This is a genomic window from Xylophilus sp. PBN-3R, assembly GCF_057747805.1.
On the sequence record NZ_CM173225.1, the window covers coordinates 4,063,150 to 4,120,820 of the forward strand.

At 66.7% G+C, this 57,671-nt stretch carries 39 protein-coding genes (2 of these 39 only partly in view); 26 read left to right on the forward strand and 13 right to left on the reverse strand.

Features of this window, described 5'->3' with window-relative positions; genetic code table 11:
* Positions 1-504 carry the 3' portion of a PA4780 family RIO1-like protein kinase gene (locus tag AC3ANW_RS19410; RefSeq protein ID WP_488342472.1) on the forward strand. Its footprint begins 345 nt before the window's first position, so 504 of the gene's 849 nt are visible here — the last part of the coding sequence; its start codon lies beyond the left edge, outside the window; the stop codon is at positions 502-504.
* A gap of 1 nt (position 505) precedes the next feature.
* Here AC3ANW_RS19410 and AC3ANW_RS19415 read toward each other — a convergent pair whose 3' ends face one another.
* The 3 genes from AC3ANW_RS19415 to AC3ANW_RS19425 all read right to left on the reverse strand — a co-directional run bounded on the left by AC3ANW_RS19415 (position 506) and on the right by AC3ANW_RS19425 (position 5,081).
* Entirely contained in the window at positions 506-1,306 is an 801-nt protein-coding gene (locus AC3ANW_RS19415; protein WP_488342473.1) for a fumarylacetoacetate hydrolase family protein, read from the reverse strand.
* A 66-nt stretch (positions 1,307-1,372) separates the two neighbouring features.
* On the reverse strand, positions 1,373-2,587 hold the full coding sequence (locus tag AC3ANW_RS19420) for a YbfB/YjiJ family MFS transporter (protein WP_488342474.1): 1,215 nt from the start codon (positions 2,585-2,587) through the stop codon (positions 1,373-1,375).
* Between the two features lie 67 nt (positions 2,588-2,654).
* Positions 2,655-5,081: a membrane-bound PQQ-dependent dehydrogenase, glucose/quinate/shikimate family gene (locus AC3ANW_RS19425; protein ID WP_488342475.1), complete on the reverse strand. Its 2,427-nt coding sequence runs from the start codon at positions 5,079-5,081 to the stop codon at positions 2,655-2,657.
* A 138-nt stretch (positions 5,082-5,219) separates the two neighbouring features.
* Between AC3ANW_RS19425 and AC3ANW_RS19430 the strand changes: the two genes are divergently transcribed.
* Positions 5,220-6,101: a LysR family transcriptional regulator gene (locus tag AC3ANW_RS19430; RefSeq protein WP_488342476.1), complete on the forward strand. Its 882-nt coding sequence runs from the start codon at positions 5,220-5,222 to the stop codon at positions 6,099-6,101.
* Positions 6,102-6,119: 18 nt separating this feature from the next.
* Here the strand turns inward: AC3ANW_RS19430 and AC3ANW_RS19435 are convergent, their stop codons facing one another.
* Both AC3ANW_RS19435 and AC3ANW_RS19440 read right to left on the reverse strand, forming a co-directional pair.
* Positions 6,120-6,707, reverse strand: a complete 588-nt coding sequence (locus AC3ANW_RS19435) for a nitroreductase family protein (RefSeq protein ID WP_488345465.1) — start codon at positions 6,705-6,707, stop codon at positions 6,120-6,122.
* 166 nt (positions 6,708-6,873) lie between these two features.
* Entirely contained in the window at positions 6,874-8,388 is a 1,515-nt protein-coding gene (locus tag AC3ANW_RS19440) for a BCCT family transporter (protein WP_488342477.1), read from the reverse strand.
* Between the two features lie 213 nt (positions 8,389-8,601).
* On the opposite strand from AC3ANW_RS19440, the gene AC3ANW_RS19445 reads away from it, so the two are divergent.
* The 6 genes from AC3ANW_RS19445 to AC3ANW_RS19470 all read left to right on the forward strand — a co-directional run bounded on the left by AC3ANW_RS19445 (position 8,602) and on the right by AC3ANW_RS19470 (position 15,239).
* Complete coding sequence (locus tag AC3ANW_RS19445) at positions 8,602-9,648, forward strand: RNA methyltransferase (RefSeq protein ID WP_488342478.1); 1,047 nt, start codon at positions 8,602-8,604, stop codon at positions 9,646-9,648.
* A 104-nt stretch (positions 9,649-9,752) separates the two neighbouring features.
* Positions 9,753-11,207, forward strand: a complete 1,455-nt coding sequence (locus AC3ANW_RS19450) for a sensor histidine kinase (RefSeq protein ID WP_488342479.1) — start codon at positions 9,753-9,755, stop codon at positions 11,205-11,207.
* A complete protein-coding gene (locus AC3ANW_RS19455; protein ID WP_488342480.1) occupies positions 11,192-12,547 on the forward strand; it encodes a sigma-54-dependent transcriptional regulator in 1,356 nt (451 codons plus the stop codon). The genes AC3ANW_RS19450 and AC3ANW_RS19455 overlap by 16 nt, the downstream gene beginning before the upstream one ends.
* A gap of 149 nt (positions 12,548-12,696) precedes the next feature.
* Positions 12,697-13,419: a hypothetical protein gene (locus tag AC3ANW_RS19460; protein WP_488342481.1), complete on the forward strand. Its 723-nt coding sequence runs from the start codon at positions 12,697-12,699 to the stop codon at positions 13,417-13,419.
* Positions 13,420-13,461: 42 nt separating this feature from the next.
* On the forward strand, positions 13,462-14,004 hold the full coding sequence (locus AC3ANW_RS19465; protein WP_488342482.1) for a hypothetical protein: 543 nt from the start codon (positions 13,462-13,464) through the stop codon (positions 14,002-14,004).
* Between the two features lie 17 nt (positions 14,005-14,021).
* Positions 14,022-15,239 (forward strand): MFS transporter, encoded by a 1,218-nt coding sequence (locus tag AC3ANW_RS19470; protein WP_488342483.1) that lies wholly within the window; start codon positions 14,022-14,024, stop codon positions 15,237-15,239.
* Between the two features lie 5 nt (positions 15,240-15,244).
* Here the strand turns inward: AC3ANW_RS19470 and AC3ANW_RS19475 are convergent, their stop codons facing one another.
* Positions 15,245-16,216, reverse strand: a complete 972-nt coding sequence (locus AC3ANW_RS19475) for a LysR substrate-binding domain-containing protein (RefSeq protein ID WP_488342484.1) — start codon at positions 16,214-16,216, stop codon at positions 15,245-15,247.
* A gap of 135 nt (positions 16,217-16,351) precedes the next feature.
* Between AC3ANW_RS19475 and AC3ANW_RS19480 the strand changes: the two genes are divergently transcribed.
* The 13 genes from AC3ANW_RS19480 to AC3ANW_RS19540 all read left to right on the forward strand — a co-directional run bounded on the left by AC3ANW_RS19480 (position 16,352) and on the right by AC3ANW_RS19540 (position 36,898).
* The gene (locus tag AC3ANW_RS19480) at positions 16,352-17,356 is read left to right on the forward strand and encodes a TRAP transporter substrate-binding protein (protein WP_488342485.1); all 1,005 of its coding nucleotides are present in this window, start codon (positions 16,352-16,354) and stop codon (positions 17,354-17,356) included.
* 24 nt (positions 17,357-17,380) lie between these two features.
* Positions 17,381-19,177, forward strand: coding sequence for an IlvD/Edd family dehydratase (locus AC3ANW_RS19485; RefSeq protein ID WP_488342486.1), 1,797 nt, complete (start codon positions 17,381-17,383; stop codon positions 19,175-19,177).
* A gap of 45 nt (positions 19,178-19,222) precedes the next feature.
* Positions 19,223-20,422 (forward strand): fumarylacetoacetate hydrolase family protein, encoded by a 1,200-nt coding sequence (locus tag AC3ANW_RS19490; RefSeq protein ID WP_488342487.1) that lies wholly within the window; start codon positions 19,223-19,225, stop codon positions 20,420-20,422.
* 43 nt (positions 20,423-20,465) lie between these two features.
* Positions 20,466-21,053, forward strand: a complete 588-nt coding sequence (locus AC3ANW_RS19495) for a TRAP transporter small permease (protein ID WP_488342488.1) — start codon at positions 20,466-20,468, stop codon at positions 21,051-21,053.
* A 6-nt stretch (positions 21,054-21,059) separates the two neighbouring features.
* A complete protein-coding gene (locus AC3ANW_RS19500) occupies positions 21,060-22,340 on the forward strand; it encodes a TRAP transporter large permease subunit (RefSeq protein WP_488342489.1) in 1,281 nt (426 codons plus the stop codon).
* 1 nt (position 22,341) lies between these two features.
* Positions 22,342-23,745 carry an FAD-binding oxidoreductase gene (locus AC3ANW_RS19505; protein WP_488342490.1) on the forward strand — a complete coding sequence of 468 codons (1,404 nt, stop codon included), beginning with the start codon at positions 22,342-22,344 and terminating at the stop codon, positions 23,743-23,745.
* 28 nt (positions 23,746-23,773) lie between these two features.
* Positions 23,774-24,619 carry an ureidoglycolate lyase gene (locus AC3ANW_RS19510; protein ID WP_488342491.1) on the forward strand — a complete coding sequence of 282 codons (846 nt, stop codon included), beginning with the start codon at positions 23,774-23,776 and terminating at the stop codon, positions 24,617-24,619.
* 22 nt (positions 24,620-24,641) lie between these two features.
* Positions 24,642-25,376, forward strand: a complete 735-nt coding sequence (locus AC3ANW_RS19515) for an SDR family oxidoreductase (protein WP_488342492.1) — start codon at positions 24,642-24,644, stop codon at positions 25,374-25,376.
* Positions 25,377-25,475: 99 nt separating this feature from the next.
* Positions 25,476-34,499: a hemagglutinin repeat-containing protein gene (locus AC3ANW_RS19520; protein WP_488342493.1), complete on the forward strand. Its 9,024-nt coding sequence runs from the start codon at positions 25,476-25,478 to the stop codon at positions 34,497-34,499.
* Entirely contained in the window at positions 34,496-34,738 is a 243-nt protein-coding gene (locus tag AC3ANW_RS19525) for a hypothetical protein (protein WP_488342494.1), read from the forward strand. The genes AC3ANW_RS19520 and AC3ANW_RS19525 overlap by 4 nt, the downstream gene beginning before the upstream one ends.
* Before the next feature lie 208 nt (positions 34,739-34,946).
* The gene (locus AC3ANW_RS19530; protein ID WP_488342495.1) at positions 34,947-35,960 is read left to right on the forward strand and encodes a CdiA C-terminal domain-containing protein; all 1,014 of its coding nucleotides are present in this window, start codon (positions 34,947-34,949) and stop codon (positions 35,958-35,960) included.
* A gap of 1 nt (position 35,961) precedes the next feature.
* A complete protein-coding gene (locus AC3ANW_RS19535; protein WP_488342496.1) occupies positions 35,962-36,288 on the forward strand; it encodes a hypothetical protein in 327 nt (108 codons plus the stop codon).
* 253 nt (positions 36,289-36,541) lie between these two features.
* Positions 36,542-36,898 carry a hypothetical protein gene (locus AC3ANW_RS19540; RefSeq protein ID WP_488342497.1) on the forward strand — a complete coding sequence of 119 codons (357 nt, stop codon included), beginning with the start codon at positions 36,542-36,544 and terminating at the stop codon, positions 36,896-36,898.
* Between the two features lie 728 nt (positions 36,899-37,626).
* Here the strand turns inward: AC3ANW_RS19540 and AC3ANW_RS19545 are convergent.
* The 5 genes from AC3ANW_RS19545 to katG form a co-directional block, all read right to left on the reverse strand.
* Entirely contained in the window at positions 37,627-38,676 is a 1,050-nt protein-coding gene (locus AC3ANW_RS19545) for an Ig-like domain-containing protein (RefSeq protein ID WP_488342498.1), read from the reverse strand.
* A gap of 344 nt (positions 38,677-39,020) precedes the next feature.
* Positions 39,021-41,000 carry an exodeoxyribonuclease V subunit alpha gene (recD, locus tag AC3ANW_RS19550; RefSeq protein ID WP_488342499.1) on the reverse strand — a complete coding sequence of 660 codons (1,980 nt, stop codon included), beginning with the start codon at positions 40,998-41,000 and terminating at the stop codon, positions 39,021-39,023.
* Positions 40,997-44,707 carry an exodeoxyribonuclease V subunit beta gene (gene recB, locus AC3ANW_RS19555; RefSeq protein ID WP_488342500.1) on the reverse strand — a complete coding sequence of 1,237 codons (3,711 nt, stop codon included), beginning with the start codon at positions 44,705-44,707 and terminating at the stop codon, positions 40,997-40,999. Before recB ends, recD begins: the two co-directional genes overlap by 4 nt.
* Positions 44,704-48,159, reverse strand: coding sequence for an exodeoxyribonuclease V subunit gamma (recC, locus tag AC3ANW_RS19560; RefSeq protein ID WP_488342501.1), 3,456 nt, complete (start codon positions 48,157-48,159; stop codon positions 44,704-44,706). The genes recB and recC overlap by 4 nt, the downstream gene beginning before the upstream one ends.
* A gap of 134 nt (positions 48,160-48,293) precedes the next feature.
* On the reverse strand, positions 48,294-50,528 hold the full coding sequence (gene katG, locus AC3ANW_RS19565) for a catalase/peroxidase HPI (protein WP_488342502.1): 2,235 nt from the start codon (positions 50,526-50,528) through the stop codon (positions 48,294-48,296).
* A gap of 189 nt (positions 50,529-50,717) precedes the next feature.
* On the opposite strand from katG, the gene AC3ANW_RS19570 reads away from it, so the two are divergent.
* Together AC3ANW_RS19570 and AC3ANW_RS19575 are read left to right on the forward strand one after the other, a co-directional pair.
* Positions 50,718-51,704, forward strand: coding sequence for a Bug family tripartite tricarboxylate transporter substrate binding protein (locus AC3ANW_RS19570; protein ID WP_488342503.1), 987 nt, complete (start codon positions 50,718-50,720; stop codon positions 51,702-51,704).
* On the forward strand, positions 51,701-53,014 hold the full coding sequence (locus AC3ANW_RS19575; protein ID WP_488342504.1) for a sulfatase family protein: 1,314 nt from the start codon (positions 51,701-51,703) through the stop codon (positions 53,012-53,014). The genes AC3ANW_RS19570 and AC3ANW_RS19575 overlap by 4 nt, the downstream gene beginning before the upstream one ends.
* Positions 53,015-53,113: 99 nt before the next feature.
* Here AC3ANW_RS19575 and AC3ANW_RS19580 read toward each other — a convergent pair whose 3' ends face one another.
* Together AC3ANW_RS19580 and AC3ANW_RS19585 are read right to left on the reverse strand one after the other, a co-directional pair.
* Complete coding sequence (locus tag AC3ANW_RS19580) at positions 53,114-53,362, reverse strand: CsbD family protein (protein WP_488342505.1); 249 nt, start codon at positions 53,360-53,362, stop codon at positions 53,114-53,116.
* Positions 53,363-53,493: 131 nt separating this feature from the next.
* On the reverse strand, positions 53,494-54,435 hold the full coding sequence (locus AC3ANW_RS19585) for a LysR substrate-binding domain-containing protein (protein WP_488342506.1): 942 nt from the start codon (positions 54,433-54,435) through the stop codon (positions 53,494-53,496).
* Positions 54,436-54,557: 122 nt separating this feature from the next.
* On the opposite strand from AC3ANW_RS19585, the gene AC3ANW_RS19590 reads away from it, so the two are divergent.
* From AC3ANW_RS19590 to AC3ANW_RS19600, 3 genes are all read left to right on the forward strand, one after another.
* On the forward strand, positions 54,558-55,553 hold the full coding sequence (locus AC3ANW_RS19590) for a Bug family tripartite tricarboxylate transporter substrate binding protein (RefSeq protein ID WP_488342507.1): 996 nt from the start codon (positions 54,558-54,560) through the stop codon (positions 55,551-55,553).
* 43 nt (positions 55,554-55,596) lie between these two features.
* Positions 55,597-57,120 carry a UxaA family hydrolase gene (locus AC3ANW_RS19595; RefSeq protein WP_488342508.1) on the forward strand — a complete coding sequence of 508 codons (1,524 nt, stop codon included), beginning with the start codon at positions 55,597-55,599 and terminating at the stop codon, positions 57,118-57,120.
* Between the two features lie 160 nt (positions 57,121-57,280).
* Positions 57,281-57,671, forward strand: the beginning of a protein-coding gene (locus AC3ANW_RS19600) for an aldolase/citrate lyase family protein (RefSeq protein WP_488342509.1). 422 nt of this gene lie beyond the right edge of the window; the window shows 391 of its 813 coding nt (coding positions 1-391); it begins with the start codon at positions 57,281-57,283; its stop codon lies off the right edge, out of view.

Consider the following 57,671-nt stretch of genomic DNA (forward strand, 5'->3'; position numbering starts at 1 on the left):
GAGGGCGTGCTGCTGATGGAGCTGGTGACCGATGCCGAAGGCGACGCCGCGCCGCGCCTGAACGACGTGGCCTTCAGCGAAACCGACGCCCTGGCCCACCACGCCACGCTGCTGCGCGAGGTGGTGCGCATGCTGTGTGCAGGCGTGGTCCACGGCGACCTGTCCGAATTCAACATCCTGCTGGCCGGCGACGGCCCGGTGATCATCGACCTGCCGCAAGCGGTCGACGCCGCCGGCAACAACCACGCGGCCCGCATGCTGCTGCGCGACGTGGCCAACCTGCGCGCCTTCTTCGGCCAGTACGCGCCGGCCCTGAAGAAGACCCGCTACGGCGAGGAGATCTGGCAGCTCTACCAGCACGGCCTTCTGAGCGTCGACACACCGCTGACCGGGCTGTACCAGGCGAAGGAAGGCGCGGTCGACCTCGAGGCGCTGATGGACGAGGTGGAAGACGCGCGGATGGAAGAAGCCGCGCGGATCCTGCGTATGCAGCAGGCGGGATGAGCTAGACGATCTTCACGCTCAGGTTGGGCAGGCCGTCGATGTGCATCTCGATGACATCGCCCCGCACCACCGGGCCGACGTTCTCCGGTGTGCCCGAATAGATGATGTCGCCCGGCATCAGTTCGAAAGCTGCCGACAGGCGGCTGATCTGCTCGGCCACCGACCAGATCATCTGCTGCAGGTCGGCGCTCTGTTTCGTGACGCCGTTGACCTTCAGCCAGATGGCGCCCTTGGTGAAATGGCCGGTGCCGGCGACCGGATGCACCATTCCGATGGGCGCCGAATGGTCGAAGCTCTTGCCGATTTCCCAGGGTTTCTTTTCATCGCCCATGGCGCGCTGCAGGTCGCGGCGGGTCATGTCCAGGCCGAGGGTGTAGCCCCAGACCAGGTCGAGCGCCCGGTCCACCGGCACATTCCGGCCACCCTTGCCCAGCACCGCCACCAGCTCGGCTTCGTAGTGGTAGTTTTTGGTGAGCGGCGGATAGGGATGGTCGGCCACCGTGCCGGCGGGCACGTACTGGATCGCATCGGTCGGTTTCTGGAAGAAAAACGGCGGCTCGCGGTTGGGGTCCGAACCCATTTCGCGCGCATGCGCCGCGTAGTTGCGGCCGATGCAATAGATGCGGCGGACCGGGAACGACTGGGTCGACCCCGCGACCGGAATGACGGTCTGCGGCACATCGAAAACCAGGTTGCCGGATTTGCTTCCGGTGGTGGCGGTGGCACAGCCGCCCAGCACGGCGGCGGCGGCGCCGACGGCGCCAACGGCTCCGGTGTTCAAGAAATGACGACGATCGGTCATGTTGTCTCCTGTTGTAGTTCCGGGTTGATACAACAGGACCGCACCACCGGTCATCGTGGATTCCACTCAGGCGCGGCTGTCGTCCTTCGATCCGGTCCGGCCCAGGTCGGCCAGCAGCGCGAGCACCAGCGCCCCGGCGGCCGTGATGAACAGCAGCCGGTGGTTGCCGCCGGTGGCGTTCAGCATGGCCGAATAGGCATAACCGGCCGCCGCCTGGAAGGCCGCGAAAACCGTGGTGGCGCGGCTCCAGACCCGGTTCTGCCGGGCCGCATCGTGCGGCACGGATTCATGCACCCGCGCCAGCACCATCGGCACGATGCCGGCCGGGAAACTGCCGATGAGCAGGGTCAGCAACGCCAGCAGCGCCAGATTGCCGGTGAGGTAGGTGGCGGTCAGCGCCAGGGCCTGCACACCCAGCGCCAGCCGCACCGAGGGGCGCGGCCCCATGCGATCGGCCAGGAAACCGTAGAGAGGCGGACCGGCGATGGCCCCCACGCCATAGACCACCCAGAACAGCGAACCGAGGTGCGCACCTGCACCCAGGCCACGGGCGATGAAGTCCACCAGGAACAGCATGGGCGCCACCAGGCCGACCGCCATCAGGGCGTACTGGGTGTAGAGCACATGCAGGCCCGGGCCGGCCGGTGCCGCGCCTGCCGCCGCAGCCGATGACCGGGGAGCTTCGGCCGCGCCGGATCGGGGCCACGCGAACCAGCTGGCCGCGGTCAGCAAGGCGGATACCGCTCCCAGGCCCAGCCAGGTGCTGCGCAGACCCATGTGCAGCAGCAGCGGCACCAGGGTGCCCGAAGCAGCCACCCCCAGGCCGACGCCGAGAAAGATGGCGCCGCTGGCCAGCCCTTTCCGGGCGGCTGGAACATGCGGCAGCACGGTGGCGGCGACCAGCACCATCATCGCGCCCCCCGCCACACCGGACACCAGCCGCCAGCCGAAGAACCAGGCCAGCGACAGCGGAAACGCGCAGCCGAAGAAAGCCAGCGTGACCGCCAGCATCATCAGCCGCAAGGTGCCGGTGTTGCCCAGCCGCCCGGCGATGGGCCGGCCCGCCAGGGCCCCCAGCAGATACCCCGCCAGGTTCGCGGCACCGAGAGTGACCACGTCGCTGGCGGCGAACCAGTGGGCCTCGATCAGGGGCGGGATCAGCGGTGTGTAGGCGAACCGCGCCAGGCCGATGCCGACCAGGCTGGCACACAGTCCCGCGAAGATGTGGAGAAGGGCCGGACGCGGATCCGGCCGGGCGGGAGAAATTGGGGAGGTGGACATGCCCGGCGAAGTTTAGGCAGTTGCGCCGTGTCCCGCTCCCCCCGGAAGGCATAGGCCTTCCCTCGGCTCACTTCGTTCCCGGCAGGGCGTAGGCAATGATGTAGTCGCCCCGATCAGGCGCGGTGCGGCCGCCGCCCGCCGTCACCACCACGTACTGCCTGCCCGACTCCGGCGACTTGAACACCAGCGGCGTCGACTGCGCCCCCACCGGCAGCGGCGATTTCCAGATCTCCTGGCCGGTCTTCACATCCATTGCCCGCAGGTAGTAGTCGGCCGTGCCGGTATAGAAGATCAAGCCGGAAGCGGTAGCCACCGGGCCGCCCAGCGATGGCATTCCGATCGGGATGGGCAGGTGGGTTTTCATGCCCAGCGGGCCGAGCTGTTCCACCGTGCCGAGCGAACGCTGCCAGGCGATCTTGCGGGTCTTCAGGTCGATGGCGGTCATGGTGCCGAAAGGCGGCTCGGTACACGGCACACCCAGCGCCGAAGTCACCATCACGCGGCTGACGCCATACGGCGTGCCCGCCATCGGCACGATGCCGGCCACGCTGGGAATCGTCTTGCCCGAAGCCATCAAGGCCTTGTCGGCATCGGCGCGAGGCAGCAGGCGGGCCTTCATCATGATGCGCATGTCGTTCACGACGAGGTAGTCATGCGCCTTGTCGATGGAAATGCCGCCCCAGTTCATGGTGCCGAAAGGCGACGGGTGCGGTATGTACCACCTGGTGTCGGGCGCGGTGAAGTCGCCGTCGTACTTCAGTTCCTTGAATGCGATGCGGCACATCAGCTGGTCGATGGGGGTGATGCCCCACATGCCGGCTTCGGTCAGCACACCCTGGCGGATCTGCGGCATGCCGACGGAATACGGTTGCGTCGGCGACAGCTTCTCGCCCGGCAGGCCGTCGGTGGGCACCGGCTTCTCGACCACGTCGGCGATGGGTTTTCCGGTGCGGCGGTCCAGCATGAAGATCTCGCCACGCTTGGTGGTCTGGATCAGCGCGGGGATGCGTTCGCCGTTGGCGCCGGGCACGTCGTACAGCACCGGCTTGGAAGGCAGGTCGTAGTCCCAAACGTCGTGGTGGGTGGTCTGGAAGACCCAGCGCTCGGCACCGGTCTTCGCGTCCAGCGCGACGATGGACGAGTTCACCCGGTTGATGGCGTCGGTGCGCTGGCCGCCGTACATGTCGGGCGTGCCGTTGCCGGTGGGCAGGTAGACCAGGCCCAACTGCGGGTCGTAGGTAGGCGCCGCCCAGGTATTGGGTGTGCCTCGGGTGTAGTGCTCGCCTTCTGCGGGTTCCGTGGTCACGCCCGGGCGGCCGATATCCCAGGCCCAGGCCAGCTTGCCGGTCACCGGGTCGAACGCCCGTACCGCGCCGGACGGCTCGTCGACCGCCTGGTTGTCCATGATCCAGCCACCGACCAGCAGCCGGTCGCCCGCCATCACCGGGCCGGCCGTCGGGTTGTAGAAGCCCGGCACCAGTTCGCCCATGCCCTTGGCCAGCGAGGTCTGGCCCTTGTCGCCGAAGTCGGCGCAAGGTGTGCCGGTGGCGGCGTCGAGCGCGATCAGGCGCAGGTCGGCGGTGGTCAGGTAGATGCGGCGCTGGCAGGCGGCCGGCTGGGCCGAAGCTGCCGGTGCGGCTGCATCGGCCGGCGTGGCAGGCTTTGGCAGTTCGTAGTAGGCCAGCGAGCGGCAGCGCAGCCAGGTCGGGCTGTAGCCGGGGTTGACCTGCGGGTCGTATTTCCAGACCTGCTTGCCGCTGTCGGCGTCGATGGCGAATACCTTGTTGGCTGGGGTGCAGGCATAGATCACCTTGCCGATCTGCAGCGGGGTGTTCTGGTTCTCGGCGCCGCCATAGGCGAAATCCCCGGTGCGGAAGGTCCAGGCCACCTTCATGTCCGACACGTTCTGCGGCGTGATCTGGTCCAGCGGAGAAAACTGGTTGCCGTCGGTGGTGCGGCCGTAGTTGGTCCAGTTGGCGCCGTCGTCACCGGGTTTGTAGCCATCGGCGATGGCGGGTGCGTCGCCCGGCTTCACCAGCCAGATCGGCTGGAAGGCGCCGGCGAAAGCCGCCACCAGGCCCACGGCCAGCACGGCTGCGACACCGAAGGAGGCACGGCGAACCGGTGCACGGCCGACGTTGCCGCGCAGGCCCGGCGTGACCAGCGCGATCAGCAGGCCGATCACCGCCAGCAGGCCGACACGTGCGGCCAGCGGCCAGAAGTGCAGTCCGGCTTCCCACAACGCCCACAGCACGGTCAGCACGAATGTCAGGCCGAAGAGCCAGGCGCCGCGCCGGTCGGAGCGCGCCACCAGCGCACCCGACACCAGCATCAGCAGCCCCGCCGGCAGGTAATAGAAAGAGCCGCCGAGCTGCAGCAACTGAACGCCGCCGTAGGCCAGCCAGGCACCGATCAGGGCGGTGATGACACCGACGACGATGGTCGCGGCCCTCCTGCTCCTGGAGATATCTTGTTTTTGGGATTCACCCGACATTGCGCATTCGCCTCTTGCTTGTTGGACCGCGCAGCGGTGCCTCAGGAGAAAACACATGCGCGATGAAGCGCCGCAGTGTAGAAAGCCGCCATCATTCTGAAAAGTTTGTATTTCAGTTGTATTGTTTTGAGAATCAGAATGGACTTGAGACACCTGCGGGCCTTCATCGCCGTCGCCGAGGAGATGCATTTCGGCCGGGCCGGCGAGCGGCTGCACCTTTCGCCGCCGCCGGTCAGCACCGCCATCAAGGAACTCGAAGCCGAGCTGGGCGTTCAGCTCTTCGAGCGCACCTCGCGCCGCATCACCCTCACCCGCAGCGGCCTGGAACTGCTGCGCGACGCCCGCAACATCGTCGCCCGCACGGAGAGCATGCGCAGCCACGCGTCGCGCATGGCCAAGGGCCTGTCGGGTTCGCTGTCGGTGGGTTTCATCAGCACGGCGGCCTACTCTTTCCTGCCGGACCTGCTGAGCCGCTTCACCGCCGACCATCCGGAAGTGCGGCTGACCCTGCACGAAAAAAGCACCGACCGGGTGCTGGTCGATCTGGAATCGGGCGCGCTGGACATCGGTTTCCTGTTCGCGTCGCCAGGCTCGTTTCCGGCCTTGTCGTATGAGGCGACCAATCGATTCAAGCTGATCGTGGCGCTGGCGGAATCGCATCCGCTCGCTCGCCTGAAGAAGGTGCCGCTGGAGCGCTTGTCTGCCGAGCGGTTCCTGCTGTTCGAGCGCCAGCAGGGACCTCTGATGTTCGACAAGATCGTGGCGGCCTGCATGCACCACGGCTTCAGCCCGAGGCTTTTCCATGCGCGCCAGCAGCACACGATCGTCAGCCTGGTGTCGGGTGCATTCGGCGTGGCGCTGGTGCCGGACTGCGTGCAGGTGATGCGCAGGGACGGTGTGGTCTACCGGCCCCTGCGCGGAGAAAGCCCGGTGATCGAGGTGGGCGCCGCCTGGCGAACCGACGACGACTCGCCCACCCTCAAGGCTTTCCTGGAATACGTGCCGCGCCTGAAAGGCTGACGCGGCATCCGCCGGGCTTCAGACCTCGGTGACGAACTGATCGCGCGGGCGGCGCACCTTGTCGAGCTTGACCAGCCAGTCGCCTTCGACCTGCCGATAACCCAGCGGCAGGATGGCCACGCTGCGCAGGCCCTTGGCGCGCAGTCCCAAAATTTCGTCCAGCGATTCCGGCACGAAACCTTCCATCGGCGTGCTGTCGACTTCCTCGTAGGCGGCGGCGATCAGCGATGCCCCCAGGCCGATGTAGGCCTGCCGTGCGGCGTGCGCGAAATTGACCTCGGCGCCGCGCTGCGGGTAGGTGGCGAGCAGCATGGCGCGGTATTTTTCCCAGCCTTCGTTGGTGGTGCCGCGTACGCTGTTGGTCAGGTCGAACATGGTGTTGATGCGCTCGGCCGTGTAGTCGTCCCAGGCGGCGAACACCAGCAGGTGCGAACCGTCGGTGATCTGGCCCTGGTTCCAGCCGATGGCCTTGATCTTCTCGCGGGTGGCGTCGTCGGTCACGACGAACACCCCGAAGGGCTGCAGGCCGCTCGAGGTGGGCGCCAGGCGGGCGGCTTCGACGATGCGGTCGACCTTTTCCTGCGGCACCTTGCGCGAGATGTCCATCTTCTTGGTGGCGTAGCGCCAGTTCAGGCGGTCCAGCAGGCCTTGCGAGGTGGTTTCGGCGGCATGGGAAGAGGCGTTCTGGGTATCGGACACGGGGTGATTCCTTGAAGATTTCAGTGCGCTGAAATTATCGAAGCAAGTCGGACGCCCGGCCCGTCTGGGGGTTTTACTTCACCAGTTCACGCATCTTGCGGCGCAGCGCCTTGTCGCGCCGCTGCTCCTCGTTCCAGTCGTGCCGGATCGCCAGCGTCACCGAAAGCGCCATCAGCATCAGCACCAGCGCGAACGGCAGGGCGAAGACGATGGTCGCCGTCTGGATGGCCTGCAGCCCGCCGGCCAACAGCAGGCTGAGCGCAATGCCCGCCACCAGCAGGCCCCAGACCACCTTGACCCGCGCCGAAGGGTTGGCGTTGCCGCCGGTGCTCATGGTGCCCAGCACCAGTGCGGCCGAGTCGCCCGAGGTGACGAAGAAGACGAACACCAAAAGTGTGGCGACCACCGAGGTGAGCCCGCCCAGCGGCAGGGCGTTCAGCATGACGTACAGCGCGCCCGCCACGTCGGTGGCGACCGCGTCGACCAGCGGCACGCCCTGGAAGATCTGCATGTGGAGCGCCGTGCCGCCGAACACCGCGAACCAGACGAAACCCACCAGCGTCGGCGCGATCACCGTGCCCAGGATGAACTGCCGGATGGTGCGGCCGCGCGAAACCCGGGCGATGAACAAACCCACGAAGGGCGACCAGGCCAGCCACCAGGCCCAGTAGAAAAGCGTCCAGTTCCCGATCCAGCTGCTGCTGCGGAAGGGTGTCATGCGCAGGCTCATGCGGACGAATTCGCTGACGTAGGAGCCGAGGGTCGAGGTCAGGGTCTCGATGACGGCGACCGTCGGCCCTGCGACGAACACGAAGGCGGTCAGCAGCCCGGCCAGCGCCAGGTTGCCGATGGACAGCCATTTGATGCCGCGCTCCACCCCCGAAACGGCCGAGGTGATGAACAGCGCGGTGGTCAGCACGATGATGGCCGCCTGCACCCAGGGCGTGACCGGCACACCGAACGCCGCCGCCAGCCCGGCGTTGATCTGGGTCGCACCCATGCCGAGTGACGCCGCCACGCCGAACGCCGTCGCCACCACCGCCATCACGTTGAACAGCGGCGACAGGCGGGCCATGCCGCGCCAGGGCAGGGCTTCGGTCGCCGAGCTGACCAGCGGCAGCGCCTTGCGCCGGAAGCTGAAGAAGGCGATGGCCAGCCCCACGATTCCGTAGATGGCCCAGGGATGCAGGCCCCAGTGGAAGAAGGCGTAGCGCATGGCGACCGCGGCCGCCTCGGGTGTGCCGGCCACCACGCCCGGCGGTGGGTTGCGGAAGTGCGATATGGGTTCACCCACGCCCCAGAACACCAGCCCGATGCCCATGCCGGCGGCGAACAGCATCGAGAACCAGGCGCCGGTCGAGAACTCGGGTTCGTCGTCCTCGTCGCCCAGCTTCAGGTCGCCGAAACGGCTGAAGGCCAGGAAGAAGGCCAGCACCACCAGCCCCAGCACCAGCCACAGGTAGAGCCAGCCGAAGTTGTGGGTGATCTGGCCGAGCAGCGTGGTGAAGACCCGATCCAGGCTGGCAGGTGAAAAAAGCGCCCAGGCGACGATGAGGGCGATAAGGCCCGTGGAGACGAATAACTGCAAAAGGGATTTCCTGAGGAAAGGCCGTGCGGAATCCGGTGGACCCGACGGTGCGCCCCACGAGGGAGAGCGCTGCGATCCAGGGCGTGGCCCTGAAGATGAAAACCGGTGCCGGGACGCGATCGTCCCGGCTGGCTGCCCTGGATTTTACCAAGCCCCCTCCCCGGTAAAATCCGGGCTGCCCGGCCACCCCACGTTCTTCGATCCCAGATCTCCATGCGCATCCACGAACTGAAGCAGCGACTGCAAGCGGCCGGCGCCGGCCCGCTGCACCAGCGCCGCATCCTGCGCAACTGGTCGCACGCCCTGCCCCACACCAGCGGCAGACGCAGTCCCGCAAGTTTTTTCCCCGCCGCGCTGATGACCGCCCTGCCCGCCATCGAGGCCGAGCTGGCATGCCTGGCCCGCATCGCTTCGGCTCATCCCGGCGCCGACGGTTCCGAGCGCCTGCTGGTCACCCTGGCCGACGGCCAGACGGTCGAAAGCGTGCTGCTGCCGCGTGGCGGCCTGTGCGTGTCTTCGCAGGTGGGTTGTGCGGTCGGCTGCCAGTTCTGCATGACCGGCCGCAACGGCCTGCTGCGGCAGGTCGGCAGCGCCGAGATCGTCGCCCAGGTGGTGCTGGCCCGCCAGCGGCGTGCGGTCAGCAAAGTGGTGTTCATGGGCATGGGCGAACCGGCGCACAACCTGGACAACGTGATCGAAGCCATGGAGCTGCTGGGGACGGTCGGCAACATCGGCCACAAGAACCTGGTGTTTTCCACCGTGGGCGACCCGCGTGCCTTCGAGCGGCTGCACCGGGCATCGGTCAAGCCGGCACTGGCCCTGTCGCTGCACACCACCCGCGCCGACCTTCGCCGCCGCCTGCTGCCGCGCGCGCCGGACATGACACCCGACCAGCTGGTGGCCGAAGCCGAGCGTTATGCGCGCGTCTCGGGTTATCCGACGCAATACCAGTGGGCGCTGCTGGACGGCATCAACGACACCCACGAGGAAGTCGAAGGCATCGTCCGCCTGCTGGCCGGCAAATACGGCCTGCTCAACCTGATCCCCTTCAACGCGGTGGACGGCGTGGACTTCGATCGCCCCAGCCGCGAACGTTGCGAACAGCTGGCCCGCACACTGCACCAGCGCGGCGTGCTGACCAAGCTGCGATGGTCGGCCGGACAGGACGTGGAAGGGGGTTGCGGGCAGCTGCGGGCCCGCGCGCAGAACGTCGGACCCGCGGCACCGGCCCCGGTGGTGCTGCATCCGCGCAAAGGCTGACGCTGCCACCGCCGCCCATGGGCGCGCGACCGCTACCTTTTGACGCAACCGGCGTTTGCACGGCAGCAAGAATCGGCTTTTGACGTCCACGGTTGGCTATCGACATGAGGTCCCTTCGCAGCCAACTGGTCCTGTTCTGGGTCTTCCTGCTCGTGGTCAGCATTGCGCTGGCCAGCGTCATGGCGTCGATCTTTCATCAGAGCGCGGGTGCCCAGGTGGCGGAAGCCCGCTCGGTCACGCGGCAAGCCTGCCAGGCCATAGCGACACGTTACGCACGTTCGCTCCCTCAACCCGTCGCCAGCGCACCCCGCGTGGATTTGCTGCAGGTGCTGCTGCAACTGGTGCTGCTGGACACGCCGCATGTGGAAGGCGGCGCCTGGCATGCGTCGGCAGGCATGCTGGCCTATGCGTATCCCACCTACGAAGGCAGCGGCGTCAAACGCGACGTGCCGACCGCCGAACAGCCGCTGATCACCGAACTTGCCCGCCAGTCCGCGCAATCCGGCAACCTGCAGACCGACGTGGTGAAGGGTAGCCGGGAGGCGCTGGTGGTCACTGCCTGCCCGCTCGTATCCACCAGCGGAGACCTGGCCGCCTGGACCATGACCCGCACCCACCAGGGCGCACTGGCCGCACAGGGCAGCCTGCGTTTCGGACTGGGTGTGCTGCTGGCGGCGCTGCTGGGTTCGGCTGCTTGGCTGGGCCTGATATTGATGCGCGGCCTGCGCCACGTGAAGCGGCTGGAAGCCCGGCTCGGCCATGCCGGCGAGCATGAACTGCCCGAACTGGAGTCCACCGGCGTGCGGGAACTCGACCGCATCGTGCACAGCTTCAACCGCCACAGAGAGCGTTTCGAGGAAGCCCGCGGCCAGTTGCGTGAAGTGGCCCGGCAGCGCAGCCGCGACCAGCGGCTGGCCGCGCTGGGCCGCATGACGGGCGCCATCGCACACGAGATCCGCAACCCCATCGCGGCCATGCGCCTGAAGGCCGAGAACGCATTGGCGGCCGATGTGTCCCGGCAGCCTGCCGCCCTGCACGCGATCGTCGGCCAGATCGACCGGCTCGACGGCCTGGTGCAGAGCCTGCTGGCACTGGTGCAGCCGGTGAACCTGTCGCCCCGCAGCGTGGACATCGTCCGCTGGCTGGAGGAACGGCGCGACACGGCCGCAGGACGTGCAGCCGGCCGCGACGTCACGCTGACGGTGCAGGCGGTCGGCGCGCCCTCGGCCTGGTTCGACCCGCTGCACCTGGGCCGGGCGCTGGACAACCTGGTCGACAACGCCCTGCACCACGCACCTGCCGGCGGACATGTCCGGGTCACCGCCGATGCGGTCGCCGGCCGGTCGCTGGTGCTGCGGGTGGACGACGACGGACCGGGCATACCGGACGCGCTCCAGCCGCAACTGTTCGAACCCTTCGCCACCGGCCGGGCCGACGGCACCGGCCTCGGGCTGGCACTGGCGCGTGAAGTCGTGCTGGCCCATGGCGGCGACATCACTTGCAGCCGCGTGGACGGAGTCACCCGATTCGAAATGGAGTTGCCGTGGCGCGCATCCTGATCGTCGACGACGACACCGCCTTCCGGGAGACGCTGGCCGAAACCCTGGAAAGCCTGGGCCACCAGGCCCTGCAGGCCGACGGCGGCGAGGCCGCATTGAAGCAGCTGGAGCAATTGCCCGACGGCCGCATCGACGCGGTGTTCCTGGACCACCGCATGCCCCGCATGGACGGCCTGCAGACCCTGCAGGCCATGGGCGCGCGCATCGTGCGTCGGCCGCCGGTGATCGTGCTCACCGCCTACGCCAGCGGCGGCAACACCATCGAATCGATGCGGCTGGGCGCCTTTGACCATCTCGACAAACCGATCCGCCGCGACGCGGTGGTCGAGGTGCTGGAACGCGCCTTGCGGAAGGAGAACGCCGCGGGCCCGGCCGCGCCCGCAACGGATTCGCAAGACGATGAGCTGGTCGGCAGCAGTCCGGCCATGCGTGAAGTGCACAAACGCATCGGCCTGGCCGCGGACAGCCAGCAACCGGTGCTGGTGCTGGGCGAGACCGGCACCGGCAAGGAACTGGTCGCCCGCGCGCTGCACCGGCATTCTTCGCGGGCCGACCGGCCCTTCGTGGCGATCAACTGCTCCGCCATCCCGAAAGACCTGCTGGAAAGCGAACTGTTCGGCCATGTGCGCGGCGCCTTCAGCGGCGCCACGGCCGACCGCGACGGTTGTTTCCGGGCGGCCGACGGCGGTGTGCTGCTGATGGACGAGATCGGCGACATGGACCTGGGGGTGCAGGCGAAGATCCTGCGGGTGCTGCAGGAAGGCGAGGTGACGCCGCTGGGCGGTCATCGCACGGTGAGGGTGGATGTGCGTATCGTCGCCGCCACCCACCGCGACCTGGCGGCGGAGGTGAAGGCCGGCCGCTTCCGGCAAGACCTGTTCTACCGGCTCGACGTACTTTCGATCCAGCTGCCGCCCTTGCGTGAGCGGGGCGGCGACATCCTGCCGCTGGCGGCCTATTTCCTGCGCCGCGCCGCCATGCCCGAACCTCCGAAAGGCCTGTCGGAAGACGCACTGAAAGCGCTGCTGGCCCATGCCTGGCCAGGCAATGTCCGTGAGTTGCGCAATCTGATGGAACGCTGCAACGCCCTGGTGCGCCACCGCGTGATCCGGGCCGACGACCTGGCGCTGGACCCTGGCGGCGGCAGTCCGCACGCCGATGCTGGCGGGCTGCCGACTGCATGGCTGGACGCCGAGCTGCCGGCCGCCGTCGAGCAGCTGGAACGGCTGCTGATCCAGCGGGCGCTGGCACGCGCCAACGGCAACCGGGCGGAGGCGGCACGCGCACTGGGCATTCACCGGCAACTGCTGTATCGAAAGCTCGAAACCTACGGCTTGTGAGGCTCGGCGGATGGATGAAAAGCGGACACGTGCTGTCCTCAAACCGGTCGACTGCCGGCATGACACGAACGCAAGCCCTTGATTCACAAGCATCAGGCACCTGGCACGCCTTATGAGTACATCCAGTGCATCGCCACCTGGAGACTCACATGCGACATCGTTTCGACCCCCTCGCGCCCACCGTCCTCGCATCGTTGCTGCTGGTCGCCGGCAGCGCATTTGCGCAGCAACCACCGCCACCGCCCGGCGAAGGCCCGCCACCGCCACGTCCGATGGCCGCTGCAGCCGACGCACGCCCGGTCGCCAGCGGACAGGTGCAACGGCTGCTCGTCAACCCGGGCGGCGAGGTCGACGGCCTGCTGCTGTCGGACGGCACACAAGTGTCGTTCCCTCCGCAGCCTGCCACCGGTCTGGCCTTGAAGGCCGGTGAACGGGTGCAGGTCAGCGGCTGGGCCAACCCCGACTCGAAGGTGGTGTCGGCCGCCGCCATCAGCACGCAAGGCGGTACCCGTTCGCTCCTCGCCGGCCCGCCGCCACGCCCGGCCGACCCGGCATCGCTGCCGCCACTCACCGCACTGAACACCAGCGGCAAGGTGTCCCGGGTGCTCTACACCGACCGTGGCGACGCCAACGGCGTTCTGCTGGACAACGGCGTGGTGGTGCGGTTTCCGCCGCACGTCGGCGCCGCCCTGCGCGACACCCTGCAAACCGGCCGCAGCCTGTCGGCACGGGGCTGGGGCAGCCGCACCGCCCTCGGCACCACGCTCGAGGCCAATGCCCTGGGTGCCAGCGCGGACAGCATGCAGGAAGTGCTGGCCGGTCGCCCACGTCCGCCGCGGGATCCGCTGCAACCGCCGCCACCCGCACCTTGAACATTCCAGCAGCCTCTCTTTCACCTCACTCCAAAGATTCCCATGCCCAAACACAATGACAAGCAAGCCTGGTCCATCGAAGGCCGTTTCCAGCACCTGATCTACAGCCCCAAGGGCGCCATCGAGGGCCTGCTCATCGACACCGAGGGCGCGCCGACCCAGTTCGTCACCGATCCTCAGGACGCGGCCAGCCTCGACCGCCTCGGCGCTCTCGAACCCGGCCAGACGGTGGTCGTCGAAGGCACCGAGGAAGGACCTTCGCCGAAGGGTGCGTCGGAGCACCTGGTCTATCGCCTGACCCGGCTGGCCTCGGTGGATGGCGAAGACGCCGGTCCGCCGCATGCACCGGCGGAAGTGAGGGGCAGGATCGCGCGCTTCAACTACGCCAGGCACGGAGAACCCAACGGCTTCGTCCTCGACAGCGGTGACTTCGTGCATACCCGGCCGGACGGTTTTGCCTCCCTCGGCTTGAACATCGGCGACAAGGTCCATGCGGAAGGCCCTTCCCGTCCGCTGGCGACCGGCAGCGGACGGGTGGTCGAGGCGCACAGCGTCAACGGCACCTCCGTCGGTCCGGCCCACTGATCAGGCGAGGCTGAAAAATGCAGCAGACGGACGTTCGTTCCTCGCTCAAGGCGCTCACGGCGCTCACGCTGCTGGCGTTTTTCATGGCGGACGTGCGCGACGGCCTCGGCCCTTTCCTCGCCACCTGGCTGCAGGAGAACCGGGTGCCGCAGCACTGGATCGGCTACACCATGACGGCGGGCGGCCTGGCGGCCATGGCCGCGACGCCTCTGGCCGGGGCCTGGGCCGACCGCTCGCATGCCAAACGCGCCATGACGGCAGGCGCGACCCTGCTGACCCTGGGCGCCAGCGCCCTGGCTTTTCTCAGCCTTTCCGGCCCGGTGCTGATCGTGTCGCAGGTGCTGACCGGCATCGGCGGCGCGGTGCTGGCAGCAGCGATGGCCGCGCTGACGCTGGGCCTGGCCCGCGACGAGGGATTCCGTACCCAGACCGGTCGCAACGAAGCGGCCAACCACGCGGGGAACATCGTCTCCGCCATCGGTGCCGGATGCGCCGCCCACTACCTGGGCGCCCCCTGGATGCTGGCCGTGATGGCCGCCATGTGCGCGGGCGCGCTGGCCGCCGTGTGGGCCATCCGCAGCCAGGACATCGACCATCAGGCGGCGCGCGGCTGCCCGGCCGAACACGTGTCCGGATCGGCATCCAACGACGGCGCCGCGCCCGCACCCTGGCGCAACGGACCGCTGCTGCTGTTCGGCCTGGCCTGCGCCTGTTTCCACCTGGGCAATGCCGCCATGCTGCCCCTGTTGAACCAGCGCCTGGCGGCGGGGCCGGCCGGGTCGGCGCCCCTGTTGTGGACCGGCATCGCCATCGTGGTGGCGCAGCTCACCATGATCCCGGTCGCGTTATGGGTGGCGCGCAGCCGGCGTTTCGACGTGTCCTGGTTTGTCTACCTGGCGATCCTGTTGCTGCCGGCGCGCGGCGCGCTGGCTTATGCCTTCACCAGCGAATGGAACAACATCCCGGTGCAGGTGCTGGACGGCATTGCCGCCGGCATCCTCGGCGTCGCCACGCCCCTGCTGGTGCAGCGCCATTCGCGGGGCAGCGGGCGTTTCAACACGGCACTGGGGTTTGTCATGACATTGCAGGGCGTCGGCGCGGCATTCAGCCCCACGCTGGCCAACACCATCGTCGGCAGCGAAGGCCGCTTCGGCCCTGCCTTCGTGGCCCTGGCCTGCTCGTCGCTGCTGGCCCTGCCGCTGTTCTGGTGGAGCGGACGCGACCGGCGCCGGTGACCCGTTCAGGGCAGCCCGCCCGCCTCGGCCGGTGCCAGGCCGTCCAGCGAAACATCCCGCAGCACCGCCATGAAGGCCTGCACCGCCGGGCTCGGCGCCTCGTCCATGCGGGTCAGCATGCCGTAGTCGGGCATGCGGTCGGGCACTTCCACCGGGATGTGGGCCAGCAACCCTTTCTCCACGTATTTCTCGACCAGCGTGGACGGTTGCAGCGACAGCATGTCGGTCAGCTGCAGCGACTCCAGCGCGAACAGAAATGAAGTGGTCTCGACCACGCTCGAAGTGGGCGCCATGCCGATGACGCCGAAGATGTCGTCGGACACCTTGCGCACCGCCGTCGAAGGCGGATACAGCAGCCACGGCCAGTGCGCCAGCCTGGACAGTTCGAGGCCCGGCTGTCCACGCAAGGGATGACGCGGCCCGCCGACCACCAGCAGGCGCTCGGGCGACAGCCTTTCGTAGTGGAACTGGCTGCGCTGCCGGTCGTCGGTGAACCGGCCGATCATCAGGTCGATCTTGCGTTCGGCCAGCCAGATCGCCAGCTGGTCGCTGCTCTGTTCGAACACCTTCAGCACCAGCAGCGGCCGGCGGCGCTGGATCTCGCTCACCGATTCGGTCAGCAGCCGCGCTGCCGAACCCGATATGGCGCCGATGGACAACTGCCCGTGGCCGCCCTGCTTCAGCGCATTGAACTCGTCGACGAACTTCTTCTGGCCGGCCAGCGCGCTTGCCGCATAACGCAGGGTGAACAGGCCCAGCTCGCTGGGCCGCATCTCGCGCGGAAGGCGTTCGAACAGGCGCGCGTCGAAGATTTCCTCCAGGTCCAGCAATATCTTGGTGGCGGCCGGCTGGGTGATATGCATCTGCTCGGCGGTGAGCCGGAGGTTGCGGGTGCGGCCCAGGATGTCCAGGAACTGGAGGTGCCTGAAACGCAGCCGGCCGCAGGCTGCGGCCATCGATAAGGGTTTGCCCGACATGGTGATGCGCGATAACCAAATGGAATGAATCCGCCGTAAACACTGATTGGACCACGGTGTATCGACGCCCTTAGTCTCCGCCCCGAAGCGGCCCGAACACGGCCCTTTGCCACAACAAATACCGGAGACAAGACCATGAAGCTGAAGTCCATCGCGCTGGCCGCCGCATTGCTGGCCGCATTCGCAGGCACTGCGTCCGCGCAGATCAGGGAGCGCTCGATCAAGATCGGCACCGGCATCACGGAAGACCATCCGCAGGCCCTGTCGCTGAAGCATTTCGCCGAAACGATCGAAGCGAAAAGCGGCGGCAAGATGAAGGCCAAGGTGTTCGCCAACGGCACCCTGGGCAACGACGTCACCATGACCTCCGCGCTGCGCGGCGGCACCCTGGAAATGACCATCCCCGACAGCTCCACCCTGGTGTCCATCGTCAAGGACTTCGGTGTGCTCAACCTGCCGATGACCTTCAACAACGAACAGGAAGCCGACGCGGTGCTGGACAGCGCCTTCGGCCAGAAACTGCTCGACAAGCTGCCCGAGAAAGGCCTGATCGGCCTGGCGTATTTCGAGAACGGCTTCCGCCATGTAAGCAACTCGCGCCGCCCCATCACCAAGGCAGAGGACATGGTCGGCCTGAAGCTGCGGGTCATCCAGAGCCCGCTGTTCGTCGACACCTTCACCGCCCTGGGCGCCAACGCCACGCCGCTGCCCTTCACCGAGCTGTATTCGGCCATGGAACAGAAGGCGGTCGACGGCCAGGAAAACCCGGCCGTCACCATCCTCACCAGCAAGTTCTACGAAGTGCAGAAACAGATGGTGCTGTCCAAGCACATCTACAGCGCCTGGGTGCTGCTGCTGTCCAAGAAGACCTGGGACACCATGTCGCCCGAAGAGCAGAAGATCATGAAGGACGCCGGCCGCGAAGCCACCGCCTTCGAGCGCAAGTCGATCCGCGCGCTGAACGAAAAGGCACTGGGCGAGCTGAAGAAAGTGGGCATGAACATCACCGAACTGTCGGCTCCCGAGCAGGCGAAGATGCGTGAAAAGCTGCAGCCGGTGGTCGCCAAGTACAGCAAGGAATTCGGCGAGGACAGCACCCGCGAAATGATGGCCGAGCTGGAAAAGGCCCGCAAGAAATAAGCCCCCCGGAAAGCAGCGTTCCCCATGGATGAAAAGACAGCTTCCTCGCGCCCCTCGCGGCGCTTCCGGTCGCAGGACTGGTTCGCCGATCCGCAGCGTTCGGACATGACGGCCCTCTACCTCGAACGGTTCATGAACTACGGCCTGACGCCGCAGGAACTGCGTTCGGGCCGTCCGATCATCGGCATCGCGCAGACCGGCAGCGACCTGTCGCCCTGCAACCGCATCCATGTGGACCTGGCGCGCCGGGTGAAGGAAGGCATCCGCGACGCGGGCGGCATCCCGATGGAGTTCCCGGTGCATCCGATCTTCGAGAACTGCCGCCGCCCGACCGCCGCCCTGGACCGCAACCTGGCCTACCTGGGCCTGGTCGAGATCCTCTACGGCTATCCCATCGACGCGGTGGTGCTGACCACCGGCTGCGACAAGACCACGCCGGCCGGCGTGATGGCGGCATCGACCGTCGACATACCGGCCATCGTGCTGTCCGGCGGGCCGATGCTCGACGGCTGGCACGACGGCGAACTGGTCGGCTCGGGCACCGTCATCTGGCGCAGCCGGCGGCTGCTGGCGGCCGGCGCCATCGACGAGGAAGAGTTCATGCAGCGCGCCTGCGACAGCGCGCCGTCGGCCGGCCACTGCAACACCATGGGCACCGCCAGCACGATGAACGCGGTGGCCGAAGCGCTGGGCCTGTCGCTCACCGGTTGCGCCGCCATTCCGGCACCCTACCGCGAACGCGGGCAGATGGCCTATGCCACCGGCCGGCGCATCGTCGAGATGGCGTTCGAAGACCTGAAACCGTCCCGCATCCTCACTCGCGAAAGTTTCCTCAACGCACTGTCGGTCATCAGTTGCGCCGGCGGCTCCAGCAACGCGCAGGTGCATGTGATGGCGATGGCCCGCCATGCCGGTGTCGAGTTGAACCCGTCCGACTGGATGGACCATGCCTACGACTTGCCGCTGCTGGTCAACATGCAGCCGGCCGGCAAATACCTGGGCGAACGTTTTTTCCGTGCCGGCGGCGTGCCGGCCGTGATGTGGGAACTGCAGCAGGCCGGCCTGCTGCACGGCGGCTGCGCCAGCGTCACCGGCAAGACCATGGCCGAGAACCTGGAGGGCCGCCAGACCGGCGACCGCGAGGTGATCTACCCGTTCGAGCAGCCGCTGATGCAGAAGGCCGGTTTCCTGGTGCTGGCCGGCAATCTGTTCGATTTCGGGATCATGAAGACCTCGGTGATCGGCGAACGGTTCCGCGAACGTTACCTCTGCCGGCCTGGCCACGAAGGCATCTTCGAAGGCCGCGCCATCGTGTTCGAAGGCTCCGACGACTACCACCACCGCATCAACGATCCGGCGCTGGAGATCGACGAAGGCTGCATCCTGGTGATGCGCGGCGCCGGCCCCATCGGCTGGCCCGGCTCGGCCGAGGTGGTCAACATGCAGCCGCCGGACGCCCTCATCCAGCGCGGCATCATGAACCTGCCGACGCTCGGCGACGGCCGCCAGTCGGGCACGGCGGACAGCCCCTCCATCCTCAACGCATCGCCCGAAAGCGCGGTCGGCGGGGGACTGAGCTGGCTGATGACCGGCGACACCATCCGCATCGACCTGAACGCCGGCCGCTGCGATGCGCTGGTGGCGCCCGAAGAGATCGAACGCCGGGTGCGCGAACTGCCGGCCCCGCCGATACCGGCCAGCCATTCCCCGTGGGAAGAGCTGTACCGCGAAAAGACCGGCCAGCTGGCCGAGGGCGCGACCCTGGATTTCGCCCTGAAATACCGGCGCATCGCCGACATCACGCCTCGGCACAACCACTGAAAAAACCGGGCCGGCACATCTGCCGACCCTTGAAAGGACTTGGGCATGAACCAGCCACTCGAAGCCGCCGCATGGGCGCCACTTTTGCCATCCGACGGTCTGGCCGGCTGCCTGGTCGGCCGCGCCTGGCTGACCGGCCCGCAGCCGGGTCCGGCCGTCGTCGTGCTGCGGCCGGAAGGCGTGTTCGACATCAGCGCGGAATTCCCTACGGTGAGCACCCTGCTGGAAAAATCCAGCCCGGCCGAGGCGGTGCGCGACACGAAGGGCAAACGCATCTGCAGCGTCGATGAACTGCTGGCCAACAGCCAGCCAGGCGACCGGGACAAGAGTCGTCCGTGGCTGCTGGCGCCCAACGACCTGCAGGTGGTGAAGGCCGCCGGAGTGACTTTCGCCAGCAGCATGATCGAACGGGTGATCGAGGAACAGGCCGGCGGCGACGCCAGCCTGGCGCTGTCGTTGCGCACCAAGGTCACTGCGCTCATCGGCACCAACCTCGCCGCCATCAAGCCCGGCTCGCCGCAGGCCATGGAACTCAAGAAGCTGCTGCAGGAGCAAGGCCTGTGGTCGCAATACCTGGAAGTGGGCATCGGCCCCGACGCGGAGGTGTTCACCAAGGCGCCGGTGCTGGCTGCGGTCGGTTCCGGCGACGACATCGGCATCCGTGCCGATTCGGCCTGGAACAACCCGGAACCCGAGGTGGTGCTGGCCGTCAACAGCCGGGGCGCAATCGTCGGCGCCACGCTGGGCAACGACGTCAACCTGCGCGACATCGAGGGCCGCAGCGCCCTGCTGCTGGGCAAGGCCAAGGACAACAACGCGTCCTGCGCCATCGGCCCCTTCATCCGACTGTTCGACGCCACGTTCAGCCTGGACGACGTGCGCCGCGAAACGGTGCACCTGCATGTGAGCGGACCCGAGGGCTACCAGCTGCGCGGCATCAACACCATGAGCAGCATCAGCCGCGACCCGGCCGACATCGTGGCGCAGACGCTGGGGGCACACCAGTATCCGGACGGTTTCATGCTCTTCCTGGGCACCCTGTTCGCACCCATCGAGGACCGCGACCAGCCGGGTTCGGGTTTCACCCACAAGCTCGGCGACCGGGTGACCATCCGCAGCGACCGGCTGGGCGCGCTGAACAACGTGGTCACCCACAGCGAGACCGCGCCGCCCTGGCGTTTCGGCCTGCGCGCCTTCATCGGCAACCTGGCCGCGCGCGGACTGCTGGACGGCCGGTCGATCTAGTCACCGGTCCGGCTCAGAACAACGCATAACAAGGAGACAGGACATGGAATATTGGATGAACCGCTACTGCCGGCTGCTGGACTTCCTGATGGCGCTGGCACTGGCCGTCATGGTGGTGCTGGTGTTCGGCAACGTGGTGCTGCGGTATGCCTTCAACTCGGGCATCACCGTGTCGGAAGAACTGTCGCGCTGGCTCTTCGTGTGGCTGACCTTCCTGGGCGCCATCGTCGCCATGAAGGAACACGGCCACCTGGGTGTGGACATGGTGGTCAGCCGACTGCCGGACTGGGGCAAGAAGGTGTGCGTGGTCGTCGGCCAGTTGCTGATGCTGTGGGTCTGCTGGCTGCTGTTCATCGGCAGCTGGAACCAGACGGTGATCAACGCCGACGTGTCGGCCCCGACCACCGGCCTGTCGGTCGGCATCTTCTACAGCGTGGGCATGGTGTTCGGCGCTTCGGCCGGCGTGTTCCTGCTGTGGGACCTGTGGCGGGTGCTGAGCGGCCAGCTGCAGGGCGATGCGCTGGTGATGGTGAAGGACTCGGAAGAAACCGCCGAATTCGATGCCTTGCAGGCCCGCCTGGCCGAAGAGGACCGTGTGACAGCCCTCCAGTCCAACGGCAAGAAAGGCTGACCCGCCATGACCATCGCCGTCTTTTTGATCTCTCTGCTCGGTGCCATGGCGCTGGGCATTCCCATCGCGTTCTCGCTGCTGCTCTGCGGTGTGGCGCTGATGTGGCACCTGGACATGTTCGACGCCCAGATCCTGGCGCAGAACGTGATCAACGGCGCCGACAGCTTTCCCCTGCTGGCGGTGCCCTTCTTCATGCTGGCCGGCGAGGTGATGAACACCGGCGGGCTGTCCAAACGCATCGTCGACCTGGCCCTGGCCATCGTCGGCCACGTGCGCGGCGGCCTGGGTTACGTGGCCATCGTGGCGGCCTGCGTGCTGTCGGCGCTGTCGGGATCGGCCGTGGCGGATGCGGCCGCCCTGTCGGCACTGCTGATTCCGATGATGGTGGCCGCCGGCCATGACAAGGCACGTTCCGGCGGGCTGATCGCGGCGGCCGGTGTCATCGGGCCGATCATCCCGCCGTCCATCGGTTTCGTGATCTTCGGCGTCGCCGCCAACCTGTCGATCAGCAAACTCTTCCTGGCCGGCATCTTCCCCGGCATCCTCATCGCCGCATCCCTGTGGGTGACCTGGTGGTGGCTGGCGCGCAAGGAACACGTCACACCGCCGCCGCGCCGCAGCAGGAGCGAGATCTGGCTGGCTTTCCGCAAGGCCGGCTGGGCGCTGATGCTGCCGCTGATCATCCTGGTCGGCCTGCGTTTCGGTGTGTTCACGCCCACCGAAGCCGCGGTGGTGGCCGCCGTCTATTCGATCTTCGTGGCGGTCGTCATCTACCGCGAACTGAAGCTGTCGCAGCTGTACGCGGTGTTCGTCACCGCCGCCCGCACCACCGGCGTGGTGATGTTCCTGGTGGCCGCAGCGCTGGTGTCGGCCTGGCTCATCACCGTGGCCGACCTGCCCGGCAAGGTGGTGGCGCTGCTGCAGCCCTTCATCGGCAGCCCGATGCTGCTGATGGTGATGATCATGCTGCTGGTGATCGTCGTCGGCACCGCGATGGACATGACACCGACCATCCTGATCCTGACCCCCGTGCTGATGCCGGTGGTGAAGGCAGCGGGCATCGATCCGATCTACTTCGGCGTGCTCTTCATCATCAACAACTCCATCGGCCTGGTGACACCACCGGTCGGCACGGTGCTGAACGTGGTGGCCGGCGTGGCGCGCATCAAAATGGACGACGTGATCCGGGGCGTGTGGCCCTTCATGGCGGCTGAATTCCTGATGATGTTCCTGATGGTCGTCTTCCCCTGGCTGGTCACCGGCCCCGCCAAATTCCTCTACGGCTGATATGACCCGAACAACCTCATCCGTCGTCGAATCCCTGCTCGCAGAACTCGGTCCCCTGGCCGTGCTGCACGGCGACGGCATCCCCGAGCGCAACCGCAACGACTACAGCGGCTTGCTGCCCACCACCCCGTTGGCCGTGGTGCGGCCGGCGGACACCGCGGGCGTAGCGGCCGCGCTGCGCATCTGCCACCAGCATGGCGTTGCCGTCGTTCCGCAGGGGGGCCTGACCGGCCTGTGCGGCGGCGCACGTGCTGGCCAGGCCGAGGTGGCGCTGTCGCTGGAAAGGCTGACCGGCGTGCTCGAAGTGGATGCCGCATCGGCCACCATGACGGTGCTGGCCGGCACCCCCCTGCAGACGGTGCAGGAAGCCGCCACGGCCGCCGGCTTCTTCTGCCCGCTGGACCTGGGCGCGCGGGGCTCCTGCAGCATCGGCGGCAACCTGGCGACCAACGCCGGCGGCAACCGGGTCATCCGCTACGGCATGGCACGCGAGATGGTGCTGGGGCTGGAGGCGGTGCTGCCCGACGGCACGGTGGTGACCAGCCTCAACAAGATGATCAAGAACAACGCGGGTTTCGACCTGAAGCACCTGTTCATCGGCAGCGAGGGCGCGCTGGGCATCATCACCCGGGCGGTGCTGAAACTGTGGCCAAAACCGGCGTCCACCATGGTCGCCATCTGCGCGGTGCACGACTTTTCGAATGTGCTGACCCTGCTGCAGTCGGCCCGCCAGAACCTGGGCCCGCTGCTGTCGGCCTTCGAGGTGATGTGGCCCGAATACTGGGACTTCGCCACCACCCAGGCGGCCGGCGTGCGTTCGCCCTTCGCCGGCGACGACACCCGCCACGGCGCCTACGTGCTGATCGAGGCGCTGGGCACCGACGCCGAACTCGACGCACCGCGTTTCGAGACCTGGCTGGGCGAACTGCTGGAACAGGGCACCATTCCCAACGCGGTGGTGGCGCAGTCGGTGGCCGACAACCAGGCCTTCTGGGCCATCCGTGATGCGACCGGCGAGCTGTACGGTTTCTTCCCGCGCCACATGGCCTTCGACGTCGGCCTGCCCATCGCCGCCATGGACGACTATGTGCAGCAGTGCCGCACCGCCCTGCACCAGGCTTTCGACAACCCGGTCACCCTGTTCTACGGCCACATCGGCGACGGCAACCTGCACATCATCGTGTTCCAGCGTGGTGCGGAAGACCAACCGAAGGAGCAGGTCGAAGCCATCGTCTACGGACTGGTGCGCGACTTCGGCGGTACCGTATCGGCCGAGCACGGCATCGGCACCCTCAAACGCAAGTGGCTTGGCCACGCGCGTTCGCCCGAACAGGTGGCGCTGATGCATACCCTCAAGCAGGCTTTGGATCCCAGGGGTTTGATGAACCCCGGGAAAGTCATTTGAACCAAGATCACTTTCGGAAAGACCTCCCATGAAACTGCTGCGTTACGGCCCGCTGGGCCAGGAGAAACCCGGCCTGCTCGATGCATCGGGCACCCTGCGCGACCTGTCGGCCCATGTGGCCGACATCCACGGCGCCACGCTCGATGCGGCCACCCTGGACCGCCTGAAAAAGCTCGACACGTCCACGCTGCCCGGGGTCGAGGGCTCGCCCCGCATCGGCGCCTGCGTCGGCAACATCGGCAAGTTCGTCTGCATCGGCCTGAACTACGCCGACCACGCCGCCGAGTCGAACATGCCGGTGCCGGCCGAGCCCGTCATCTTCAACAAGTGGACCTCGGCCATCTGCGGCCCCAACGACGATGTGAAGATCCCGCGCGGATCGGAAAAGACCGACTGGGAGGTCGAGCTGGGTGTGGTGATCGGCACCGCCGCGAGTTATGTGGAGGAAGCCGACGCCATGAAACACGTGGCCGGCTACTGCGTCATAAACGACGTTTCCGAGCGCAACTACCAGTTGGAGCGCGGCGGCACCTGGGACAAGGGCAAGGGCTGCGACACCTTCGGCCCGACCGGCCCCTGGCTGGTCACCGCCGACGAGATCGCCAACCCGCACGACCTCGACATGTGGCTGGAAGTCGACGGCCACCGCTACCAGAACGGCAGCACCCGCACGATGGTTTTCCAGGTGCCACAGCTCATCGCCTACCTCAGCCGTTTCATGACCCTGATGCCCGGCGACGTGATCTCCACCGGCACGCCGCCGGGTGTGGGCATGGGTGTCAAACCCGACGCCGTCTACCTGCGTCCCGGCCAGGTGATGCGGCTCGGCATCGCCGGCCTGGGTGAACAGACACAACGCACCGTCGCGGCATAAAAAGCCGCTGGAGGAGACAGACATGAGACTGAAGAACAAGACCGTCGTCGTCACCGCTGCCGGGCAAGGCATCGGCCGCGCCACCGTGCTCGCCCTGGCCGCCGAGGGCGCGCAGGTGTGGGCGACCGACATCAGCGCCGATGCCCTCGAATCGCTGAACGGTGTGGCGGGCGTGCAGACCCGTTTGCTGAACGTGCTCGACCGCCCTGCCATCGACGCCTTCTTCGGTGGGCTGGACAAACTGGACGTGCTGTTCAACTGCGCCGGGGTCGTGCACTCCGGCACGGTGATGGAAGCCACCGATGCCGACTGGGACCTGGCCATGAGCCTGAACGTGCGTTCGCAGTTCTGGGCCATCCAGGCCGCCATGCCGAAGCTGCTCGAATCGAACGCGGCCAGCATCATCAACATGGCCAGCGTCGCAAGCAGCCTGAAGGGCCTGCCGGGCCGTTTCGTCTATGGCACCAGCAAGGCGGCGGTCATCGGGCTGACCAAGGCGGTGGCCGCGGACTTCGTGCAGAAGCGGGTGCGCTGCAACTGCATCTCGCCGGGCACGGTGGACACGCCTTCGCTGAAGACCCGCATCGACGCCTATGAAGACCCGGCGAAGGCACGCGAAGCCTTCATCGCACGCCAGCCCCTGGGCCGTCTGGCGACGGCCGAAGAGATCGCGCCGCTGGTGGTTTTCCTGGCCAGCGACGAATCGTCGTTTGTCACCGGGCAGAACTACGCGGTGGATGGCGGCATCACGATCTAGGTGGATATGCGCTTATGAGCAAGCAGGATTGATCAAGGTTTTTATGTAAGTTATCGATCACTTACAATGCGCGGTTTTGCCGATAAAGGGCTCCGCGCCATGAACCGCAACTGCTACCGCGTCCTCTTCAACCGTGCCCGCGGTCTGTTTGTGGTCTGCCAGGAGAACGCCCGGTCTTCAGGCGGTTCGCCGTCTCCTGCCGCTTCAGCGGTGCGATTTGCCGCAGTCTCGGTCATCGCCACGGCCTGCGCCCTGCTCTGTGTCGATCTGGCCCACGGGCAGATCGTCGCGGACCCCTCGGCCCCCGGCCGCCAGCGGCCCACCGTGCTGGCCGCACCCAACGGCGTGCCGGTGGTCGACATCCAGACGCCGTCCGCAGCCGGTGTCAGCCACAACACCTACCGCCAGTTCGACGTCAACTCTTCTGGCGCCATCCTCAACAACAGCCGGGGCAACGTGCAGACCCAGCTGGGCGGCTGGGTGCAGGGCAATCCGTGGCTGGCGCAGGGCGGTGCCCGGGTCATCCTCAACGAGGTCAATTCCAGCAACCCGAGCCTGCTGCGCGGCGCGGTCGAGGTGGCCGGGCCACGGGCCGAAGTCATCATCGCGAACCCGTCGGGCATCACGGTGGATGGCGGCAGTTTCATCAACGCCAGCCGGGTCACGCTGACCACCGGTAGCCCGGTGATGAACGGCGGCAACCTGGAGTCCTACCGGGTGCAGCGGGGCAATGTGCTGTTCGAAGGTCGGGGGCTGGACGCCGGTGCCACCGACTACACCGCGATCCTGGCGCGGGCGGTGCAGGTCAATGCGGGCATCTGGGCCAAGGACTTGAAGGTGGTGGCGGGGGCGCATGAGGCGTCCGCCGATGGCAGCGTCGCAAAGCCCATCGCGGGCAACGGCCCGGCACCCGGTTTCCTGCTCGACGTCGCAGCGCTGGGCGGCATGTATGCCGGCCACATCTTCCTGGTCGGCACCGAGGCCGGGCTGGGAGTTCGAAACGCCGGCAGCATCGCCTCGACCGGCACGCTGACGCTGACGGCAGATGGCAAGCTGGTCAACAGCGGCAGCCTGCTGGCGCAGACCGAGCTGAGCCTGCAGGCCGGTGCCATCGACAACCGGGGTTCGGTAGAGGCGGGAGGCAGCGCTCGACTGGTCAGCCACGCCGGCGATATCACCAACGCCGGCGGCACGGTCACCGCCCGTCGGCTGGAGCTGCAGTCCGCAGCCGACATCGACAACCGCGGCGGCACGCTGCGGCAGACCGGAGCCGGGGTTTTGCAAGTGACGGCGGCAGCGCTGGACAACTCGGCCGGCGGCACGGTGGGCAACCGGCCGGTGGTCGAGTCCGGTGGCGGGACCACCCACCCGACGAACCCCACCAGCCCGCCGGTCGATCCCGTCCCGCCGACCACCACGACACCCACTACACCCACACCACCTACGACGACCACGACGCCCAGCGCCCCGGACCTCACTCCGGGAACCATCCATGCCCAGGGCCTGCTGCGCAACACCGAAGGCCAGATCACCAGCAATGCCGGCATCACGCTGGCGGCGGGCCGCATCGACAACAGCGCCGGTTTTGTCGCCGTCGACCGCGTCACAGGCCCGGTCGTTCTATCCAACGCCGGTGGTGAACTCCGGGTGGCGGGCGACCTGTCGCTGACCGGCGCCGTGCTGGACAACCGCGCCGGCAAGCTGCTGTCAAGCGGCGCGTTGTCGGGCTCGGTCGGCCGCGCGGACAACACCGGTGGTGTGGTTCAGGCGACCGCGCTGAAGCTCGACGCGGACGGCGACATCGACAACAGCGCCGGCACCCTGCGCGCCACCGCAGCGACCGGGGCGGGTGTAGACATCCGCTCGGGTGGCGCGCTGCTCAACGGCGCCGGGCAGATCGAATCCGCTTCCCATGCGCAGCTGGCCGCAGGCGGAATCGAAGGCGATGCCGGCCGTATCGTCGCGCTCGGCAAGCTAGACATCCGAACGGCAGGCGACATGCTGGCCCGCCAGTCGACCTGGACGGCGGGTGAAACCCTGAACGCCTCGGCCGGCGGCACGCTGGACCTTCGTGGTGCCGCAGTCGATGCCACCCAGGCCCTGCGCATCGACGCGCAGGCGCTGGACAACCGGGGCGGCCGCATCGTGGGCGGTTCCGACGTGGCCGTCGCCACCACCGCCGGCCTGTTCAACGATGGCGGTCTGGTCCATGCCGCGAGCGACCTTGAAGTCGGCGCCGGTGGAGCCTTGTCCAACCGTTCCGGCTCCCTGGAATCCGCCGGCAAGACCACAACCGTGGCGATCCGCGCCGCCGACTTGGACAACGGCGGCGGCCGCATCGTCAATGCCGGCACCGGCGCCACCAGCATCGCAGCGACCGGCGCACTGAACCTCGGCGCATCGGGCACCACTGGCACGACCAGGACCTTGCTCGGCGGCAACGGCAGCGTCGACATCAGCGCCGGCTCGCTGCAGGTCGCGGCCGATTCGACCATCGCCGCCAGCGGCGCCATGTCGCTCGCCATCGATGGCGCCGCCGTCAACGCGGGCAGCATCGCCGGGGCCGGCACCGTGCGCCTGAGCGCCGCGTCGCTGGACAACCGCGCCGGCCGCATGGAAGCCGCCGACACGCTGGTTGTCACTTCCACCGGCCCGATCAACAACCGTGCCGGCACCCTGCGAGCGGGCCACGCGCTGGCCCTGAACGCCGGCAGCGACATCGCCAACGACCGCGGCGCCATCGAAGCCGTCGCGACGGACGCCACGCTCTCGATCCGCATCGCGGCCACGCTGGACAACGGCGCCGGCCGCATCGCCAACGCCGGCTCGGTCGCTACGACGCTGTCGGCCAGCCGCATCGTCAATGCGGCAGCCGGCACCATCCTAGGCAACGGCGCACTTCAGCTGCAATCGACCACGCTGGACAACCAGGCCGGCGCGACTATCGGCGCTGGCTCACTGGTGCTGGACGTCAGCGACACGGCCACCAACCGCGGCACCATCGCCAGCAACGGTGCGCTGGCCTTGGTGCGAACCGCAGCCACGCTGGACAACCGCGCCGGCCGCATCACGGCAGCCGGCGCCGTCGACCTGCAGCTGCAGCGCCTGCTTAACGACGGCGGCGGCATCGCCACCACCCAGGGTTCTGGCGCGCTGCTGGCGCTCGACGCGGGCCAGTTGACCAACACCGGCGGCACCCTGTCGTCCGGCGGCGAACTGCGCATCAGGTCGGGCAGCGATTTCACCAACGCCGGCCTGCTGCATGCCGGCGGCGACCTGGGCCTGAACGTGGTCGGCGCCCTGGTCAACACGGGCACGCTGGAAGCCGCCGGAACGCTGCGCACCGATTCGACCTCGCTGACCAACCGAAGCGGCGCGGTCATCCAGGCCGGCAAGGTCGACCTGAACACGCCCGGCGCTCTGGTCAACGCCGGCGAGATCAGCGGCAGCACCGTCGTTGCCCACGCCGACAGCATCGCCAACACGGGCGGCATCACCGGTGGCGACGTCGACCTGAACGCCCGCAGCATCACCAATACCGGCAGCACCGCCCTCGTCGGCGCCCTTCGCAAACTGACGCTCAACGCCACCGAGAGCCTCACCAACAGCGACGGCGCCACCGTCTACAGCGCGGGCGATATCGGCATCCAGACCGCGGCCCTGGTCAACCGCTCGGCCACCATCGAAGCCGGCAAGGACATCGCCATCACCGCGACCAGCGTGCGCAACGAACGCCCTTTGCTGGAAATGGCCCAGACAGTCGCGCTGACCGAGAACCACACCCTCACCATGCCCGGCTGGTGGCACAACAACGCCCAGCACGCCAGCAACTACGCGGGCTCGGTCAACGGCACCAGCTTCAACGCCAACCAGGTCTATTACTTCGACCCGGCCGACATCCTGGAGAACGGCAGTTTCGTCACGCCCGACGGCCAGGTCATCGGCCGGGCAGTGGTGCGCACCCATGCCGACGACACCAGCTACTTCAGCGCCTCGGCGGGTTTCGGGGTCGCCTACGGCCACCGCGAACGCATCGCGCTGACCGACACCACGCGTGTCATCTACTACACCAGCCGCACCGACGACGTGGCCAACCCCGACCAGGTCGCCGGTGCCGCCGCGACCTCGCAGTGGCCCAACCAGGCCGGCATCGTGTCGTGGGACACCCCCGTGCCGGTCGACGCCGCCTACGGCCGGTGCAGCACCCGCTGCGTGGTGCTGACCCAGCCCTGGCAATACACCGACCCCAACACGACCATCATCCAGACCAGCCAGCGGATCCTCGGCCCCAGCACGGCGCTCTATGAACTGAAGCGCGACGTCACCACCACGACCATCGACGACACCATCCGCCTGGGCGCGGCCGCCCGCATCGCAGCGGGCGGCAACATCGGCATCGCCTATGCCGACAGCATGACCAACCGTTTCGGTGACGTCGTCGCAGGCGGCACGCTGGCCATCACCCGCAGCCGCCCCGGCGCCACCGCTGTCGACAACGAGGGTGTCACCCTGTACCGCCGCTACCAGTTCGGCGGCACGTCCACGCTGGCCAACGGCAGCGTGCTGCCCTGGAACCAGCCGGACATCTCGCAGGTGATCGGCACCGCACGCGGCCTGCTGTCGGGCGCCCAGGGCGTGACCATCTCCGGCCAGACGGTGCGCAACACCGATTTCTCTGCGGGCAGCGCGGCCAACATCGTCGATGCGGTGCGGCTCACTTCGGGTGGCCAACCGGCCCCGGCCGCAGCCACCTCGAGCGCTGCGGCCGCCGCCCAGGTCGGCAGCACCCAGGCGGCGACCGGCGGTTTCATCAACGGCCCGGGCGCGCTGTACAACGCCCGGCCGCAGCCCGATGTGCCGTATCTCTACGAGACGCGGCCGGCGTTTGCCGACTACCGCAGCTGGCTCTCGAGCGACTATCTGCTGAAGGCACTGGGCATCGATCCCGCGTCTACGCAGAAGCGCCTGGGCGACGGTTTCTACGAACAGCAACTGGTCATCCAGCAGATCGAGAAACTTACCGGCCGGCGTTACCTGAGCGGACAGGCGAGCGACCTGGAGCAGTACCGTGCGCTGCTCGAATCCGGCGTCACCTACGCCCGGCAATACGGCCTGGTGCCGGGCATCAGCCTGTCGGCCGCGCAGATGGCCGCTCTGACCAGCGACATCGTCTGGCTGCAGAGCGAGAGCGTCACCTTGCCGGACGGCAGCACGCAGCAGGTGCTGGTTCCCCACGTCTATCTGGCGCGGTTGGGCGAAGGGGTGCTGGCGGCCAACGGCGCGCTCATCACCGGCAATGCGCTGAGCATCGATGCCGGCAGCATCGTCAACCGGGGTGGCGTCATCGGCGGCGCGGGTACCCGCAAGGCGGTGCTGGTGGCGAGCGCGGATGTGCTGAACCAGGGCGGGCTGATCTCGGCGGGCGACCTCGATATCCAGGCCGGCGGGGACATCAAGAACGAGAGCCTGGCGGTCAAGAAGATCTGGAACGGCGAAGGCACCACCCAGAGCGCGACCAGCGCGTCGAACCTGGCCCGCATCGTGGGCGGAGAGAAGCTCAAGCTCGATGCCACGCGGGACGTGGTGGATACCGGCGGACAGATCCGTTCGGGAGGCGACGCCACGATCACGGCCGGCCGGGATGTGAGCTTCGAAACCCTTCAGATCGGCAACACCGAAACCCTTGGTGTCGCCAGCGCTACCGTCAGCCGCAGCAGCCAACAGAACCAGGGCAGCACAGTCACGGCGGGCGGCAAGCTCGACGTGGATGCTGGCCGAGACATCGCGCTGACCGCCACGCAGGCCCAGGCTGGCGGAGATGCAGAACTCACCGCAGGGCGCAACGTCTCGATTGGCGCGGCCGACAGCACCACCAGCCTGGACCGCCGCAGCGACAACAGCGCCGCACCAGGCTTCCTGCAAAAACGCGACACCAGCACCAGCCACGGCAGCAGCATCCGTGCGGGCGGCGACCTCGGCATCAAGGCCGGCACCGGCAAACCGGGCGACATCAAAGGCAAGCCGGGCGACATCACCGTCACCGGCAGCACGCTGGACGCCAAGGGCGCGGCCGTGCTCGTCGCCAGCCGCGACGTGAACATCGTCGAGGCCCGCGACACCACCAGCAGCCGTGACGAGAACCGCTCCAGCAGCAGCGGTTTTCTATCGAGTACCAGCCGTCATACCGAAAGCACCAGCTCGACCGACACCACGGCCAGCAGCAGCGTGGGCGGGCGCAACGTCACCATCAGTGCCGGCAACGACGCCAATGTGCGCGGCAGCAACGTGGTCGCCGACCAGGCCACCAGCATCGTCGCCGGGCACGACATCAACATCACTGCCGCGCACGACACGCAGACCTCCGCCGGCCTGGACGAGAAGATCAAGTCGGGCCTGATGGGCTCAGGCGGCATCGGCTTCACCGTCGGCAGCCGGGCGCAGACCAGCGACCGGACCAACACTACCAGGACGGTTACCGGCAGCACCATCGGCAGCATCGGCGGCGACGTCACCCTGGTCGCCGGCAACCGCTACACCCAGACCGGCAGCGACGTCGCCGCACCCGCTGGCGACATCACCATCCAGGCCCGGGACGTGCGCATCACCGAGGCCCGCGAGACCATCACCACGACGAACACAGAGACCTTCAGGCAGTCCGGCATCAGCCTGGCCGTCAGCTCGGCAGCGCTGGCCGCGGCGCAAAGCACGGCCAGCACCGTCAAGGCCGTCGGCAATACGGGCGACGGGCGCATGCAGGCCTTGGGCGCGGCCAGCGCGGCGATGAATGCGGCATCGGCCGTCAAGGCGGCCGAGGCCCTGTTGAAGGACCCCAAGTCAGCGGTCAACCTCTCCATCAGCCTCGGCCAGACCAGCAGCAGCAGCACGTCCACCCAGACCGGCGACACCGCGCGCGCCAGCACGCTCGGCGCGGGGCGCGACATCCGTATCGTCGCTGCGGGCGCGGGCCAGGATTCCGACATCCTGATCCGAGGCGGACAGGTCAGGGGCGGCCGTGATGTCGTGCTCGATGCAGAGGGCGACGTGCTGCTGCGCGCGGCCAAAAACACCCAGGAGCAGCATGGCACCAGCCAGAGCAACAGCGGATCGATAGGCGTCAGTCTCGGCGCGCAGACCGGCGTCACGCTCAGCGCCAGCGCCGCCCGGGGCAACGCCGACGGCAGCGATGTGAGCCAAACGAACACCCATGTCGAGGGTGGACAGACCGTCACTGTCAAGAGTGGCGGCAACACCACCTTGCAGGGCGCCGTCATCAAGGGCCGACAGGTCGTCACCGACACCAGAGGCGATCTGCTGATCGAAAGTTTGCAGGACACCAGCACCTTCGACAGCAAGAACAAGAGCGCCAGCGCCAGCCTGACCATCGGCCCGACCGGGCCCACCGCCGGATCGGCCAGCTTCGGCAAGAGCCAGGTGAACGCGGACTACGCCAGCGTGGTCGAGCAGAGCGGCATCCAGGCCGGTGATGACGGATTCCAGGCGGCGACCCGGGGCAAAACCAGCCTGATCGGTGGCGTGATCGCCAGCACGCAGAAGGCGGTCGATTCCGGGAATAACTCGTTTGCGACCGGCAGCCTGACCCAGAGCGACATCAACAACAGGGACGACTTCAAGGCCAGTGGCTTCAGCATCGGCGGGGGCTACACGGCAGCCGGCACCGGCAAGCCCAGCGACGGCAGCAAGGCCGACGGGGTGACCGGCCAGGGCGGGGTTCCCAACACCACTGGCGGGATGAACACGCCGGCGGTGGGCTTCGGAAGTGCCAGCGGGCACCAGAGCAGCACGACCAGCAGCGGCATCAGCGGCGTTGCGGGAAACAAGGAGGTTCGAACCGGCGACAGCAGCAACGGCTTGGCCAAGACCTTCGATGCAGGCAAGGTGACCAAGGAGGTCGCGGCGCAGGTGCAGATCACCAGCACCTTCAACCAGCAGGCGGCCAGCGCCATCGGGGACTACGCCGACAAGCAGCGCATCGCCGCCATAGCACTGCGCACCCAGGCCGACCAGGAACCCGACCCGGTCAAACAGGCCCAACTGCGGGAGAGCGCCCAGACCCTGGAAAACAACTGGGGCCCGAACGGCACGCTGAGGATCGCCGCGCAGGGTGTCGTGGGTGGGCTCAGCGGCGGGTTGTCGGGTGCGCTGGGGGCAGTATCAGGCGCGGTCGCGGCACCGGCCATTGCCGACGCTCTGGCTTCCGCCCATATCGAGGGTCCGCTGGCATCGGCCATCACGGTGGCGGCCTCTGCGGCGGTCGGAGGATTGGTAGGCGGCCCGGTAGGTGCTTCGACCTCGGTCAACGAGGTGGTCAACAACTACCTGCAGCACAGCACCAACTGGCGCAGCAGCCAGTGGGGCTCCTTCAAGGAAGAACTGGCGCGCTGCCAGGCGACGAGCGGCTGCAACGTCGACGGTGTGTACCAGCGCTGGACAGCTATCGGCAACGACCAGCAGAAGGCGGCGATGTCCAGCATGGACGCCATGCTGGGGGCGGACCCGAGTGCGGCGGCCGAGGCGGGGAAGAGCTTCGGGGCGGCGGCGGCGGCGATGGCGGTCAGTCCTGCGGATGTCTGCCCGCCCGGGGATGCGCGGTGTGCCGGGTTTGTGGGTCAGCAGAACAACCAGGCCGCGGCAATCCTGCGGACCGGGTTGGTGGTGGCTTATGCGAATGATCTGGTGGAGGGTGGGGGTCGGGGGGCGACAACGCCAGCGGGCGCGGTGGACGGCAAGACGGCGAGGGACGGAGGGGCAAATGGCGGAGCTGGGAGCGCTAGTACAGTGGCTGGGCCTGTCACGCATCGACCAATACCTGATTTACTGGCAGAAGCTAACACTCCAATAAACGATGCTGGGCTTTCCCAAGCCGCCCGCGCCTGGGATAAACACGCTGGTCGTTCAGGCGGGACTTTTGAGCCACTATCTGGAACAACGACTGAAAAGAACGCTGCCGCCAGCAACTGGATTAGTGATGTTTTGAATAATCCTCAAACGACAATAAAGCAGTTGCCGCGAGGTGGAGTTAGTTATAGATTACCCAATGGGCAAGGCGTGGTGTTTGAACCAGGCGGCAAGGTCAACCTACTTGATCCAACGAGACCAAAATGATAGTTAAAGAAAATTTTGAAATCGTCTTTCGTGACCGCTTTGATTGCGAATGCTTGCTTGCGCAAGTGCTATTCAAAGATATTGTGATTTGTGAAATCAACAAAAAAAATGGAAATGAAAATTTGGAGGTAGAACTCCTCTGTAACGACCTGCTGTACAACGGTCTGAGCATTAAGTTTCCTTTAAATGACTTCCTTGAGGTGTTGCGAGTGGCGAAGGCTGAGTTGATAGAGCTGTGACCGGTCAGCCAAGCGCGTCTCGCGCAGAGCTGAGAAGACAGGGCGGTTAGGGCACCGAGCCCGCCCCCCCTGGCAGGGACTGCTCATCAGCATCGCCGATACGGGCGCAGCGCAGACCGCCTTCGCCATCGGCGATCTGAACCTGCACGTCGACACCGGCAAAATCGCCCACGCCATGGCCGGCTGCTAAGCCCGCGCGCTGGGCGCGGTGATCGGCCAGATCAGCGGCGGGTTGTCGGGTGCGCTTGGAGCGATCTCAGGTGCATTTGCGGCATCGGCCATCACGGTGGCGGCCTCTGCGGCGGTCGGAGGATTGGTAGGTGGCCCGGTAGGAGCATCGACCTCGGTCAACGAGGTGGTCAACAACTACCTGCAGCACAGCACCAACTGGCGCAGCAGCCAGTGGGGCTCCTTCAAGGAAGAACTGGCGCGCTGCCAGGCGACGAGCGGCTGCAACGTCGACGGTGTGTACCAGCGCTGGACAGCTATCGGCAACGACCAGCAGAAGGCGGCGATGTCCAGCATGGACGCCATGCTGGGGGCGGACCCGAGTGCGGCGGCCGAGGCGGGGAAGAGCTTCGGGGCTGCTGCGGCGGCGATGGCGGTCAGTCCTGCGGATGTCTGCCCGCCCGGGGATGCCCGGTGTGCCGGGTTCGTGGGGCAGCAGAACAACCAGGCGGCGGCTATTCTGCGGACCGGGTTGGTGGTGGCTTATGCGAATGATCTGGTGGAGGGTGGGGGTCGGCCTAAAGCCGGCGTAAAGAACACCAATGCAGATGAGCAAAAAAACGGGAAAAATGGCGGATCTGTATCGGGTGAGCTGGCCGGGACTCGCACAGCGATACCGCCATTGTCAGACGCGGCAACGACGCGGTCGTTAATTCGAGAAAATGAGAGTGCTGATCTATTGGTAAGAAATGGATATAAAGTTGAGCAAAATCCAAAAGTCTCTGGATCCACAAATCCTGATTATCGAGTCAATGGCGAGATTTTTGACAACTATGCACCTTCCACAAGCAATGCGCGTAACGCAGCATCTGAAATCAAGGTTAAAGTTGACAGAAGGCAAGCAGACAATGTCGTAGTCAATCTGGCTGATAGTTCGATTACGCCTGACGCCCTGCGGACTCAGCTAGCCAATTACCCAATTCCTGGTCTTAAACAAGTCATCATCATTGACAAGGCGGGGAATCCAATCGTCATTAAATTTGAAAATAAATAACATGGCAATTGATTTAGTCTGCTATTCGTCGCTATCCGCCGAAGAAGTAACGAAAACTCTTAACTTGGTTGCAGCCCAGCATCCTGGAATGTTTACGGAACGATTTCTTATTTCCAAGGTAAAAGACTTAAAAAACCCTCAAAACTACTATGACTCCGTCGAGGTTGAAATAGCACTTGAACACGGCCTTAATGCAAATTGCTCATTTTCTATTGGTCTTAATGAAAAAAGTTTCGCAGATTTATATTCGGTAATCGAAATGATTGTGAGAAATGCGCTCGGTGATAGAAATGTGATTATGTTGATTGACGGCGAAGTGCGGCAATAATATTAACTGCCGACAGGAAAATCTGGCCGCCAGCTATCGCACAAAAAAAGCGAACTGCGACATATAGCACTACGCCCAAGCCGATTAGAAACCCAGTAGACCCGACTCGTGAAAGCGCCCAGACCCTGGAAAACAACTGGGGCCCGAACGGCACGCTGAGGATCGCGCGCAGGGTGTCGTGGGTGGGCTCAGCGGCGGGTTGTCGGGTGCGCTTGGAGCGATCTCAAGTGCATTTGCGGCATCGGCCATCACGGTGGCGGCCTCTGCGGCGGTCGGAGGATTGGTAGGCGGCCCGGTAGGTGCTTCGACCTCGGTCAACGAGGTCGTCAACAACTACCTCCAGCACAGCACCAACTGGCGCAGCAGCCAGTGGGGCTCCTTCAAGGAAGAACTGGCGCGCTGCCAGGCGACAAGCGGCTGCAACGTCGACGGTGTGTACCAGCGCTGGACAGCTATCGGCAACGACCAGCAGAAGGCGGCGATGTCCAGCATGGACGCCATGCTGGGGGCGGACCCGAGTGCGGCGGCCGAGGCGGGGAGGAGCTTCGGGGCTGCTGCGGCGGCGATGTCGGTCAGCCCTGCGAATGTCTGTGCGGCCGGCCATGCGTGATGTGCCGGGTTCGTGGGGCGGCAGAACAACCAGGCCGCGGCAATCCTGCAGACCGGGTTGGTGGTGGCTTATGCGAATGATCTGGTGGAGGGTGGCACTAGAAAACCCACAGTGGCGACCTCGGAAAATCCAAAGAAAACAATTGATGAAAGCCCAGGCGGCAACCGGATAACTGATGGTGAGCCCCGTACGTCCGGTGGCGTAGCAAACCCAGCAACAGCTGCAAAACGGCGGACGATCTCGCAGCACGAATGTCCAAGCCTATGGTTATAAATACGAAGCTCGCTGGCCTAATGGACGATCTATACCGCGATGGAGCCAAGGTGGGCACTGGAAGTACCGCGGAGCGCTATTGCAGCATGATTTGCGCGATGTTGGACGCGGGCGGCGCGCCACGACACCTCGTGCGGCAATCCTCAGCGTGCGGTTAGGATCCCAGTTGTTTTCCGGCGTCTGTGCACTCTCCCACAGTGGGCCTGTTTGGCGGGCCCGGTTCCTGGTTGGCGTTTTCATCTCTCTCCATAGCCTACTCAGGAATCTTAATTCCGGCCAAACCGGCCAACGTGAATATGTAGGAGGTGTCCGGTGTGCAGGGTTTGTGGACGCTCTCCAACGCGCTGCAGCTCGATAGCAACATCTGCCGCGAGGACGCTCTGGTGAAAAAACTCGGTCGAGACGTCGAATAGGGGTCGATCACAACAATGTCACCAACCCCAAGGCCGACTGGATTACTTCGTCAGGAACGTATAAATTTCTGTGAACTCCGCGAAGAATGCGCCCAGAGAATCTTTTGTTTCACCCACGGAAACGGTTTGTTTGACGGCAAGATTTCCACCGACACTCGCCGGCAAGAACACAGCTGGATTGGCCGGACTCCGCAAGGAGAAGAATTTGACGTCGTAACGCGAACCGTCTTTTTGGGGTGTCAGTAGCTCGACCGCGAAACGGCTTTGGCAAGACACGCCGTCTACAGCCACCCATTCGGTAGCATTCACACCATCAATGGCATATTGGGTGTTCCATTGATCTGCATTGATCGCGGTGGGTTTCGAAGGATCGCAGCTGACCGAGAACATCGGCTTCGCCAAGGGCGCGAGCAAGGTCAGATTTATGATTTTGCTGAATGCACCCGAAGTGGCCGTGATGCTCACGGAGCCGGCCGCGACCCCTCTGAAATTGCCTGTGGCATCGACTGTTGCTACAGCGGTGTTCGACGAAGTCCACACAACCGGCGTAGCTGGTTCCCTTGATCCGTCGGTTTTGATGTTGGCTGCGGTTAATTTTGTGGCGGTGCGTGAACTGATGGTTTGTTTATCGTTCAAGCCGCCAATCACCAATGAGGTTTGCAGAGGTGCCGACACGGTGATGTTCAAGGTGCCCGAGACCTTGCTGAAAAAGTCGGTCGCCGTTACCGTTACCACGCCGGGACGGCTCGTACGTAATGTACCGATTGAAGCGCTTGTGAATTCAGCAATGGAGGATGGCGATGCACTCCAGTTGATGCTCGTCAACGTCGGGCCGCTATTGCTGCCGAAGCTTTTTATCTCGACGGTGGAGTTGTCTGAATAATGCGCAATGGCGCGAAGGTCGGTGGACTCCCCGGCGGCGATGGTGGGCTTGTCGTTCTTGATTTCGATGCTCGTGACCTTTGCGGGGCCGGACGTCGTGGCGTCACTGCCAAATACGTCACCGCCGCCACCGCCGCCGCATGCGGCTAATAGTCCGACTGCTGTTACGCACAACCCGAACAACCCGATTTTTCTGCTCAAAATTTTCATTACCGTTCCAAAGTAGACAAATGTCTTTTTGGAGCATATCGGTCGCCAGGCGCATCGGCAGAGAAAGAGATTAAACAGAACAACTTCGACAGCGAGATACATTCACGCGGAGTTAAAACATTTGCGCGCCACTGCGGCTTGAAATTATCGAGATATAACCATCATTAAATCAGATGCATCTTCAATTCCTCACATGCAGCCGCACCACCGGCATACCCGGCTGAGGATCATAAGAATGTCCCGCCAACCGCTCTGACATGGCAATCAAAGCCAGTCTTGATGCCTGACCCAGAAAGCCGCCATACCAAATCTCGCCCTTGGGTAATCAGCCCCCGCAGACAAACCTAGCCCCCCGACACCAACCTCTCCAGCAAGCCACTCGCCCGCACCGTCGGCTGCTCCAGCGCGTCGTTCAGCGCTGCACTCCGCCCGGTCACCAAAGTGAAAGCGGCACGCGCCCGGGTGATGCCCGTATAGGCCAGCTCCCGGGTCAGCACCCGGCTCGGCTCGCGCGGCAGCACCAGCACCGTGTGCGCGAATTCGGAGCCCTGCGACTTGTGCACCGTCATCGCGAAGGCGGTCTCGACATGGGCCAGCCGGCTGACCGCCACCGAACGCACCTCTTCGCCGTCGAGGAAATACGCCCGCAGCGGCGAGCCCCTGGTCGGCGGCTTGAGGGTGATGCCGATGTCGCCGTTGAACACCCCCAGCCCGGCGTCGTTGCGGGTGACCAGCACCGGCCGGCCTTCGTACCATTCGCCGTGCCGGCCCAGCAGGCCGGCCTTCACCAGGGCCTGTTCGATCGCCTGGTTGAGCTCGGCCGAGCCCCAGTCGCCCTCGCGCACCGCGCACAGCACACGGAAGGTTTCGAAGGCCTGCAGGATGCTCCGCGCCCAGTCGGTGTGTGCCGTCTGGTCATCGGCTTCTGGCCGCTTGCGCAGCACTTCGAGGTACCGGCCGTAGCCACCTTCCGCGCCCGGCCGGCCGCGCAGGGCCAGGCGCACCGCGTCGCCGGGATCACCGCCGTCCAGCCACGCCACCGCCAGGTCGCCGGGTGAACGCAGGCAGCGGATCGCCGCGGCTGCGTCACCCGCGTTGGCCGCAAGGGCGAGTTTGCCGATGGCACCACCGAAACGTTTGCTCTCCCGCAGCATCACGGTCTGCTGGGCGAGCAGCGGGCCGTCGTTTTGCCTGTATTCGTCGGGCACCTGCTGGCCGCAGACGTCGGCCAGGTAGTCGACGGTGGACACGCGGTAACGGCCCTCTTTGGCATACCGGCAGAGGTCGCCCAGCACCGCGCCGGCCTCGACCGACGCGAGCTGGTCCTTGTCGCCCAGGAAGATGACCCGCGCCTGCGGCGGCAGGGCTTCGAGCAGCGCCGCCATCATTTCCAGGTGGATCATCGAGGCCTCATCAACGATCACCACGTCCACCTCCAGCGGATGGGCGGCGTCGTAGCGGAAGGCGCGGGTGTCGGGCCGCGCGCCGAGCAGGGAATGCAGGGTGCGGGCGGCGCCGATGTGGGCGATGAAACCCGCCAGGTCGAGGGTGTCGCCCAACTGGCCCTGCAACTGGCCCAACGAGCTTTCGATGGACTGCTTCAGGCGGGCGGCCGCCTTGCCGGTCGGTGCGGCCAGGGCGACGCGCAGGCGATCGGGTGCCGGGTCGACGGCGAAAAGCAACGCCAGCAGCCGGGCGGCGGTGTAGGTCTTGCCGGTGCCCGGGCCGCCGGTGAGGATGGCCAGCCGGCTGCGCAGGGCGATGGCGCAGGCGGCTTTCTGCCAGTTGAATGCGGCACCGGGGCCGCTGCTGTCTTCGAACAACAGGTCCAGCCAGCCGCGCACCACCGCCAGGTCCAGCGCCACCGTGCTGCGGCTGCGCGCAGCGACCTGCGCGGCCACCCGGCGTTCGTCGTTCCAGTAGCGCCGCAGGTAGAGGGTGTCGCCGCGCAGCACGAGAGGCGTGCCGGAATCGGCCCGGCTCTGCTCGACCTCCACCAGCGGGCTGGCGGCCAGGGCGGTGTTCCAGCTCTCCACGTCGGCGGGCAGTTCGGCCAGGCGGGCCTGCAGCGCCGCCGCTGCTTCGGGCGGCCAACCCAGCAGGGCTTGCGGGTCGGCCAGCAGCTGATCCAGCCGCAGGCAGGAATGGCCGCGGCCTTCCATGTGCACCAGCAGCGCGGCCGCCAGCTGCAGCAACTCGGGTGCGGTCGGCGACAGGTCTAGCAGGAACCGCACGAAGGCGGTGTCCAGCCGGCGCAGCCAGCCCTCCTCGCGCCAGGCCAGCAAGGCGTCGGCCAGGGTTTCAGGTGGGGTGATCTCGCTCATGCGGCGATCTCCTTTTGACGGGGCAACAGCGCGTCCAGCCCGTCGAGCAGGCTCAGTGACGGCGGAACATGGAAGCAACCGGCGGTGGGGCTGGCGACACCACGCAGGAAAAAGAAGACCGCGCCGCCCAAGTGTTCCAGCGGGTCATAAGCCTCGCCCAGCCGCGAGCGCAGCAGGCGGTGCAGGGCGAGCAGGTAGACACCGGCCTGCACGTCGTAGCGGTGCTCGGCGATCGCCTGCCGCAGCTTGTCGGACTGGTAGTCGGCATCACCATCGCCGAGATGGTTGGACTTGTAGTCGAGCACCCAGTAACGGCCGTCGAGCTCGAACACCAGGTCGGCGAAACCCATCAACATGCCCTGCAGTTCGCGGTCCGGCAGCATCGGGCGGTCGATGCCATCCAGCAGTTCGTCGCGGCACAGCGCATCCACCTGCGCGGCGGCCAGGTGGTCGACCGGGAACCAGAACTCCATCTCGGGCAGCAGGGCGCCGGCACTGGTCAGCGGAGCACCCAGCGGTGGCAGCGGCGTGTCGATGACGGCCAGCAACCAGGTCAGCACATCGGCACCGCGGTCGCCCCAGCCCTGGCGTTCGCATCGGCGTTGCAACTGCTGCGCCCGCTCTTCGTTGCCGGCCAGGTCGAAGCCTTCGCCGGCCAGCCATTCCAGCTGGTCGTGCAGGAAGTTGCCCGGCAGCGCGCCGCGGGGGAACCGGTGCCAGGGCGCGTCGGCCGCGACAGCTGTATCGGCCAGCAACGTCTGCGGCTCCGGTTCGGCCAGGTTGGGCGCCTCGTCCTCGCGCACCACGGCCACGCTGGAGCCGGCGGCGCCCAGCCAGGGAAGGTCACGCACCAGGGCCGAAAAACTGCCGATCGACCAGTTGCGCTGGAACACGCCGGCATAGGGTTCTGCGGTCAGAAGCTCGGCGGGTTCGTCCCGCGCCGACAACGCTGTGCGCGGCAGCGTGGCGAAGGGCGCGGCGTCTTCCAGGGTGATGTCCGGGCAGCCGGCCACCGCATCGCCTATCACCGTCTTGAGCTGCCCTTCCGCCACCTCGCCGCCGTGCAGCAGATAACCGATGGCGCTCTGGTGCGACAGGCAGCCCTTGCCGCGACCGGCCTTGAGTGCGGCCAGGCCGACCCACACGGCATGGCGGGCGCGGGTCAGCGCTACGTACAGCAGGCGCAGGTCTTCGCGGTGGCGTTCCTTGTCCGCGGCTCGCAGGTGTTCGTCGTTCAGGTGCAGATGCAGGCTGCGGCCGCCCTGCTCGTCGGCCAGGCTGACCAGCCGGGTGCTGCGCCGCTCGATGGCCCGGAAACCGCTGGCGAAGGGCAGGAACACCAGCGGATATTCCAGGCCCTTGGACGCATGCACGGTGACCACCTTCACCAGGTCGGAGTCGCTTTCCAGACGCACGATATGGTCGTCGTTGCGCACCGGATCGCCCTGCGTCTGCTCGGCCAGCCAGCGCACCAGCGCCTGTTCGCCGTCGAGCTGGGTGCTGGCGGTCTGCAGCAGTTCGGCCAGATGCAGGAAGTTGGTAAGCCGGCGTTCTCCGTCCGGCTCGGCCGCTGCCGCATTTCCCTGGCCCAGCCAGCGGGCGGGCAGGTCCAGCAGGTGCAGGGTCTGGCGCAGCATGGTCAGCACGCCCTGCTGCTGCCATACGCCGTGCAACTGGCGCAATTGTTCGCTGCGGGCATCGAAAGCTTCGTCGTCGTCCGCAAGGCGCATCAGCTCGGCGATGCTCAGTCCGACGCTGCGGGTGGCCAGCGCGGCGCGCGCCAGGCGGATGTCCAGCGGCGAAGCGACCGCCCGCAGCCAGAGCAGCAGGTCTTGCGCCTCGGCGCTGGAGAACACCGACTGCTGGTCCGACAGGTAGACCGAGGCCACCAGCCGGCGTTGCAGTTCGCGCTGGATGGCGGATGCCTCGCGGCCGGTGCGCACCAGCACCGCGATGTCGGCCGGCCGCAGGCGCAACAAGGGTTTTCCGTCAGCCTCGAAACCGGCCGACGGATCGTTCAGCAGCGTGGCGATGTGTTCGGCGCAGCGGGCGGCGAAGACGCGGGTGCTGACGTTGCGGCTGAGCAGTTCGTTGTCCAGCGACAGGGTGACGGCCGGCACCTCGCCGTGGGCGCACACCAGCCGCTCGGCCCGGCCGCGCGCGCTCACCGGCTCGAAGGGCAAGGGGTTGCCGGCAGGCGTGCGGTAACGGAAGCTGCCCTCGCCTTCCGACACCTTCTCGATGCGCTCGAACAGGTGGTTGACCCCCGACACCACCGATGCGGTAGACCGGTGGTTGGTGCCGAGCACATAGTGCCGGCCCTCGGTCGCATTGCGGGCCAGCAGGTAACTGTGGATGTCCGCGCCGCGGAAGCCGTAGATCGACTGCTTGGGGTCGCCGATCAGCAGCAGCGCGGTGCTGCGGTCGTTGTCCCGGATGCGGTACAGCCGGTCGAAGATGCGCGCCTGCACCGGCGCGGTGTCCTGGAATTCATCGACCAGCGCCACCGGATATTGCGCCACGATGCGTTCGCGCAGGCGCTCGGCGGCTTCGGGGTTGACGGCCGGGTCCAGCGCGCAGTCGAGCCGGTTCAGCATGTCGGCGAAACCGAAGCTGCCGGCGCGTTTCTTGAGCAAGGCCAGCCGGTCGGCGACCTGGGCAGCGGCATGCAGGCGCAAGCGGGTGGCTGGCGGGGTCAGGTCCTCCAGCGCGGCCATCAGGGTTTCGAACTGGCCGAACCATTCCGGCAATTCCACCGACTGGTCGGGTTTGACGGCTTCCTGCATGCCATCGGGGGTGAGCCTTCTGGCGCCGGTCTTCACGTCCGGCCAGGCCAGGGCCGGGTCTGACGCCCAGGCTTCCAGCGCCTTTAGCCAACCGGTGTAGTGGCGGGCGGCCAGCTTGCGGCCGTCGAAGGCGGCCGGTTTGGCCGCCATGCGTGCGTCGATCCAGGCAAGCATGGCCTTTGCGCGTTCGGCCCAGCCTGCCTTCAGCTTCTCCAGCCCGGTGGCCTGCTCGACCAGGGCTTCCGCGATGCAGTCGGCCAACGAGCCTTCACCCGCACCTTCGGGCAGCGGCTGCTCCTTCAATGCACGGGTGTCGTCGTGCAGGCCGTCGACACTCCGCCACACCGACAGCGCCAGGTCCAGCGCATCGCCGCCCAGCGGGTAGACCTGCTGGCGCCAGTAGTCCTGCGCGGCCTCGCGCTGCATGGCGGTTTCGTTGGCGGCCAGTTCTTCGTCGAACAGGCTGCCGCTGTCGAAGGCGTGTTCACGCAGCATGCGCTGGCACCAGCCATCGATGGTGAAGACGGCGGCGTCGTCCATGCTCTCGGCGGCCACCGCCAGGCGCCAGGCGGCATTGGCCCGCTCGGGGCCTTCGGCGCAACTGGCGAGCAGCGCCAGCAGCAGTTCGTCGGTCGTCTGCAGTTCACCGCGGAACACCCGGGCGGCTTCCAGCAGGCGGGCGCGAACCCGGTCGGACAACTCGCGGGTGGCGGCCCGGGTGAAGGTCATCACCAGGATCTCGGACGGGATCAGCGGCCGGCCGAAACCGGCATCGCTGCCCGGTGCGCCGTGACCCAGCACCAGCCGGACATAGAGCGCCGCGATGGTCCAGGTCTTGCCGGTGCCGGCGCTGGCCTCGATCAGGCGACTACCCCACAGCGGCAGGGTCAGGGGATTCAACAGGTTCGGGGCTTGGCTCATGCTCGGGGGCTTTCGCTGCGGGCCTGTTCGAAGACCGGGTGGGGCTCGAAGGTCACATGGCCATCGAGCCAGTCGAGCACCGGCCGGTACAGCCGTTCGGACCAGCGCTCGAAAGAGCCGTCCCGGGTCAGGGCTTCGTAGTCGGGATATACCCGCGCCAGGCAGGGTTCGTCGGCTTCCGCCGTGGTGAAGAAACCGTCGCCTTCATAGGTGGCTTCGGCGTTGTCGCCAGCCAGCGCGGCGATGGCGGTGAGGCAGGCGACCGGCAGCGGCGCCACCATGCCGGCCTGCCACGCGGCCAGCAGGTCTTCGAGCCGGGCACGGGCCTCGGCCTGCTCCATCGGCGAGAAGGTGACGGTGACGTCGCGCCCCACCAGCACGCCGTGCGCCGCCACGCCGCAGGCGGCTGCGACCAGGCAACGCACCCAGGCGCCCAGCAGCTTGTCGGGGCGCAGCACCGGTTTGTCGCCCCTGCTGCACAGGCGAGAGGCGACCAGCTGCAGCCAGCCGGCTTCGCCGTTCCCACGCGGGTCGTAACGCAGGCCGTCCAGCCAGTCATCCACTTCCAGTGCACCGGACTCATACCGCAGCGGCGCCTTCTCGGCCGGTTGAGGGTGGCTGCGCAGCACCGCCTGCCACTGCGACAGCATGGGCACGGCAGATTCGACCAGTCGGGTTTCGGCACGCCTGCCGATCCCGGCCATCGGCAGGCGGCCGGCGCGGCGGGTGCGGGCCAGGGTGTCCTGCACTTCCTGCGCCAGCGCTTCCAGGCCGGCGGTGTCGCCGGCCGACAACTCTCCGGTGACCTGGGCCAGCAGGCCGAAGTCTTCCAGGCCGTCCAGTTCGAAAGGCTCGTCGTCCGGCGAAGCCTCGTCGTCCTGCGAGAACACCACCGCCAGCCGCTGCTGGAAGAAGTGTTTCACCGGGTTCCTCAGGAAGCTGGCGAGCATGCCGACGGTCAGACGCGGCGCGACTTGCGCCTGCGGTGCGAGCGCCGCGGGCGCTTCGGTCGCATCGGCCGATGCGAAGGCGGCTCGCCATTCACGCGCATGGGTGAACAGTTCGCCCGCCTCGAAATACCGCCGGCTGAAAGGCTGCAGCGGGTGTTCGGTCGTGCGCTCCTTCAGCAACCCGTCGCCCCACATGGCTGCCAGGTAATCACGCAGCTGCGAGACCAGTACCGACGGCGGTTGTTCGCTGTTGTTGCGCACGCTGCGGCCGGTCCAGCTGACATACAGCACCCGGCGGGCCGAGAGCAACGCTTCGAGCATCAGCTGCCGGTCGTCGTCGCGCCGCGAGCGATCGCCCGGCCGGCGCTGGCCGGGCAGGCCCATCAGGTCGAAGTCGCTGCGGTCGGCACGGCGCGGAAAATCGCCGTCGTTCATGCCCAGCAGGCACACCGCCTCGAAGGGAATGGCGCGCATCGGCAGCAGGGTGCAGAAGGTGACGCCGCCGGCCCGGAAACGCCGGTTCAGATTGGGCGCGTCGATGCCGGCCAGCCAGGCTTCGCGCACCACCGACAGCGGAACGGCATGCTCGAAACCCGCCGTCTCGCAGGCTTCCAGCCAGTCGCGCAAGGCATCGAGCGCGGCTGACAGCGTGAGGCGTTCACGTTCGTTGGACGGGTCGAAGATGCGAGTCAGCAGTGCCCGCAGCCGTTCACCCCAGGCTGCCGGCACGGCCTCGGTGCCGGCTTCTCGCCACCAGTCGGCCAGGGCCGTCAGCAGGTCGGCCAGCGAACCGGCGAGCGCAGCGTCCAGGCCACCCACCTCGGCATAGGGCTCGATGCCGTCGAAGGGCATGGCGCCCGCGCCGCCGGCGAAACCCAGCAGCATGCGGCGCAGGCCGAACATCCAGGTGTTCTGTTCACCGCAGGCTCCCAGGCCCAGGTCTTCGCGCTGGGCGGCGTCCAGGCCCCAGCGGATGCCGGCGCCGTCGATCCACTGCGCGAGGCGCGGCAGGTCGCTGCTATCGAGGTCGAAACGTTTCGCCACCGCAGGCACGTCGAGCAGGTCGCGCACCTCGCTGGCGCGGCAGCGTTGCTGTGGCAGGCGCAGCAGCCATTCCAGGCCGACCAGCACCGGATTGTTGCCGCGCTCCTGCAGGTCGGCGATGTCGAACGGTATGTAGCGGGCATCGCCGCGCCGGTACTGGCCGAAGACGGAGCGGATGGCCGGTGCGAAGCTGGCGATGTCCGGCACCATCACCACGATGTCGCGCGGCTGCAGCGCCGCGCTTGCGTCTTCCCCCGCCGAAGCGAGCAGCGCCAGCAACTGGTCGTGCAGGATCTCCACCTCGCGCTGGCTGCTGTGGGCGATGTGGAAGACGATGGACCGGTCGCTGGCCGGCACCGGCGGACGGCGTTGCGCAGGCAGCGGTTCCAGGTCCCGGATGGCGGCGTGCACCTGCTGCAGCAGCGTAGCGCCGGGCTCGTCGGTGAACAGGTCGATCTTGGTGCCCGAGAACCGCTGGCGCGCCGTCTCGGCGTCGTCGAAGGCGTCGAGCTGGCGCACGAAGTCACGGCTCTGCCTTCCCCATGCAGCCAGCAGTGGATGGCCGTGGGCATGCATGTCCTGCAGCGGGATGTCGGCCAGTTCGCGGTCGTGCCGCAGCGGCTGGCGGCGGCGCGCCAGACGCAGCAGTTCGCGGCCGTCGATGATGTCGGCCCAGTGGTACTGGCTGGGGTTGGGTATGGCCAGCACCACCTGCGTGTGCGTGGACAGGGCGGCCAGGGCCTCGAGCGTCTGCATGGGCACGTGGGTCATGCCGAACAGCACCACCCGCCGGGCCACCGGCCGGGCGATGGCCTCGCCCGATTGCAGCGCCTCGACGAACCGGCCGTGCAGGCGCGATCTGATGGCATGGCGTTCGGTTTCTGCCAGCGTGCCCAGCAGTTCGCGCCACAGGCCGGGCTGCCAGCGCTGGTCGTCGGCCAGCGGCTTGCCTGCGGTGCCGGGCGATGTCAGCAGGTCGTCGCCGGCTTCCCAGGCGGCCAGCCAGTCGCTGCGGTAGACCTGGTACTGGTCATAAAGGTCGGCCAGGCGTTCGGCCAGCTGCAGCCGCCGGGCCATGTCGCCGTCGGCCAGGAAACGTGCCAGGGGCTCGTAGCCCGGCCGGCCCATCACGTCGGGCAGCAAGGCCATCAGGCGCCAGGTCATGGAGAGTTTGTCGAGCACCGACTGGGCCGGCACCGCGTCGCGGCCCAGCACCTGGCGGTAGGCCCGCCAGAGGAAACGGCCGGGCAGCTCGACCCGCGCCGCCGCGCAGATGCCCTGGTGTTCGGCCAGGGTCATCTTCAGCCACTCGGCCACGCCGTTGCTCTGGACGAGAAAGACCTCTTCTTCCAGCGGCAGCAGCGGGTTGCGGGCGATCCATGAAAACACCGCCTCGCCCAGCCATTCCGCGCGGTTGCTGTGCAGGACCAGGAGGCCGGTCTGGATGGAAAGGTTCATGGCGGGAAGGAAGGGAGATACAGGCGGCAGATGCACCGCTCGAAACAGGCAGTCCGACGATAGCAGGCCGAAAAAAAACCCCGCACGCCGAGGCTTGCGGGGTTCGGCTCACAAGGCCACGAAAGGCCGCCGTGTCAGGCGAGGTCGAAGCGGTCCAGGTTCATCACCTTGGTCCAGGCGGCGACGAAGTCGGCGGTGAAACGGGCCTGGCTGTCGGCGCTGCCATAGACCTCGGCCACCGCACGCAGCACCGAGTTGGAGCCGAACACCAGGTCGGCACGCGTCGCGGTCCATTTGGCAGCGCCGGTCTTGCGGTCGCTGCCCTGATACTTGTCACGCGAGGTCGCTTTCCAGGCGGTGTCCATGTCCAGCAGGTTGACGAAGAAGTCGTTGCTCAGCGTGCCCGGCCTGTCGGTGAAAACACCGTCGGCCGATCCACCGACATTGGCACCCAGCACCCGCAGGCCGCCGACCAGCACCGTCAGTTCGGGTGCGGTCAGGGTCAGCAGCTGCGCCTTGTCGATCAGCAGCACTTCGGCCGGCACGCTGAAGCTGGCCTTGGTGAAGTTGCGGAATCCGTCGGCAACGGGCTCCAGCGGCGCGAACGAGGCGACGTCGGTCTGGTCCTGCGAGGCATCGGTACGGCCGGGCGCGAAGGGCACCTCGACCGCCTGGCCGGCCGCCCTGGCGGCCTGTTCGATGCCGACATTGCCACCCAGCACGATCAGGTCGGCGATGGAGACCTTCTTGCCGCCGCCGTTGAATTCGCCGCGGATGGCTTCGAGCTTCGCCAGCACCGTCGCCAGTTGTTCCGGCTGGTTGGCCGCCCAGTCCTTCTGCGGCGCCAGGCGGATACGTGCACCGTTGGCGCCGCCGCGTTTGTCCGAGCCGCGGAAGGTCGAGGCCGATGCCCATGCGGTGGATACCAGCTGCGCGACCGTCAGGCCCGAAGCGGCGATCTTCTGTTTCAAGGCCGCGATGTCGGCTGCGTCGATGGGAGCACCTTCGGCCGCCGGGATCGGGTCCTGCCAGATCAGCACTTCCGCCGGCACTTCGGAACCCAGGTAACGCACACGCGGACCCATGTCGCGGTGGGTCAGCTTGAACCAGGCGCGGGCGAAGGCGTCGGCGAACTGGTCGGGGTTTTCCAGGAAACGGCGCGAGATCTTCTCGTAGGCCGGGTCCATGCGCAGCGCCAGGTCGGACGTCAGCATGGTCGGCCGGAGCTTCTTCGATGCATCGTGGGCGTGCGGAATGGTTTCCTGCGAATCCTTGGCCACCCACTGGTGGGCGCCGGCCGGGCTCTTGCTCAGCTCCCATTCGAAACCGAACAGGTGCTCGAAGAACTCGTTGGTCCACTGGGTGGGTTTGGTGGTCCAGGTGACTTCCAGGCCGCTGGTGATGGTGTCGCCGCCCTTGCCCGAGCCGAACTCGTTCTTCCAGCCGAAACCCTGGGCTTCCAGGCCGGCAGCCTCGGGTTCTTCCTTGACGTTCTCGGCCGGGCCGGCACCGTGGGTCTTGCCGAACGTGTGGCCGCCGGCGATCAGCGCGACGGTTTCTTCGTCGTCCATCGCCATGCGGCCGAAGGTGTCGCGGATGTCGCGCGCCGAGGCGATGGGGTCGGGCTTGCCGTCCGGGCCTTCGGGGTTGACGTAGATCAGGCCCATCTGCACGGCGGCCAGCGGATTCTCCAGATCACGGGTGTGCGGCACTTCGCTGTCGTCGTCCTTGACCAGCACGCCATGGCCTTCGACACCCGGCGAGCCCTGCGAATAACGCACGTCGCCGCCCAGCCATTTCTGCTCGCGGCCCCAGTACACGTCCTGGTCGGGTTCCCACACGTCGGCGCGGCCGCCGGCAAAACCGAATGTCTTGAAACCCATGGTCTCCAGCGCGACGTTGCCGGTGAGGATCATCAGGTCGGCCCAGGAAATCTTCTGGCCGTATTTCTGCTTGATGGGCCAGAGCAGGCGGCGCGCCTTGTCCAGGCTGACGTTGTCGGGCCAGCTGTTGAGCGGCGCGAAACGTTGCTGGCCCCGGCCCGCGCCGCCCCGGCCGTCGCCGATGCGGTAGGTGCCGGCGCTGTGCCAGGCCATGCGGATGAACAGCGGGCCGTAGTGGCCGAAGTCGGCCGGCCACCAGTCCTGCGAATCGGTCATCAGAGCGGCCAGGTCGGCCTTGACGGCTGCCAGGTCGAGGCTCTGGAACTCCTTGGCGTAATCGAAGCCGATGCCCAGAGGGTCGGACTTGGAAGAGTGCTGGTTCAGCAGGTCGACACGCAATTGGTGCGGCCACCAGTCACGGTTGGTGGTGCCGGCACCGGCGGCCTGGCTGAACGGGCACCTGGCTTCTTTTTTCTGGTCATCCATGGGGTTATCTCCTGGGGCTGGAATGGGTGATGGGGCGGACCGTAAATTCTGGTTCAAAAAAACCGTGCCGCACATAGACGTAACCTATTTCGCTGATTGGCGCTCAGGCTTGGGCCTGGTCATCGAACCGATGTCCTGCCGCATGTATAGCGGATGAAATAATTCGGCAAAACAAGGAGCCGACATCCAATGACCTCACACACATCCATCACCCGCCGCGCCGGCCTCGCCACCGTGGCCGCCATGCTGGCCGGCGCCAGCGGCGCCCACGCACAGAATGCCCCGCTGCTCGACGGCCCCCTGCATATCGTGGTGGGCTATGCCCCCGGCGGTGCCACCGACCGGGTGGCCCGCATCGTCGGCGACAAGCTGGCCCAGCGCCTGGGCGTGCCGGTGATCGTGGACAACAAGGCCGGCGCGGGGGGCCGCCTGGCGGCCCAGCAGGTCAAGGCCACGCCGCCCGGGCAGAACGTGCTGATGCTGGCCAACCCCGCCGTGATGGTGGTCGCTCCGCTGGTCTTCAAGGACAACAACTACGACGCAGAACGCGACTTCGTGCCGGTGTCGCATGTCAACGAATACGACTTCGCCCTGGCCGTCTCCCCCACCCTGCCGGTGCGTGAACTTCAGCACCTGCTGGCCTGGATGCGGGCCAATCCCAAGCAGGCCAACGTGGGCGTGCCGGCCACCGGCAGCCTGCCGCATTTCTTTGCGTTGATGATGGGCGAGAAGGCCCGGGTGGAGACCCAGGTCATCGGCTATCGCGGCTCGGCCCCGCTGCTCAACGACCTGCTGGGCGGCCAGGTGCCGATCGCCATCGACACCGCCGACGTGGTGCTGCCGCAGCACCAGGCGGGCAAGCTGCGCATCCTGGCACTGTCGGGCGCAAAACGCTCGCCGTTCGCACCCGACATCCCGACCTTCAAGGAAGCCGGCCTGGACCTGTCGGCCACCGGCTGGAACACCTTCTTCGCGCCGGCCACCATGCCGGAAGAAAAGGTCGCCCTGCTGGGCAAACTCATCCGTGAGGTGATGCTCGACCCCGACACGGTGAAGCGTTTCAAGGACGCGCTGATGGTTCCGGTAGTGAGCACCCCGGCACAGACCGCTGCCATGCTGAAGGCCTACCGTGCGCAGTGGGCGCCGGTGGTGCAGAAGTCCGGTTACCAGCCATGAAGAAACCCAACATCGTCTTCATCGTCGCCGACGACCTGGGTTACGCCGACCTGGGTTGTTATGGCGGCCGCGATGCCGACTTCGGCCCGGTGTCTCCGGTGCTGGACGGCCTGGCCGCGAAGGGCATCCGTTTCACCCAGGGATACAGCAATTCGCCGGTGTGTTCGCCCACCCGTTTCGCCATGATCACCGGGCGTTACCAGTACCGGCTGCGCGGCGCTGCCGAAGAACCCATCCGCAGCGACCGCGGCAGCACTACCCTGGGCCTGCCGCCGGAACATCCCACCCTGCCTTCGTTGCTGAAGGCCGGTGGTTACCGCACCGCACTGATCGGCAAGTGGCACCTGGGCTACCCGCCGCATTTCGGTCCGCTGAAGTCGGGATACGAAGAATTCTTCGGCCCGCTGTCCGGCGGTGTCGACTACTTCACCCACTGCGATTCACGCGGCAACCACGACCTCTGGCTGGGCGACGACGAACATCACACCGAAACCTATCTCACCGACCTGCTGTCGGACCGCGCCGTCGATTACGTCGGCCGCATGGCGCAGCAGGACGCGCCGTTCTTCTTGAGCCTGCACTACACCGCGCCGCACTGGCCCTGGGAAACCCGGGAAGACGCCGACCGCGCGCCGATGGTCAAGGACAACCTTTTCGACCTGTCGGGCGGCAACATCCACACTTACCGGCGCATGGTCCACCACATGGACGAAGGCATCGGCCGGCTGATGGCGGCGCTCGAAAAACACGGCATGGCCGACAACACGCTGGTGGTCTTCACCAGCGACAACGGCGGCGAACGTTTTTCCGACAGCTGGCCATTGGTCGGCGGCAAGATGGATCTGACGGAAGGCGGCATCCGTGTACCGTGGATCGCCCACTGGCCGGCCGTCATCGCGCCGGGCGGTGCCACATCGCAGGCCTGCCTGACCATGGACTGGTCGGCCACCATGCTCGCGGTCGCCGGCGTGGCCGCCGATGCCGCCTACCCGCTCGACGGTGTGTCGCTGCTGCCGGTGCTGCGGGACCCGGCCGACACCTTCCGCCGGCCGATGCACTGGCGCATGAACCACCGCGGGCAGCATGCAATGCGAGACGGCGACTGGAAATACCTGCGGGTGGACGGCAACGACTATCTGTTCGACATCCACGCCGACGAACGCGAACGCGCCAACCTGGCGCGCAAGGAACCCGAACGTCTGCTGAACATGCGTGCAGCCTGGGAGGCCTGGAATCGGACCATGCCGCCCATTCCCGCCGATGCGACCGTCAGCCTGGGTTATTCGGTGAAGGACATGCCGCAGCGCTGAATCGACATCGGCTTGCGGTACGCCATGAAAAAGGGGCCTTCATCCAGGATGAGGCCCCTTGTTCCATGTCCGGCACGGGCCGGACAGGCGACTGGCAAATCAGCTGCGTGCCCAGAGTGCGCCGAGCACGAAACCCACGCCGGCCACGATCCCGATGGTGGCGAGCGGGTTGGCGACCGCCGATTCACGCACCTGGTTCAGCGCGTCGCCATAAGCTTCCTGCGCCTTGCCGGCCGCCTGGCGGGCCTTGCCTTCGAGTTGCGTGCCGGTGTCGCCGGTCGCGCCGCCCACGGCGTCCTGCACCTTGCCTGCGATGTTCTGAACGATACCTTCGGTCTTTTCGAGCATGTCAATCTTTCGGTTGGGTGGTTGCCTCGCAAACGAGGCGAGTGAACAGATGCTAGGCAGCGGCGGGGGACGGTGCTGTCGTGCATCGGCTCCCACAGACGTCGGAGAAAGCCGGGTGCGGGCGTCCCGGCCTAGCGGCGCGGCAGTGCCTTCGCAACCGCCCGAAGGCAGTCGATCAGCTGTTCGGTGCCCGGGGTGGGACGCCGGCCGCGCAGCGTGATCAGCCCGACCGCCGGCAGTTCGATCGGCACCGCGAGCGGCAGCACCTTCAACAGGCCTTGCGCCTGGAAATGCCGCGCGACCGAACGCGCCATGAAGGCCACCGCGTCGCGCTGCTGCAAAAAACTCAGCTGCGCCAGGAAGGACGCCGATTCGACGATGTCCATCGGCGGGTGCAGGTCGCCCTGCAGGAACATCTGGTCCAGCTTCACCCGCAGCGATGCCCAGGGCGGCGGCATCACGCAGGGCAGCGCCGCGAGATCGGCCCAGGCGGCGCGGCGTTTGCCGGCCAGCGCATGGCCGGGCCGCACCACCGCCGTCATGGGCTCGGCATACAGCGCCTCGGTGTCCATGTCGGGCGCGGCGTAGCCGGGCTCCAGCCGGCCGACGAACAGGTCGAGTTCACCCAGCCGCAGCTTGGGCAGCAGGCGGGTCAGGTCGCCTTCCTCGACCATCACGGTGGTCAGGGCCGAGCGGCGTTTCAGCATCTCGACCGCACCGGTGACCAGCACCGGCAGGGCGACCACCATCGAGCCGACACTGGTGCGGCCGGCCGCACCGCTGGCGACCGCCGCCAGTTCGTCGCGGGTGCGGTCGTAGTCGGCCAGCACCGAACGAGCGAAGCGCACCACGCTGTCGCCGTAGGCCGTGGGTTCGGTGCCGCGGGTGGAACGTTCGAACAGCGCTAGGCCGAAAAGGCGTTCGATCTCGGCCAGGGTCTTGGACACGGCGGGCTGGGTGAGCGACAGGAATTCGGCCGCACGGCCCAGGTGGCGGAACTGGTCCAGCGCCACCAGCATCTGCAGATGCCGCAGCTTCAGGTTGGACCGCAGCACCCGGTCGATCTGGCTCATCTGGATTCCTTTCGGGTTAACCCGTCTTCATGTCGTCAGGGCAATGAAGAGAGTCCGCTATTTCATTGGATGGGAATGATTGTGTCGCCAAGAATGCGGCCACAAAAGAACGGAGACAAGAAATGAAGCCCCATCAAGATGCGCAGCGGCGCCGGTTGCTGTTCGGCGGCATGGCGGCCGCCGCCCTCGCCGGTGTATCGACCCACGCGCTCGCCGCCGACTATCCCGACCGCCCGATCACCTTCATCTGTCCCTGGCCAGCCGGCGGCACGGCCGACCGATCGATGCGTTCCATCTGCCAGATCGCGTCGCGCGAACTGGGCCAGACCATCGCGGTGGACAACCGTGCCGGCGCATCCGGAATGATCGGCACCAAGGCACTGGCGCAGGCCCGGCCGGACGGCTACACCATCGGCCAGATCCCGATTTCGGTCACCCGTTTCGCGCAGATCGGCAGCGTGCAGATCGACCCGATGAAGGACCTGGGTTACCTGGTCCGCACCTCCGGCCAGACCTTCGGCATCGCGGTGTCCGCCAACTCGCCCTACAAGACGCTGGCCGAGGTCGTGGCACGCGCCCGGGCCAAGCCCGGCGAGGTGACCTACGCGCATGCCGGCGTCGGCGGCGCGACCCATGTGGGCATGGAGCAGTTCGCCATGGCGGCCGGCATCAGGCTCAACGCCATCGCCTACAAGGGCGGCGCAGCAGCCCTGCAGGACGTGCTGGGTGACCAGGTCGATTTGCTGGCCGACAGCAGTTCTTGGGCGCCGCATGTCGAAGCCGGAAAGATGCGGCTGCTGGCCACATGGGGCGAGGTGCGCACTCCGCGCTTCAAGGACACACCGACGCTGAAGGAGCTCGGCTACGACGTGGTGGTCGAGGCCCCCAACGGCATCGGCGCGCCGGCCGGCCTGCCGCCGGCGGTCGAGAAACGCCTGCGCGACGCCTTCCGCATCGCCGTTAACAGCGACGAATTCCGCAAGGTGGCCGACAGCATCGACGCACCGGTGATGTACCTCGACGGCCCGGCCTACCGCCAGTATGTGCAGGAGGTCTACAGGCAGGAGACCGGCCTGATCCAGCGGCTCAACCTGAAGGAACTGATGGCCAGGGGTTGAACACCTTTGCCGTCCCGGCTGCCCGCCAGAACAGACACCCACGATGAACGACAGCCCCCTGATACGCCTGCATCCGCACGACAACGTGCTGGTCGCCCGGACCGCCATCGCCCTCGGCGAAAACATCGCCGAATTCGGTGTGCGTACCCGCGCCCAGGTGCCCGCCGGCCACAAGATCGCGGCGCGTGCCATCGCGGCCGGCGAGCCCGTGAAGAAATACGACACCGTCATCGGCGTGGCGTCACGCGACCTGGAGGCCGGCGACTATGTGCACAGCCACAACCTGAACCTGGTCGACGGCTACCGCGACCCGGGCTTCTGCCAGGACGTGCGTCCGGTCGACTACCTGCCGGAGTCGGAGCAGGCGCGTTTCATGGGTTTCGTGCGGCCCGACGGCAGCGTGGGCACCCGCAACTTCATCGGCATCCTGTCGTCGGTCAACTGCTCGGCGACCGTCATCAAACGCATCGCCGCGCACTTCACGCCGGAGCGGCTGGCGGCCTATCCGTTCGTCGACGGCGTGGCGGCGTTCGCCCAGAGCAGCGGCTGCGGCATGTCGTCGCCCAGCGAACATTTCGATCTGCTGCGCCGCACGCTGGCCGGCTATGCGCGGCACCCCAACCTGGCCGGCGTGCTAATCGTCGGCCTGGGCTGCGAGCGCAACCAGGTCGATACGCTGGTCGATTCGCAAGGGCTGAAAACAGGCAGGCTGATGCGCACGATGGTCATGCAGGAGGTCGGCGGCACGCGGGTGACGGTGGAAGCCGGCATCCGCGCCGTCGAGGAAATGCTGCCGCTGGCCAACCAGGCGCGGCGGCAATCGGTCAGCGCGCGGCACCTCAAGATCGGGCTGGAATGCGGCGGTTCGGACGGGTTTTCGGCCATCAGCGCCAACCCGGCGCTGGGCGCTGCGATGGACATCCTGGTGCGCCACGGCGGTACGGCCATCCTGTCCGAGACACCCGAGATCCACGGCGTGGAGTTCATGCTCACCCGGCGCGCCGTCAGTCCCGAAGTAGGCCAGAAACTGCTGGACCGCCTGGCCTGGTGGGAACGTTATGCGGCGGGGCAGAACGCGCAGTTCAACGGCGTGGTGGGCCACGGCAACCAGGCCGGCGGGCTGGCCAACATCTTCGAGAAATCGCTCGGATCGGCCATGAAGGGTGGCACCACGCCCTTGCAGGCGGTGTACGAATATGCCGAGCCGATCGACCGGTCGGGTTTCGTATTCATGGATTCGCCGGGCTACGACCCGGTGGCCGCCACGGGCCAGATCGCCAGCGGTGCGCAGCTGATCTGCTTTACCACCGGGCGTGGCTCGATGTTCGGCAGCAAACCGGCGCCGACCATCAAGCTGGCGAGCAATACGGCCATGTTCAACCGGCTGGAAGAAGACATGGACATCAACTGCGGGGTCGTCATCGACGGCGAGTCGAGCGTCTCCGAACTGGGGGTCGAGATCTTCGAGCGGATCCTGCTGCACGCTTCTGGCGAAGCCACCAAGAGCGAAGGGCTGGGGCTGGGGGACCATGAATTTGTTCCCTGGCATCTGGGGATCGTCAGTTGATTGGGTTTATTTTTTGATAATCGGTTTTGGTTATTTGCGCGTCGCCATGTCTCCTTCTGCTATTACTCCCCAGGGTTGTAGTAAAGAACCCAGAGCGAGCCCGAGATAATCCCAAAACCCTGACCCACACAAAAAAACTCAAAGAAAGAAACCCGCCAAGATGCCCGCGAACAACCCCTTCAAAACCGCCCTCGCCGCCAAAAATCCACAAATAGGTTTGTGGCTCTCGATGGCCACCCCCTACCTCGCCGAGGTCAGCGCCACCGCGCATTTCGACTGGTTGCTGATCGACGGCGAACACGCACCCAACGACCTGCGCAGCACCCTGTCAGCGCTGCAGGCCGTCGCGAACTACCCCTCGCAGCCGGTGGTTCGAGCGGTCAACGGCGACACCGCCCTCATCAAGCAGCTGCTCGACATCGGCGCCCGTTCGCTGCTGGTGCCGATGGTCGACACCGCGGAACAGGCTGCGGCGCTGGTCGCTGCCACGCGTTACCCGCCACTGGGGATCCGTGGCGTGGGCAGCGCGGTAGCCCGGGTGTCGGGCTGGA

Coding starts and splice junctions, on each gene's coding strand:
- AC3ANW_RS19525 (WP_488342494.1), top strand. CDS start 34,496: ATGATAGTTAAAGAAAATTTTGAAATCGTCTTTCGTGACCGCTTTGAT.
- AC3ANW_RS19470 (WP_488342483.1), top strand. CDS start 14,022: ATGCAGCAGACGGACGTTCGTTCCTCGCTCAAGGCGCTCACGGCGCTC.
- AC3ANW_RS19425 (WP_488342475.1), bottom strand. CDS start 5,081: ATGTCGGGTGAATCCCAAAAACAAGATATCTCCAGGAGCAGGAGGGCC.
- AC3ANW_RS19520 (WP_488342493.1), top strand. CDS start 25,476: ATGAACCGCAACTGCTACCGCGTCCTCTTCAACCGTGCCCGCGGTCTG.
- AC3ANW_RS19515 (WP_488342492.1), top strand. CDS start 24,642: ATGAGACTGAAGAACAAGACCGTCGTCGTCACCGCTGCCGGGCAAGGC.
- AC3ANW_RS19450 (WP_488342479.1), top strand. CDS start 9,753: ATGAGGTCCCTTCGCAGCCAACTGGTCCTGTTCTGGGTCTTCCTGCTC.
- AC3ANW_RS19475 (WP_488342484.1), bottom strand. CDS start 16,216: ATGTCGGGCAAACCCTTATCGATGGCCGCAGCCTGCGGCCGGCTGCGT.
- katG (WP_488342502.1), bottom strand. CDS start 50,528: ATGGATGACCAGAAAAAAGAAGCCAGGTGCCCGTTCAGCCAGGCCGCC.
- recD (WP_488342499.1), bottom strand. CDS start 41,000: ATGAGCGAGATCACCCCACCTGAAACCCTGGCCGACGCCTTGCTGGCC.
- AC3ANW_RS19500 (WP_488342489.1), top strand. CDS start 21,060: ATGACCATCGCCGTCTTTTTGATCTCTCTGCTCGGTGCCATGGCGCTG.
- AC3ANW_RS19465 (WP_488342482.1), top strand. CDS start 13,462: ATGCCCAAACACAATGACAAGCAAGCCTGGTCCATCGAAGGCCGTTTC.
- AC3ANW_RS19575 (WP_488342504.1), top strand. CDS start 51,701: ATGAAGAAACCCAACATCGTCTTCATCGTCGCCGACGACCTGGGTTAC.
- AC3ANW_RS19445 (WP_488342478.1), top strand. CDS start 8,602: ATGCGCATCCACGAACTGAAGCAGCGACTGCAAGCGGCCGGCGCCGGC.
- AC3ANW_RS19595 (WP_488342508.1), top strand. CDS start 55,597: ATGAACGACAGCCCCCTGATACGCCTGCATCCGCACGACAACGTGCTG.
- AC3ANW_RS19460 (WP_488342481.1), top strand. CDS start 12,697: ATGCGACATCGTTTCGACCCCCTCGCGCCCACCGTCCTCGCATCGTTG.
- AC3ANW_RS19415 (WP_488342473.1), bottom strand. CDS start 1,306: ATGACCGATCGTCGTCATTTCTTGAACACCGGAGCCGTTGGCGCCGTC.
- AC3ANW_RS19585 (WP_488342506.1), bottom strand. CDS start 54,435: ATGAGCCAGATCGACCGGGTGCTGCGGTCCAACCTGAAGCTGCGGCAT.
- AC3ANW_RS19590 (WP_488342507.1), top strand. CDS start 54,558: ATGAAGCCCCATCAAGATGCGCAGCGGCGCCGGTTGCTGTTCGGCGGC.
- AC3ANW_RS19430 (WP_488342476.1), top strand. CDS start 5,220: ATGGACTTGAGACACCTGCGGGCCTTCATCGCCGTCGCCGAGGAGATG.
- recB (WP_488342500.1), bottom strand. CDS start 44,707: ATGAGCCAAGCCCCGAACCTGTTGAATCCCCTGACCCTGCCGCTGTGG.
- AC3ANW_RS19490 (WP_488342487.1), top strand. CDS start 19,223: ATGAACCAGCCACTCGAAGCCGCCGCATGGGCGCCACTTTTGCCATCC.
- AC3ANW_RS19580 (WP_488342505.1), bottom strand. CDS start 53,362: ATGCTCGAAAAGACCGAAGGTATCGTTCAGAACATCGCAGGCAAGGTG.
- AC3ANW_RS19495 (WP_488342488.1), top strand. CDS start 20,466: ATGGAATATTGGATGAACCGCTACTGCCGGCTGCTGGACTTCCTGATG.
- AC3ANW_RS19420 (WP_488342474.1), bottom strand. CDS start 2,587: ATGTCCACCTCCCCAATTTCTCCCGCCCGGCCGGATCCGCGTCCGGCC.
- AC3ANW_RS19435 (WP_488345465.1), bottom strand. CDS start 6,707: ATGGACATCTCGCGCAAGGTGCCGCAGGAAAAGGTCGACCGCATCGTC.
- AC3ANW_RS19570 (WP_488342503.1), top strand. CDS start 50,718: ATGACCTCACACACATCCATCACCCGCCGCGCCGGCCTCGCCACCGTG.
- AC3ANW_RS19480 (WP_488342485.1), top strand. CDS start 16,352: ATGAAGCTGAAGTCCATCGCGCTGGCCGCCGCATTGCTGGCCGCATTC.
- AC3ANW_RS19485 (WP_488342486.1), top strand. CDS start 17,381: ATGGATGAAAAGACAGCTTCCTCGCGCCCCTCGCGGCGCTTCCGGTCG.
- AC3ANW_RS19535 (WP_488342496.1), top strand. CDS start 35,962: ATGGCAATTGATTTAGTCTGCTATTCGTCGCTATCCGCCGAAGAAGTA.
- AC3ANW_RS19545 (WP_488342498.1), bottom strand. CDS start 38,676: ATGAAAATTTTGAGCAGAAAAATCGGGTTGTTCGGGTTGTGCGTAACA.
- AC3ANW_RS19505 (WP_488342490.1), top strand. CDS start 22,342: ATGACCCGAACAACCTCATCCGTCGTCGAATCCCTGCTCGCAGAACTC.
- AC3ANW_RS19510 (WP_488342491.1), top strand. CDS start 23,774: ATGAAACTGCTGCGTTACGGCCCGCTGGGCCAGGAGAAACCCGGCCTG.
- recC (WP_488342501.1), bottom strand. CDS start 48,159: ATGAACCTTTCCATCCAGACCGGCCTCCTGGTCCTGCACAGCAACCGC.